Raw genomic sequence first — 57671 nt, 5'->3', positions numbered from 1 at the left:
ACGGGCGCCAAAGGCGCCCGTTTTGCTGTCCGAGCCTGAGGCGGACCTATCGGGATGGCGAAAGCAGTCGATCCCGCAGATGCAGGGCCGTTCTCTCCACGCAAAACCACAGCAGGGCCGCGACGACGAAACTCGCGGTCAGGTAGAGGAGGAAGCCGGTGGCGCCTTGCAGGTTCTCTTCTCCCAGCAGGAGACGCATGGCATGGAAGACCGACTTGTGCGTGAGATAGAGGCTGTAGGACAGAGTGGCGACGAGAACCGCCCCCGGCACAGGCCAGCGATTCAGAATGTGTTCAAGATCGAGCATGGCGCAGAAAACCAGCGCGACTCCGATCGAGATGAGCGGGAAACCCGCGACCGCGCCGAGTTGCGCCTGAAACACCGGGAACATTCCTGCGCCTTCCAGCGGTCCGCGGACGGCGAAGCAGATCAGCGCCGCGGCCACGAAGGTCAACCCAACAGGCATGGTTACCCTGGCAGGCAGAAAACGCTTGCAAAGATCCGGTCTGAAGAAGCGTGCAGCCGCGAGCACCACGCCGAACAGCAGCCCGTCGAGACGCGTGTAGCTCGGATAGTATATATCGCGAAGATAAGTGGCGAAGGCTGGGCGGAATTGGCTTGCTGCGACAAGCCCGCCAACCTGGCTGTCCCAGATTGTGTAGCGTAACGCAATCCCGGCGAGCGTCAGTGTTGCTGCCAGGGCGAGCACCCGACCGGTGCCGATGCGCCGATAAAGCAGAAGCACCAGGAGAGGGAGGACGAGGTAGAACTGTTCTTCGACGGCAAGCGTCCACGCCTGCGAAAGGGCATTGCCCTGTCTCGGGTCGAAGCCGAGATTGACTGTGAAAGTTGCGAATTTCCAAAGCGGCTGCATCGTCGGCGCATCGCGCAGCAGGGGAACAAAGGCATAGAGGCCGAGCACCATGAAGAACGCCGGAAAGATACGAAAAGCCCTGCGCAGGTAGAAAGCCTTGAAGTCGACGTTACCCGTCCGCGCGATCTCTTTGAACAGCTGCGTGCCGATCAGGTAGCCGCTGAGCACGAAGAAGATATCGACACCGAGCCAGCCATATTCACGAACAGCCACCAAAGCGGCAGGAGTCGCCTCCAGTGGCAAGTGAACCAGCATCACCAGCAGGATCGCCAGGGAGCGAAGAATATCGGGACCAACCATCCGCGTTCGCGCAGTCGCGAAGCTTGCTTGCGATGGCCACGGACGGTCCGTGACATGGGGACTGCTGCTGGCGAGCATGGTCATGCGCGGCGCTCCATCGAAGCAGGTTGATGGGATATCAACTTACCGGTCTGGCTTTCCGATGAAACGGCGCTGGGTGGGAACCGCCGATTAACCTAAATGTTTCGTAAAATTGTAACGACCAGCCGAAGGTTCCGCAGGCGTAGTCCAGGAGAAGCTGCAGGCCGGTACGGCACGGCCAATTCACGCGAGCTGCAGGTTCTCCTTGAGCAGGACCTCGATGCGGATTCGCTCCTGCGAGGCCAGAAGCTCGCGGTGGTCGGAGCGGGCGCGCATGATGCGCAGCGCGCTGCGCACCGCATGGCCGGGGTCTTGTGCGATGACGGCGTCGATGCGTTCGTCCAGCAGCGCCTGTTCGCTGAAGGGCGTGCGCTCATGCGCAACGATGGTCAGCGGGCGGGTGTTCTGCGTGTTCCAGACGGCGGTCAGCGGTATCCGCGCTTCGGAACTCAGCACATAGACCGCGACCGTATCGGGATTGTGCTGCAAGGTCCGCTGGATGATGAGATCGGCGCGTTTTTCGTCGGCATAGGTCTCCAGCGACGGCAGGCATTGGAGCTGCGGGAACTGGGCATTGATAATGCTGTCGAAGCCGAGACGGCGCTGGATGCTGTCCAGCGCCATCATGGTTTCGGACACGATCACGATCTTGCCGCGCCGCTCGCCGACGAAGCGGCCGACGATCTTGCCGGCTGTGGCGCCGGCGGCAAAATTGTCGACGCCGACATAGTCGGCACTCTCGAGCCGCTCCTGACCCGACAGGAACTGCACGACCTTGACGCCGCGTTCCACCAGCCGCAGCAGCGCATCGCGCACCTGCGGTGATTCCGGCGCCATCACGGCCACGCCGTCGAGTTCGTCATGATCGATGCCTGCGAGATATTTTGCGACATGGTGGGGGTCGCTCATCGCGATCCGGGCGACTTCCACCTCGGTGGAATCGGCACGCGCCGCTTCCCGGGCCTCGCCGACGCGGGCGATCAGCTCCGACAGATACTGGTCGCCGGACGTCGGCAGCACGAAACGGAAGCGATAGGTCTTGTTGCGCGCCAGCGCCACGGCGGCGGGGTTGCGCACGAAGCCGATACGTTCGATCGCCTCGGCTACTTTCATGGCCGCCTTCGGGCTGACATTCGGCCGCTCGTTGAGGACGCGGTCGATTGTGGCGAGGCTTACGCCCGCGGCTTCTGCCAGGTCTTTCGCGGTTGGCCGCACGCTTGTCATCCCGCTTCGGTTTGCCCGGATTTCTCCAACAAAAGGAGATGAAAAGCAAGAATTGAGGTGCGCACCTCAAAATTTGCTTGCGTTGAGGTGCGCACCTCAATTATGAGTCTTGTAGTGGCGGCCGGGAGGATCGGTGCGAGCCACGGACGACGTGGCGGAATCCTAGGATCGCCGGGAAGATCGTTCCGCGTCAATCGCCCGCAAGCGGGCTTTTTCAGCTTCCGATGGAGGTCGGAAGCGGGGGACGGGAGGCCCCAGCCATGAAATCTCGCTATGTCACGTCATTGGCCGCTTTGGGTGCGCTGCTGGCCGCAGGCGCCGCCGGCACGGGCCAGGCCAGCGCAAAGGATTTGACTTTGTGTTGGGCCGCATGGGACCCCGCAAACGCGCTCGTCGAACTCAGCAAGGATTTCGAGGCCAAGAGCGGCATCAAGATGAAGTTCGAATTCGTGCCCTGGCCGAATTTCGCCGACCGCATGCTTAACGAGCTGAATTCCGGCGGCAAGCTGTGCGACCTCATGATCGGCGACAGCCAGTGGATCGGCGGTGCTGCCGAGAACGGCCAATACGTCAAGCTCAACGATTTCTTCGACAAGGAAGGAATCAAGATGGATGATTTCATCCCGGCGACCGTCGTCGGTTATGCCGAATGGCCGAAGAATTCGCCGAACTACTGGGCGCTGCCGGCCTTTGGCGACGTCGTCGGCTGGAGTTATCGCAAGGACTGGTTCGCACGGCCCGAACTGCAGGCCGAGTTCAAGCAGAAATATGGCCGCGACCTTGCCGTGCCGAAGACCTTCGCCGAGCTGAAGGACATTGCCGAATTCTTCCAGAAGCGCCAGATCGACGGCAAGACAGTCTATGGCGCGGCGATCTATACCGAGCGCGGCTCCGAAGGCGTCACCATGGGGGTCATGGATGTGCTCTACTCGTTCGGCTTCCAGTACGAAAACCCGGCCAAGCCGTACGATCTGGAAGGCTATGTGAACTCCGCCAAGGCGGTGAAGGGCCTCGAATTCTACAAGCAGCTCTACGATTGCTGCACACCGCCCGGCCATTCCGATGCCTACATGTCGGAGGACATCGACGTCTACAAGTCCGGGCAGGTCGCCCTGCACATGAACTTTGCCTTCACCTGGCCCGGCATCAATGCCGATGCCAATGTCGGCGGCGATAAATCGGGCTACTTCCCGAACCCTGCCGGTCCGGACGGCGTCGCCTTCGCCCAGCTCGGCGGCCAGGGCATTTCGGTAGTCTCCGCATCGGAGAAGAAGGACGATGCGCTCGCCTATATCAAGTGGTTCGCCCAGCCTGAGATCCAGCAGAAATGGTGGCAGATGGGCGGCTATTCGGCGCTGCGCAAGGTGGTCGAGGATCCGGGCTTCGCGACCAGCCAGCCCTACGCACAGACCTTCCTCGACTCCATGGCCATCGTGAAGGATTTCTGGGCCGAGCCGTCCTATGCCTCGCTGCTGCAGGCGGCACAGAAACGCTTCCACGACTATGTCGTCGCCGGCCAAGGTTCTGCCCAGGACGCGCTCGATGGCCTCGTCAAGGACTGGACGCAGGTCTTCGACGACGAAGGCAAGTACTGACGTAATCAGCCTGGCTCGCAGCCTCCCAGCGGGCCATGCTGCAGACGGAGCCGGGCAGGCCGGCTCCGTCGCAGCACAGTCGCAAAAGCAGGGAACGACCCCATGTTGCAATCATCGGTGGATCGCGTCGCCGAGGCGACGCCGCACGCCATTGCCAGGCGCATGCACGGTCTGTCCGACCGCGCACTCGCCTGGCTGTTCGTCGCCCCGTCGATCGTGCTTCTGCTGGCGGTCAACATCTTTCCGCTGATCTGGACGATCCGGCTTAGCTTCACCAATTTCCGGGTCAATCGTCCCAATGCCGAGGTCGAGTTCATCGGCCTGAAGAACTACCTGAACATCCTGTCCGATCGGGACATCTGGCTGACGATGCAGGCGACGGCGCATTTCTTGATTTGGACGATCGTGCTTCAGGTGCTGATCGGCTTCGCGCTCGCTTTTCTCATCAACAAGAAGTTCCGCGGCAACGATCTCTGGACGACGATCATAGTGCTGCCGATGATGCTGAGTCCGGCGGTGGTCGGCAATTTCTGGACCTTCCTCTACCAGCCGCAGATCGGCCTCTTCAATTATGCCGTCGGTTTCCTGACCGGCGCCGATCCGTCCTCCTTCTCGATGATCGGCGACGTGTCGCTGGCGCCATGGGCGATCATCATCGTCGACACCTGGATGTGGACGCCGTTCGTGATGCTGATCTGCCTTGCCGGCCTGCGCTCCATTCCGGCCAGCATCTACGAGGCTGCCGAGTGCGACCGCGCTTCGAAATGGCGGCAGTTCTGGACCATCACCATCCCGCTGGTGCTGCCCTTTCTGATGCTCGCCGTGCTTTTCCGCGGCATCGAGAACTTCAAGATGTTCGACCTCGTCGTGCAGCTCACCGGCGGTGGGCCGGGTTCGGTCACCGAGCTCACTTCGATCAACCTGAAGCGCGAAGCTTTCGAGAAATGGCGCACCGGCTATGCGTCCGCCTACGCCGTCATCCTTTTCGTGACCGTTTTCGGCCTGGCCTCGATCTACGTCAAAGCCCTGAACAAGGTGAAACAGCGATGAGCAGCTATTCCGTCACCGAGCCGTCGCTTCGGCAGAAATGGTGTGCCGGAGTGCTGGTCGTTCTCTATGCGCTGATCACCATCCTGCCGCTGGTCTGGATCATCGCGACAAGCTTCAAGACACCATCTGACGCCATCGCCTATCCGCCGAAGACCTTCTTCACGCCGACGGTCGAAGGCTATGTCAACGTCTTCACCACGCGCACCCGCCTGACCGAAGAGCAGCTTCAGGCGGTAGGCGAGCCGCAGACCTGGTACGACAGACTGGTGCGCAAGGACGGCCTCGTTATTTCCGGACCTTCGCGTTTTGCCGAACGCTTCACCAATTCGGTGATCATCGGCTTCGGCTCGACGGTTCTGTGCATCGTGCTGGGCACGGCCGCTGCCTATGCCTTCTCGCGCTTCAAGGTGCCGCTCAAGGACGACCTGCTGTTCTTCATCCTGTCGACGCGCATGATGCCGCCGATCGCGGTGGCGATTCCTATCTTCCTGATGTTCCGGTCGCTCGGGCTCAGCGACACCCATGCCGGCATGATCCTGCTCTACACCGCGGTCAACCTGTCGCTCTCGGTCTGGCTGCTCAAGGGCTTCATCGACGAGATTCCGATCGAATATGAAGAGGCGGCGCTGATTGACGGCTACACGCGCTTCCAGGCCTTCTACAAGGTCGTGCTGCCGCAGGCAGCCACCGGCATCGCGTCGACGGCGATCTTCTGCCTGATCTTCGCCTGGAACGAATATGCCTTCGCTGTTCTGCTGACTTCGGGCAATGCCCAGACCGCGCCGCCCTTCATCCCGACCATCATCGGCGTCAGCGGCCAGGACTGGCCGGCTGTCGCCGCGGGCGCGACCCTGTTCCTGGTGCCGGTCATGGTCTTCACCATCCTTCTGCGCAAGCATCTTCTGCGTGGCATCACCTTCGGAGCCGTCCGCAAATGAGCAGCTTTTTCGACGGATTGTTTCATTTCAGGCGAGGGGCCTGGGAGATGCTGGCATCGGTGCTGATTGCTGCCGGCGTCGTCATGCTCATGCAGCCCTTCGTGCTGGCGCTCTATTCCTGGTCCTTCATCGTGACCCTTGTCGGCACGGTGATGTTCATCATCGTCAGCCATTTCCCGGAGTAGGCCGATGGCGCAGATCAGAATCCAGAACGTGCGCAAGGAATTCGGCCCCTTCACGGCCGTCCGTTCCTCGTCCTTCACCATCGAGGACGGCGAGTTCTTCATGCTGCTCGGCCCGTCCGGCTGCGGCAAGACGACGACGCTGCGCATGATGGCGGGGCTCGAGCTGCCGACCTCCGGCGAGATCTTCATCGACGGCGAGGAAGTCGGCATGAAGCGGGCGAGCCAGCGCGACATCGCCTTCGTGTTCCAGATGTTCGCGCTCTATCCGCACATGAATGTGCGCAAGAACATCTCCTATCCGCTGGTCAGCCAGGGCATGAAGCGCGAGGAGGTGAAGACACGCGTCGCCGAGGTCGCCCGCATCCTCAGGATCGAGCACATTCTCGACAAGCCGGTCGGCGGACTTTCCGGGGGCGATCGCCAGCGCGTCGCGCTCGGCCGCGCTATCGTGCGGCAGCCGAAAGCCTTCTTCATGGACGAGCCGCTCGGCGCGCTCGATGCCGAATTCCGCGAGCACATGGCCGAGGAACTGCGTGCCTTGCACGACCGCATGGGTGCAACCACCGTCTATGTCACGCACGACCAGCTGGAAGCCATGCAGATGGGCGACAAGATCGTCGTCATGAACCACGGCGTCGTCGAGCAGTTCGGACGGCCACAGCAGATCTACGACTGGCCTGCGACGAAGTTCGTCGCCCAGTTCATCGGCTCGCCGTCGATGAACTTCCTCGATTTCGAGGGCATGATCGGCATCAACGGCGACAGCGTCGATCTCGGCGGCGTCAGGATCAAGGTGCCGGCCGCGCGCGAGGGGCGTGCCGGTCGCCTCACTCTGGGCGTTCGGCCAGAGCATGTCAGCTTCCGCGACGCTGCCGCCTATCGCGGCCGTGTCAGCGCCGTGGAATATCTTGGCACGACCCAGATCGTGACGCTGGCCACCGCGCATGGCGACCTCAAGGCGCGCATCTCCTCTGCCCAGGCGGTGCGCGAGGACGAGCTGGTCGGGCTGGATTTCGACCCGCGCACGCTGTCGGTGTTCGACGCCGAAAGCGGCAAGGCGCTGCTGTCGCAGGCCAATGAGGGGGTGCTGGGTCATGGCTGATGTCGTCCTCCACAACGTGACGAAGCGCTTCGGCGCCACGGTCGCGCTCGACAATGTCTCGCTGACGGTTCCCGACGGCGCCTTCGTGGTGCTGCTCGGGCCCACGGGCGCGGGCAAGACCACGACGCTGCGCATGGTCTCCGGTCTCGACAAGCCCGACAGCGGCGAGGTCTATCTGGCCGGCCGGCCGATGAAGGGCCTGTCGCCGGCCGAGCGCAACGTCGCCATGGTCTTCCAGCAATACTCGCTCTACCCGCATCTGACGGTTCGCCAGAACCTGGAATTCCCGCTGAAATCGCCGCTGCTGAAGACGCCGCGCGATGTCATCGACGCCAAGGTGAGGGAGGTGGCCGAAGTCCTGCAGATCGCCCACAAGCTAGACAACAAGGCGACCGCGCTGTCGGGGGGAGAGATGCAGCGTGTCTCGATCGGCCGTGCCCTCGTGCGCAACCCCGAGATATTCCTGATGGACGAGCCGTTGAGCTCGCTCGACGCGAAGCTGAGGGCGGACCTCCGCATCGAACTGAAGCGAATCCAGGCGAAACTCGGCGCCACCTTGCTTTATGTCACCCACGACCAGATCGAAGCGATGACGATGGCAACCCATGTCGGCGTGCTCAACGAAGGCAGGCTGGTGCAGTTCGGCTCGCCGCGCGAGGTCTATGAGCAGCCCGTCAGCGTCTATGCCGCGACCCGGCTTGGGCAGCCGCGCATCAACGTGTTGCCGGCCGATCTTTTCGCCGGTGCTCCTGCAGGCGCCAAGAGCATCGGACTGCGGCCCGAGCATATTCGGCAGGGCGAAGGCGAGGAGGCGCTCGTCAAGCGGGTTGAACATCTCGGTGACCAGACACGCCTGCACCTGACCCTGAAGAAACACGACCTCGTCACGGTGACCGACGCGCACACGCCGCTTCGGGGTGGCGAGACAATCCGCATCCAACCCTCACGACCGCTCTATTTCGACGCCGCCGGCATCCGTTTGGCTTGATCCGCACGCGCTTAGCTCAGGAGAATTCGCATGTCCCAGTTCATCAACAAGCGCGAAGACGTCGTCACCGAGGCGATCGACGGCGTGCTCGCGCTCTCCGGCGGCGCTTTGACCCGTCTCGACGGCTATCCGCACATCCGTGTCGTGCTGCGCAGCGACTGGGACAAGTCCAAGGTGGCGATCGTCTCCGGTGGCGGCTCCGGTCACGAACCGGCCCATGTCGGCTTCGTCGGTAAGGGCATGCTGACGGCTGCCGTCTGTGGCGATGTCTTCGCCTCGCCGAGCGTCGATGCCGTGCTTGCCGGCATCCTGGCCGTCACGGGTCCGGCCGGTTGCCTGCTCATCGTCAAGAATTACACCGGCGACCGGCTGAATTTCGGTCTCGCCGCCGAACGGGCGCGCGCCTTCGGCCTGAACGTTTCGATGGTGATCGTCGGCGACGACATCGCGCTGCCCGACCTGCCTCAGGCGCGCGGCGTCGCCGGCACGCTGTTCGTGCACAAGATCGCCGGCGCGCTCGCCGAACGCGGCGCCGATCTCGAAACCGTGACCACGGCCGCCAGGCACGTCATCGCCGGCACCCGCTCCATCGGCATGTCGCTCGACACCTGCCGGGTGCCGGGCTCGCCGAAGGAAGACCGCATTCCCGAAGACAAGGCCGAACTCGGGCTCGGCATCCATGGCGAGGCCGGCGTCGAGCAGATCGACTTCGCCGGCGCCAGGGCCTCGGTCGCCACCATGGTCGAAAGGCTCGCCGCCGTCATGGGCGAGGGGCAGCACGTGGCGCTGATCAACAATCTCGGCGGCACCTCGGTGCTGGAAATGTCCGTGCTCGCGCACGATCTCCTCGGCTCGGCTGTCGGCGCCAGGATCAGCCATACCGTCGGCCCGGCGCCGCTGATGACCTCCCTCGACATGCAGGGTTTCTCGATTTCGGTCTTTGCCGCCAATGCTGCCGAATTGGCCCTGCTGAAGACTCCTGTGCCGATCGCCGCCTGGCCGGGTGTCTCCGAGGTCCGCCCCATTGCTGTCGCCGCTTTGCCGGATGGGCTGACCCCGATCATGCCAATGCCGTCCAACCATGCTGCGACACGTGCTTTCCTGATCAACTGCTGCAACGTGCTGATCGCCGCCGAGCAGGACCTGAATGCCCTCGACGCCAAATCCGGCGACGGCGATACCGGCTCGACATTGGCTGGGGCAGCCCGGGCTCTGATCAGCGCCATCGACCGCCTGCCCTTGTCCGACCACACGCAGTTGCTGCGCGCCATCGGCCTGGAACTCAGCCAGACCATGGGCGGTTCATCCGGCGTCCTGCTCGCCATCTTCTTCGCTGCGGCCGGCGACGGCGCATCGAGCGGCCTGCCGATGCGGGAGGCGCTGAGGGCGGGGCTGGCCCGCATGCAGGAGATCGGCGGCGCCCATGTCGGCGACCGCACCATGGTGGATGCGCTGGCCCCCGCGCTCGAAGCACTCGGCGAGAGCATGGCCGCCGCCGCAGCTGCTGCTCGGAAAGGCGCGAACTTCACCGCGACGCTTACCCGCGCTAAGGCCGGCCGCGCCGCCTACATCAACGCCAGGCAATTGGAAGGCCATGTCGATCCGGGCGCCGAAGCGGTGGCGAGGCTTTTCGAACATCTGGCGGCCTAGCAGCGCTCTGTCCTGTCTGACAGATCTGTCGCTCCAGCAGGCTGATCGAGGGCGGCTCCGGTCAGGAACGGGGGCGCGACCGCGATTGGCCGAACTCATGCTGCGTAATGTTGGCGAGGCTTTCAATCCGGTGCGCCGGCGCGTCGGCCTTGATTTCTGCTGCAGGATGTCGAAGCTGCGCCTGCGTCGAGATCGGGGATGAATGCCATGGCAACCTTTATCCTGATTGCCGGGGGCTGGCAGGGTGGTTGGGTCTACCAGGAGGTGGCCGATCTGCTGACCACGGAAGGCCATCGAGCCCTGCCCGTCGCCCTTTCGGGGCTCGGCGGCGTTCCCGCCCCGACAGCGAACCTCGACACTCATATCGGCGAGGTCGTCGACGTCATTAAAGCGCAGCGCGACGGCGTGATCCTCGTCGGACAATCCTATGGCGGCATGGTGGTCAGCGGCGTCGCCGACGCCGAGCCATCACGGATCAGGGCGTTGGTCTATGTCGACGCCTATGTACCGGACAACGGCGACTCGGTCTGGTCACTGACCACACCGCGCTTCCGGGACATGTTCATCGCCGGTGCGAAGGCAGATGGACTGAACTGCATGCCGCCGCCCAACATGGACCCACGCTGCCGGCCGCATCCAATGGGGACATTTCTCCAGGCGATCAGTCTCGGCGGACGGTGGCATGACGTGCCGCGCAAGACCTATGTCGGCGCGCATGGCTGGCAAGGAAGTCCGTTCCTCGACCTTTACCAGCGCTTGAGCGGCGACCCCGAATGGTCGACCGTTTCGCTCGATTGCGGGCACAACGTCGCGCGGCTGCAGCCTGAGGCCCTGACTAAGATATTGCTGGCTCAGGTGTGAAAGGCAGCGCTTGGCGAGTTGCCCTAAAGCGCCTTCACCACCACTGCCTCGGGCTCCTCGATCTCGAGCGGGTTGCGCAGCGGCAGGCCGAATTCCGGCGCCTCGATCTCGAACACATCGCCGCCCTGGGTGCGCACGCCGTCCGCGAAGGAGAGCGTGGCGGTGCCGAACATGTGCACATGCACGTCGCCTGGCCGGCGGAACAGCGCATATTTGAAATGGTGGTGTTCGAGGTTGGCGATCGTGTGCGACATGTTGGTTTCGCCCGACAGGAACGGCTTTTCCCACAGAGCGTTGCCGCTGCGCAGGATGCGCGAGGTGCCGCGGATGTCGGCCGGCAGGTCGCCAATCAGGATCTCCGGGCCGAACGAGGCGTTCCTGAGTTTCGAATGGGCGAGGTAGAGGTAGTTCACCCGCTCGGTGACGTGGTCGGAGAACTCGTTGGACAGGGCAAAGCCGACGCGGAACGGCTGGCCGTCGTCGCCGATCACATAGATGCCGGCGATTTCAGGCTCCTCGCCGGCGTCTTCGGCAAAGGCCGGTGAGAGCAGGGCGGCACCCGGCGCCACCGCCATGGTGCCGTTGCCCTTGTAGAACCATTCCGGCTGCACGCCGGCCTTGCCGTTGGCGGGTTTTCCGGCTTCCAGCCCCATGCGGAACATCTTCATGGAATCCGTCAGCTGTTCCTCGCCCTCGGCATTCAGCTTCTTGTGCATGGCGTCGCGCGTCGCCGCCGAGCCGAGATGGGTGAGGCCAGTGCCGGTGAGATGCAGATGCGCCGGATCGGGATGGTTGATCGGCGACAGCAGCCGGCCCTTGCGATAGAGCGCTTCGAGGTCGATCGCGTCACCGAGGCCTTTCTTCTCGATCAGCGCTTCCAGCCCGGTGCCGGTGCGCGCCGCTTCCGTGGCCAGCGAATAGACGCTGCGAGCGCCCGCGACGATGCGGGCCTTGCCGCTGTTGCGCGCTACGACGCGGATGGCATCGCTTTCATCGAGGAACTGGGAGATCAGCATGATGGCCCTCTTTCTGTCGCGTCGAGTTCCTGAAACCCGACAAAATTCTTCTCTCACGGTCCGGCTTGCGGCCCGTGTTCCAATCGTCCGTTCGGATAGTGCCCGCGGAGCTTCACTGCTCCGATGTGCGGCCGGTTCCCGTTCCCGGCCGCGAGCTGTCTTTCAGTCCGGAGCGAATTCGAACGCGATTCCGCCCCTCATGCCGGCGCGACTCTAAGCCTTCTTCTTGTTGTAGAGATCGAAGGCGACAGCGCCGAGCAGCACCAGGCCCTTGATGACCTGCTGCCAGTCGATGTTGATGCCCATGATACCCATGCCGTTGTTCATGACGCCCATGATGAAGGCGCCGATGACCGCACCGGCAACCTCGCCGACGCCGCCCATGGCGGACGCACCGCCAACGAACACCGCCGCGATCACGTCGAGCTCCATGCCGGCGCCTGCCTTCGGCGTCGCCTGATTGAGGCGGGCGGCATAGATCAGGCCAGCGAGTGCGGCGAGCATGCCCATGATGACGAAGACGTAGAAGGTGAGCCGTTCGGTCTTGATGCCGGAAAGTGCGGCAGCCTTGATGTTGCCGCCCATGGCGAAGATGCGCCGGCCGAAGGTCATGCGCTTGGTGATGAACACGAACAGCGCCGTCAGCAGGCCCATGACGATCAGCACGTTGGGCAGGCCTCTGTAGGATGCGAATTTATACATCAGGAACATGATGATGACCGCCATGATGGCGTTCTTGACCAGGAACAGGCCGAAGGGCTCGGTTTCATGGCCATGGCGTTCCTGGGCGCGGCGTGTGCGCGTGGCGAGATAGAACATCAGCGCCACGACCAGAACGCCGATCACCATGGTGGTCGAGTGCAGTGCGATGCCTGTGTTGGGAATGGGATTGCCCGAAGCGTTGAGCGTCGGCGCAACGATCGTCCAGCGGCCGATGAGATCGGGGATGAAGCCGGCCGACAGCAGTTGGAACTCGGTCGGGAAGGGACCGACGGAGCGGCCGCCGAGCAGCGCCAGCAGCAGTCCCTTGAACACCAGCATGCCGGCCAGGGTGACGATGAAGGAGGGGATCTTCATATAGGCGATGAAATAGCCTTGAGCGCCGCCGATGACGGCGCCGACGGCGATGCAGGCCGCCGCCGCAAGCAGCGGGTTCCATCCGTAGTCCACCATCAGAACCGCCGCCACCGCGCCGACGAAACCGGCGACGGAACCGACCGAAAGGTCGATATGGCCGGCGACGATGACCAGCAGCATGCCGAGCGCCATCACGATGATGTAGGAATTCTGCAGCACCACATTGGTGAGGTTGACCGGCAGGAACAGGATGCCGTTGGTCATCACCTGGAAGAACACCATGATGACGATCAGGGCCAGCACCAGGCCGTATTCACGCAGGTTCTCCTTCAGCGCATCGCGCATGGATTGCCGGGCTGGGGCAGCCTCGGCGGGGGTCACGGTTTCGGTTGTCATGATGCCGCTTTCTCCTCCCCGCGGACGATCGCCCGCATGATCTTTTCCTGGCTGGCCTCGTGCCCGGCGAGTTCGCCGACGATGCGGCCCTCGTTGAGCACATAGATACGGTCGCAGATGCCGAGCAGCTCCGGCATCTCGGACGAGATCACGAGTATGCCTTTGCCCTCATCGGCCAGCTTGTTGATGATGGTGTAGATTTCGTATTTGGCGCCGACGTCGATGCCGCGTGTCGGCTCGTCGAGGATCAGCACGTCGGGATTGGAAAACAGCCATTTCGACAGCACCACCTTTTGCTGGTTGCCGCCCGAAAGGTTGCCGGTGACCTGATAGACGCTGGAAGAGCGGATATTGGTGCGCTTGCGGAAATCCTTGGCGACCTTAAGCTCGCTCATGTCGTCGATGACGCCGGCCTTGGAGGAGACACCCGGCAGGTTGGCGATCGTCACATTGTGCTTGATGTGGTCGATCAGGTTGAGACCGTAGGTCTTACGGTCCTCCGTGGCGTAGGCGAGGCCGGCTGCCACCGCCTTCTCCACCGTCGTCGTGTCGGCCGGCTTGCCGTGCAGCAGCACCTCGCCGCTCACCTTGGTGCCGTAGCTGCGGCCGAACACGCTCATGGCGAATTCGGTGCGTCCGGCGCCCATCAGGCCGGCGATGCCGACGACCTCGCCCTTTCGCACCGAAAGATTGATGCCTTTGATGATCTGGCGGTCGGGGTGCAGCGGATGATGCACCACCCAGTCCTTCACCTCGAAGATGGTCTCGCCGATCTTCGGCGTTCGCGTCGGGTAGCGGTCGTCCATTGTGCGGCCGACCATGGAGGTGATGATACGGTCCTCGCTGACGTCGTCGCGGTCCATCGTCTCGATGGTGCGGCCGTCGCGGATGACGGTGACGCGGTCGGCCACCTTCTTAACTTCGTTTAACTTGTGCGAGATCAGGATCGCCGTCATGCCCTGGCGCTTGAACTCGAGCAGCAGGTCGAGCAGCGCCTGGCTGTCCTTTTCGGAAAGGCTGGCGGTCGGCTCGTCCAGGATGAGCAGCCTCACTTCCTTAGAAAGCGCCTTGGCGATCTCCACCAGCTGCTGCTTGCCGACGCCGATATTGGTGATCAGCGTGTCGGGATTTTCGCTGAGGCCGACGCGCGCCAGCAGCTTCTTGGCGCGGCTGCGCGCCGAGTGCCAGTCGATGACGCCGAATTTGGCCTGTTCGTTGCCGAGGAAGATGTTCTCGGTGATCGACAGGAGCGGCACCAGCGCCAGCTCCTGGTGGATGATGACGATGCCGACACGCTCGCTGTCATGGATGCCATTGAAGCGGCATTCCTGGCCGTCGAAATGGATCTCGCCTTCATAGCTGCCATGGGGATAGACGCCGGAGAGCACCTTCATCAGCGTCGATTTGCCGGCGCCGTTCTCGCCGACGATGGCGTGGATCTCGCCTTCCTGGACACTGAGGTTGACGTCCTGCAGGGCCTTCACCCCGGGAAACGTCTTGGTGATGCCGCGCATCTCCAGAATGGTTTTTGCCATCGCCAAAACCCGATGCCTGTGGAGCCAGCCCGCGGGGAGCTGGGTCCGATGATACAGAACGGCCCGAAGGCCTGAAAGGGGTTGCTAAAAAAGGGCCCCGCGCCTGGTGCGACCAGCGCGCGGAGCCCAAGCCGAGCCTGATTACTTCAGGTCTTCTGCCTTGATGTAGCCGGACTTGACCAGCAGCTCTTCATAGTTCGACTTGTCGACTTCGACCGGCTTCAGCAGCACCGACGGAACGACCTTGACACCGTTGTTGTAGGTCTTGGTGTCGTTGATCTGCGAGGGCTCCTTGCCCTGCATCACCTGGTCGACCACCTCGGCGGTCACCTTGGCGAGTTCGCGGGTGTCCTTATAGACGGTGGAGTACTGCTCGCCGGCTATCATCGCCTTCACCGAAGGCACTTCGGCATCCTGGCCGGAAATGATCGGCCATGGCTGATCGGCGGTACCGTAGCCGACACCGCGCAGTGAAGAAATGATGCCGCGCGACAGGCCGTCATAAGGCGCCAGCACTGCGTCGACGCGGCTGCCGTCCGAGTAGTTTGCCGACAGGATGTTGTCCATGCGAGCCTGTGCGACGGCCGCATCCCAGCGCAGCGTGCCGACCTTTTCCATGCCCATCTGGCCCGACTTCACGACCAGGTCACCCTTGTCGATGATCGGCTGCAGCACCGACATGGCGCCGTCGTAGAAGAAGAAGGCGTTGTTGTCGTCCGGCGAACCGCCGAACAGCTCGATGTTGAACGGCCCCTTCTTCTCGGGATAGCCGAGGCCCTTGAGGATCGAATTGGCCTGCAGCACGCCGACCTGGAAATTGTCGAAGGTGGTGTAGTAGTCGACATTCGGGCTCTGCTTGATGAGACGGTCATAGGCGATGACCTTGACGTTCTGTTCGGCGGCCTTCTTCAACACGTCGGAAAGCGTGGTGCCGTCGATCGAGGCGACGATGAGCGCCTTCGGGCCCTTGGTCACCATGTTCTCGATTTGCGCGAGCTGGTTCGGGATATCGTCTTCCGCATACTGCAGGTCGGTCTTGTAGCCCTTGGCTTCCAGCGCCTTCACCAATTCGTTGCCGTCGCTGATCCAGCGCAGCGAGGACTTGGTGGGCATGGCGATGCCGACAAGGCCCTTGTCTTCGGCATGCGCGCCGAAGGTCATGGCCGCGAAACCGATCGCCACCGTGGCGACCAACGTCTTCATGAGCTTCACTGTTCTCTCCCTAAGTTGAAGAATGCCGCGCGATGCTTTTCCCGCCCGCGCAATCCCGCCGATGGCGGGCCTGTCGATCCCTGTTGATCTCCCAATCGTCTCCTTGCCGCTTCCGGCCGATCTTTCGACGCCGGCTAAGGCCGCGGCAACGAGCGCGCGAAGGGTGGTTCGCTTTGCCATAACTGTCAAATCCGATCTTTGCTGTTTGGTATATCTAAAATGGTATATCTGTTTCGGCAGTCGGCAGTCGGCAGTCGGCGGTTAGAGGAGGTGGGCGATGGACAGTCAGCGGAACGGCGCGGGCCGGGAAGACGGTACGGCGCTTCTGCACAGCGGGCTCAGCCTGCGCCACATGCGCATGATCGTGGCGCTCGACGACCATGGCCGCGTCAGCGCCGCTGCCCAGGTGATGAACATCTCGCAGCCGGCGGCCTCGCGCATGATCGCCGAGATGGAGGCGATACTTGATGTGCCGCTGTGCGAACGCCTGCCGCGTGGTATTGCGATGACCCCTTACGGCAAGGCGCTGGCCAGGCGCGCCCGCATCATCCTGATCGAGATGCGCGAAGCCGACCGCGAGATCGTCGAGCTGAAGGCGGGCAAGGGCGGATCGGTGTTCCTCGGCGCGGTGACGGCGCCGGCCATCGAACTTGCCGTGCCGGCCATCCGCGCGATCCGCAAGCTCTACCCGCGCATGGAGATCACCATGCAGGTCGAGACCAGCAACGTGCTGGCGCGCGAGCTGATCGCCATGCGTCACGATTTCATCATCGCCCGCGTGCCGGACGACCTCAATCCGCGCCTGTTCGAAAGCCGCGTCATCGGCATCGAGAAGGCCTGCCTGATCGTGCGGCGCGGTCATCCGCTGATGGCCAACAAAACAGTGCGGCTGGAAGAGACCGCCGGCTACGACTGGGTGTTCCAGTCGGGCTCGTCACCGCTGCGCCAGGCGATGGAAGCGAACTTCCTCAACCGCAACATCACCTTGCCGGAACGCATCTTCAATACCAGCTCGCTGCTTTTGACGCTGGTGATGGTGGCGCAGTCGGACGCGATCGCGCCCGTTTCGGTGCAGGTGGCTAAATTCATCCAGGGTTCCGAAGGGCTGGGCGGCGCCATCGACGTGCTGCCGACGGATTTCGATATCGAGGTGCGGCCCTATTCGCTGATCACCATGAAACAGCGCGTGCTCTCTCCCGCGGCCAAGATGCTCTACGACTTCATCCTGCGGGAAGTGAGCTGAGAGATCGTTCGGGCCGGAAATCTTGTCCGCCGCCTGCCTTGCCTGCAGGCCTTTGATGCCGTAGCGGTGCCTGCATGATGGCAGGGGAGCACGGGATACGGGTTCTGGCGCAGAGACTTCTCTGCGTCCTGCTCGTACTGTTCTTCTGGCAATATGGGCTGCCCGCTCCTGCGGTCGTCTCCGATGGGTTGCCACGGATTTCGGTCGTCCAGCCGGATTTGAAACTCGGTCTGCCGAACAAGGCGCCGACGCTCGCCCTGGAGAGCGTGCGTTGGATCCGAGCGAAGTTCCACGCATCGGCCTTCGACGCGATCCTGCCCGGTGCCGATGCACCGGAAGCGCCTGCGCTGTCTTCCCGTGTCGTCCAACTGGCCTCGTATGACATCGGCGGGCAGAAGCCCGAGCGTCCGCAGGTTCGCGATCCGCCGGCAGCCGTGTCCTAGGCCTTCACGGCCTCCACTCCACGTTTCCAATCTTTCATGCGCGCTGCTTTCCAGCAGCGGCGCTAAAACGGGCATTTCGCATGAACCGTATTCTCACCCCGTATTCGCTGTTCGGCGTCGCGGTCGCGGCGCTGCTTCTCACGGCCAAACTCCTCATCTCGGTCGGTGTCATCCATTGGGTGATCTCAGCCTTGCTGGGCCTGCCACTCTGGCCACAGCTCATCCTGGCCGGCATCCTGGCCGTCCCGACACTGATCGCGATGTGGCGGATCTTCTGGCTCTGCTACGACGCCGAGACCAGCCCCGAGAACAACTGAGACAGGCTTCCGCCTCGGTTCGCCGGGGCGGAAGCCCTTGGACCATGCCGCTTCAAGCGGAGCAGGCCATGGCCCGTCGACACAATTCGCAAAATAGTCACTTTCGAAGTCCCAGTTCGATCGCAGCTCGCGAGCCATTGGGAACGATACTCTTTGGCCAGGGGGGCCCGTTACGAGATCTCAACCATGCAAGTTTCAACTCGATATCGCGTCCTGCTTCCGACATCCGTATCTGCAACTGTCGACGCCTATTTTGAGCTGCTGAGAGCCGAGCGTATCGAATTCGTTCGAGGCTTTTATCTGCTAGGCTCCGTAGCCCTCGCCGATTATCAGGAGGGACGAAGCGACATCGATTTCGGAGCCGTCATCGAAGGAGCCCCAGACCATGCAAGGGTCGATCGTCTTGCCAGGGTGCATAAGGCGATGGGAGAGCGAACAGGTCCTTCGTTCGATGGCTTTTACTTGGAAGCTCATCGGCTGCAATGCACGCCCGCTGCCGGGGAACTGGCCACGTTCAGCTTGGACGGCGTGTTCTATCGTCATGCCCCTTGTTTCGAATGCAACCCGGCAACTTGGTTGTTATGGGCCAAGAGAGGCCTAACTCTCCTCGGTCCTCCATCAAACGAATTGCAAATATCGGTCGATGAAAACGCTCTGCGCAGGTTCGAGATTGAGAATCTGGAGGGCTATTGGCGCAACTGGATAAAGAGCGCTTCTTTACAGCTCGCGTGCAAATCAGAAGACGAGCCGGTGGACGCTGACACCATTGCCTGGGGAGTTCTTGGGGTGGCGCGCATTGCCTGCATGCTCACAACTGGACGTGTCGTTTCCAAGACCGACGCCGGGATTTGGGCCATGGAGCGCGTTGGGCACGAGGACGGTGTCGTTCTTGGCCTAGCCTTGGCAGCCCGACGCGGCGGCATTCGCGAAATTTCCGTCAAACGGGGAATGCGTGCGCTTGATTGCATGGAGACGATGATATCGAACGCTGTTGCCGCTCCAAGGTGAAGCAATATCCCCAAGGGGCGGTTGTTGGGATCGCGGGTCTACGGCGCAAGGAGCGGATATCAAGGATCGCGCATTAGGAAGCGTCTTCCAGTGCTTGTTTCATATGCCGCTGGCGCGAATAACCGGATGACACGGCCAGGCGCGTCAGATGCAGCTCATGTTCCTGCAGCTTGTTTGCAATCAGCAGGGCGATAACGGCAGAGCGTGCATCGCCGTCCGAAGCCGCAATAAGCGCATCGGCTGCCTTGTCGATCTCGAGACGTGTTTCGTCATCCGGTGCTTTGGCCGGCTCGGTCATTGTCGTGTTCCAATTTCCAAGCGCTTCCCGGAACTGCGGAAAGGCTCTTTTCGTTGCGATGCTATCCGGACACTGCGCCCTTGGCCGGAAATGCTCTAGGCGGCGATGGGCAGCGGGTTGGCCAGCGCGTTCTCCTGGATCTCGACAACCGACATCTCGAAGACCGGCGAGACTTCGAAAAAGGAACGACCTTTGCTCAGGGCCAGGATCGCAGCTTCTTCGGCATGGATCCAGGTGTTGGCGTTCCGGGCGTCCTCATCCGTATAGTCCGGGTCATCCTCGTGGCAGCCGCGGTCGTCCCAGCCTTCGAGCAGGGAGCGCCCCGCCATTCCGTCCAGAGGATGTATCTTTTCCCGAATGAAGACGGCCTCTGCCGCCTTCGAGGCGCTCTGCAGCTCTTCCTTCGTCGCGCCATCCATCTTGATCGTCAGGATCCACATTTCCTGCCTCCTAAGGCTTCAAGATGAATAGTGAACAAAAAGAGAACAAAAATGTCAAGCGGAGTCTTGGAGGCGCAGAAAATGTCGGTTTTGTCCTGGATGCCGACCGGTAGCAGAGCGGTCGCTTCGTATCCTGTCCAACCCTGGCTCAGCCGTCGGAGAACGCTGACGTCATGGCGATGAGCCTGACGTCGCTCGGCGTCAGCCCGTACCGGATCCGGAATTGCCGGTAGAAGGTCGACGGTTCGGTGAACCCGCTTTCGAATGCGATGTCGGCGATCTTTCGCAGCGCCTGCCTGCGGTCTGTCAGGCAACTGTGGACATAGGCGAGCCTCTGCTCTGTCACGTAATCGGAGAAGCTCGTGCCGTCGTCGGCAAACAGCTGGCGGATGTACCGGCTGCTGATCGCGAACTTGCGCGACACTTGCTCGGCGCTGAGCCCGGGATCATGGAGATTCTTCGCGACATGCTGCTTGATGGCCGCCAGCCGCGCCGCACGCACGCCGGGTGGCATGGCGCCACGTACACCACCGAAGGAGACTGCGAGCAAGTCGGTTACATGTCGTGTAACCATCGGAACGAGTGCTTCCGGCGTTTCCATATGCTGGAGTGACCAGAGATAGTTGAAGAGCAGGCAATGTGCGGGATGTGACCTGCCGATGCTGTCCGGAGCGATATCGTCCAGGTGCTTCACGAGCGGCGCCAGAAGCGAGCGCTTGAACTGGAGCGCCATCGTCCATCTGGAATCCTCGGTCCAGATCGAGAATCTGCGATCCATCGGCAGGATCGCGGCTGTTCCAGGCCTGGTTTCGAAATCTCCCCGCCCGGGCATGTTGAGGCGATAGCCGCCCCGGTTCCACGACAGGATGATGTCGTCGTTGTTGTCGTCCATGAGCTCGGCTGTCCGATCCCAGGTCATGGGCGAGACCGAAGCCTTGGAGCACATCATGTCCGGCATGATCAGCGTGGTGGCGTTGAATTTCAGCGAATGCTCGCGCTGCGGCCTCACCTGCAGCCGCATCTGGATGCGGCCGTAGAAATCCCGGATGAACTCGTCCCGATGCTGCTCGGGAAGATCACTGGCGCTGAAAGTCGCAACTCTGTCGGGCTCTGGCGGCACTTTCCCTGTTCCCCATCAGGATCCGCGGCCGAAAAGTGAGCGAAAGATTTCCAAGTTGCAAGAGCTGCAGTTTGGAAGTCTGCGCACAGTTCCGTCCCTGCAACAAAGACTTCCGTCCCTTCCACACGGTCGCGGATTTTCTTTGCTAGCACTGCCGGCAAAGCGGTGCCCTCCGCAGTGGACTGGGAAATTTGGCGATTGCTGGCAGTCGGACGGGCATCGTCGGGGGAATCAAGAATTATTCGGCTTGAGGATCACATATGACGCAGCAATGTCCGGCGATTGAACCGGCAAGAGCGTTGACGCGCGCCTGTCCCGGAGATCATGCGGCCCTCCTGTTTGGTGCGGCGCGCAGGACAGTCCTGCTGGCAACGACCGTTTTGGCCGTGGTGACGCTCTCCGCCGTGCCGGCTTCAGCGCAGACCGCCTGGACCGGACCGAACTCGCCAGACTGGTTCGATCCCGGCAATTGGAGTGCCGGCGTGCCGAACAATGCGCTCAGCGCCGAGATCGATACGGTGGCCAACTATCTTCCGTTCATCGGAGGGCCGGCCCAGGCACTCAACACCTTCGTGGGACTGTCGTCGCACGGCGTCCTGACCATTTACGGCGGCAGCCTCGCCAACGAGCGCGGCATCATCGGCCACAATGCGAATTCGCTCGGAGGGGTCAACGTCATCGGCAATGGTTCATCCTGGACGAATTCTGTCTATCTGATCGTGGGCAATTTCGGACAAGGCTCCCTGTCCGTCGCCGACGGCGGCGCCGTCTCCGCCAATGACGCTTATGTCGGCCTTGGCGCCAATGCCTCCGGGTTTGCGGCCATCACCGGAGCTGACGCACTGCTGACCGTCACGGGAGGCTTCGTGATCGGCAATTCCGGCTTCGGCACGGTCAACATCGACACCGGCGGCAAGGTCGTCTCGTCCGGTGCCGATATCGGCTATTTCGCCGGCTCATTAGGCACCGTCAACGTGACGGGCAATGGCTCGCTCTGGGAAAGCCAAGGCATCCTCACAGTCGGCAAGGCGGGAGAGGCCGCGGTCAATGTCCTGGACGGCGGCGGGATAAACAGCGAACACAGCTTGCTTGCCGAGGAGGCCAGCAGCACTGTCGACGTGTTCGTCGGCGGCCCGGGAGCGAAATGGACCACGACCGGCAACTTTATGGCCGGGATCGGGGGTGAGGCAGACGTCGTCATTCATGGTGGCGGCCTTGTCGAAGCCACCAGCAGCGTCATCGGCCTCGACACAGGCTCATCCGGTCTGGTCGTCGTTACGGATGCGGGCTCGGCCTTCTCGATCGGAAGCGGCATCCATGTGGGCGGAAGCGGCGAGGGCGGTCTCGTCGCCATTGCCGGCGGCGTGGTGCACAGCAGTGAAGCCATGCTGGCTAACGGGCAGGCTTCGTTCGGTGGCGCACTGATATCCGGCACCGGCTCGGCGTGGTCGATCGGCGGCAAGCTGGTCGTCGCCAACAGCGGTTCGGCAGAGCTTCATGTCGAGGATGGCGGGCTGTTGATCAGCGCCGGCGCCGAGATCGGGCGTTTCAGCGCGGGTGTTGGGAGTGCCAGCATCACGGGCACGGGCTCCATCTGGAACAATTCGGGCGATCTCCATGTCGCCGGTGAAGGCAAGGGTGAGTTGAGCATTGCCGAAGATGCCCTCGTGAAAGTGACGGGCACGGCCTTCATCGGCGCCGCCGCTGGCTCTTTCGGTATTGTGAATATCGGCGCAGCCCTGGGACTGGCGCCGCTGTCTCCCGGCAAGCTGGACACCTCAAAAGTCGTCTTTGGCCAGGGCAACGGCGCTCTCGTTTTCAACCATACGGCTACGGATTACCTCTTCGCACCGGCGATCGAAGGTGCGGGCACGATCGCGCTGTTGTCGGGCAGGACAACCCTGAGCGCTGACTCCAGTGAATTCACGGGCCAGGCCATCGTCGACGGTGGCGCTACCCTTGCTGTCAACGGCCGGCTGGGAGGCGCGCTCCATGTGCTCACGGGCGGCAAGCTCATGGGCTCCGGCACCGTTGGTTCCACCTCCATCGCCAGCGGCGGCATCGTCGCCCCCGGCAACTCGATCGGAACGCTCAACGTTGCGGGCGACGTGACTTTCAACGCGGGAAGCATCTACGAGGTGGAAGTCGATCCGGCGGGAACGGATGCCGACCTGATCCATGCCACCGGCAAGGCGATCCTCAACGGTGGCACGGTCACGCATGTCGGCCTTGGTGGTACCTACAAGCCTTTTGCCACCTACGAGATCGTTACCGCCGACAGCGGTGTTTCCGGAACCTTCGCAGGCGCCACCTCGGATTTCGCCTTTCTCGACCCGATGCTGACCTATGATCCGGACAGCGTCTTCCTCACCCTGGTGCGCAACGACACTTCTTTCTGCGCGATCGGAGTGACCGCAAACCAGTGCGCCACGGGAACGGGCGTCGAAAGCCTGGGAGCGGGCAGTCAGCTCTATGACAGCGTGGTCATGCTGGACGAAGCGACAGCGCGCAATGCGTTCGATCAGCTTTCCGGCGAGATCCACGCCTCGATCAAGGGCGCCATGCTGGAAGACAGCCGCTTCGTCCGCGACTCGGCCAATGCCCGGATTCGTGCGGCCTTCCAGGATGGCCCGGTGCCGTCGCGGCATAGCCTTGGCGAAGATGCCGCCACGTCCGTCACGACTGGCGGGGAACAGCCGGCTGCCTGGGTTCATGCTTTCGGCGCATGGGGGCAATTCGAGGGCGACGGCAACGCAGCCGAATTTGACCGCAACATCGGCGGGGTGCTGATCGGTGCGGATGCGGCCGCGTTCGAGAACTGGCGCCTCGGTGTGCTTGCCGGCTACAGCCACTCAACCTTCGATGGTGACGCTCGCGCCTCGTCAGGCTCTTCCGACAGCTATAACCTCGGACTCTATGGCGGCAGGCAATGGGGTGCGCTCGGCCTCAGGGCAGGCGCTGCATATACCTGGCATTCCGTCGAGACCAGCCGCTCGGTTTCCTTCCCGGGCTTTGCCGACCAACTCTCGACCGATTACAACGCGGCCACTGCGCAAGCGTTTGGCGAACTTGGCTACAAGATCGACCGCGGGCCTGTGGCCTTCGAGCCTTTCGCCAATCTCGCCTATGTGAATGTCCGCACCGACAGCTTCGAAGAAACCGGCGGGGCCGCTGCTCTTGCGAGTGGCAGTTCAACCACCGATGCCACGTTCACGACCCTCGGTCTGCGGGCGTCGACCGTGTTCGGGCCCGGCGATATAAAAGCAACCGGCATGCTCGGCTGGCGCCATGCATTTGGCGATCGGGCGCCGGCATCCACCTTTGCATTTGCCGGCGGCGATGCTTTCACAATCGCTGGTGTTCCGATCGCCAGGGATGCCGCCGTCGTCGAAGCCGGGCTCGACTTCGCGCTGTCGCCGGCTGCCCGTTTGAGCGTATCCTACAACGGGCAATTCGGATCGGCCCTGAGCGATCACAGCGCAAAGGCCAATCTCGCGGTCAGGTTCTAGGCAATGACGGAACAAGGCACACTGCCATCGCGGCCAGAAGCAGACAGCGCAGCCCTCGTGGTTCATCGGATTGCCGTCATCGCCATGCTGGCGGTGCTGCTGGGCTTCACCATGCAAGGCCTGATCCTTGGTGCCAAGCTGCTGGCTGGCGGGCCTTTTCCGGGAACGAAGCTTTTCGTCGACCTGACGCAGGGCATCACATGGTCGGTGCTGATCTGCGCCGGCGTCGGGATCGGCACCGCGATCATGAAGGTTCGTGCGGCGTTGGCAGGATTGATCGCCGCGCTGTTTGCGCCGATTGCGTTGGCGGTCGCCAAGTCTGCGCAGAAGGTGGTGGCCAGCGCCATCGGCGTCGTCGATCAACCCGCCGCACTGTCGCTTGTCACCATCAGTGGGTTGAGGGCGCTCGAATACGGCATCCTCGGCTGGGCGCTGGCTTCGCTGGTGCAGAAGGAAGCCAAAGGCGCTCCCGCCTATCTGGGCACCGGCAGCGCAGTGGGCATAGTCTTCGGTGGAGCGATCGCGGCGTTGGGCTATCATGCGGCGAGCCTCGCCGGCCAGACTCCGGCCGCGGCCCAGATCGCAGCCAGCCTGGTCAACGAGATCGTCTCGCCGATCGGGTGCGCCCTGGTTATCTATTGCGGCCAACTGATTGGTCGCAATGTGGGAATGCTTTCGGGTCGAGGCGCAGCCTAGCAGCACTGACCGACCGAATTCCAAAGCACGTTGATGATCGCGGGCCGCAGGATCGCAACGGCGCCAGTGAGTGCGCGTCGAGGAACTCTGTCATTCCGCGGCTTCGGCGAGAGCTGAGGGCGCATAGTTCAGGATCGGCCCAAGCCAGCGCTCGACATCCGCGACCGTCATTCCCTTACGATCCGCATAATCCTCGACCTGATCGCGTTCGACTTTCGCGACGCCGAAATAATAGCTCTCGGGCTGTGCGAGATAGAGCCCTGAAACAGACGAGCCCGGCCACATGGCCATGCTCTCGGTCAGGCGCACGCCGATCTGCTCTTCTGCATCCAGCAGCTTGAACAATGTCACCTTCTCGGTGTGGTCGGGCTGGGCGGGATAACCTGGTGCCGGGCGGATGCCGCGATAGGGTTCGCCGATCAGGTCGTCGGGCGCGAGGTCTTCGTCGGCCGCGTAGGCCCAATATTCCTTGCGCACCTTTTCGTGCATGCGCTCGGCGAAGGCTTCCGCGAAACGGTCGGCCAGCGCCTTGACCAGGATCGAATTGTAGTCGTCATTGGCGCGCTCGAAGCGTTCGGCGATCGCCACCTCCTCGATGCCCGCCGTCACCACGAAGCCGCCGATATAGTCCGGCCTGCCGCTGTCCAGGGGCGCCACGAAATCGGAAAGCGCGACATTCGGCTTGCCGTCGCGCTTGGTCAGCTGCTGGCGCAGCGTGAAGAAGGTGGCGAGTTCGGTTTCCCGGGCCTCGTCGGCATACAGGCGGATATCGTCGCCGACGCTGTTGGCGGGCCAGAAGCCGATGACGGCTTTCGGCGCGAACCATTTTTCGTCGATGATCTTCTTCAGCATCGCCTGGGCGTCGTCGAACAATTGGCGTGCCGCCGCTCCCTGCTTCTCGTCCTCGAGGATCTTCGGGAAGCGGCCTTTCAACTCCCAGGTCTGGAAGAAGGGCGTCCAGTCGATGTAGCGGGCGAGTTCGGCAAGGTCCCAGGTCTCGAATACCCTGGTTCCGAGGAAAGACGGTTTCGGCGGCTGGTATCCGGCCCAGTCGACTTTGTGCGCATTGGCGCGCGCCTTGGCCAGCGGCAGCCGCTGCTTTTCGCGCTCCGAGCGCTCATGTGCTTCGGTCACCTTGCGGTATTCCGCCTGGATCGTCTCGATATAGCCTGCCTTCATATCGCGCGACAACAGGCTGGAGACGACCCCTACCGCGCGGCTGGCGTCGGTGACATAGACCGCCTGTCCCTTTTGGTAGCGCGGGTGGATCTTGACCGCCGTGTGGACGCGGCTGGTCGTTGCCCCGCCGATCAGGAGCGGAATGTCGAAGCCTTCGCGCTCCATCTCCGAAGCCATATGCACCATCTCGTCCAATGACGGGGTGATGAGGCCGGACAGACCGATCACGTCGACCTTTTCGTTGCGTGCCGTCTCCAGGATCCTGGCCGCCGGCACCATCACGCCGAGGTCGATGATCTCGTAATTGTTGCAGGCCAGCACCACGCCGACAATGTTCTTACCGATGTCGTGGACGTCTCCCTTCACGGTGGCCATCAGGATCTTGCCGGCGCTCCGGCGTTCGCCGCCGCCATTGGCTGCCTTTTCGGCTTCCATGTAGGGCAGCAGCACGGCGACCGCCTGTTTCATCACGCGCGCCGACTTCACCACCTGCGGCAGGAACATCTTGCCGGCGCCGAACAAGTCGCCGACGACATTCATGCCAGCCATCAACGGCCCTTCGATCACATGCAGCGGCCGTTCGGCCACCTGGCGCGCGGCCTCCGTGTCCTCGACGATGAATTCGGTGATGCCGTTGACGAGCGCATGTTCGAGCCGCTTCTCGACTGGCCAATCACGCCAAGCCAGGTCCTTCTCTTGTTTCTCTTTCGCGCCATGACTCTTGAAGCGCTCGGCGATCTCGAGCAAGCGTTCGGTCGCGGTGCCGCCCGCCTTCGGCTGGCGGTTGAGCACGACGTCCTCGCAGGCTTCGCGCAGCTCGGGATCGATCGATTCGTAGACGGCGAGCTGTCCGGCATTGACGATGCCCATGTCCATGCCGCGCTGGATGGCGTGGTAGAGGAATACGGCATGCATCGCCTCCCGCACCGGCTCATTGCCGCGGAAGGAGAAGGACAGGTTGGAGATGCCGCCGGAGATATGGACATGCGGCAATGTCTTGGTGATCTCGCCCGCCGCCTCGATGAAGTCGACACCGTAATTGTCATGCTCCTCGATGCCGGTGGCGACGGCAAAGACATTCGGGTCGAAGATGATGTCTTCCGGCGCGAAGTCGGCCTGTTCGGTCAAAAGCCTGTAGGCCCGGGTGCAGATCTCGACCTTGCGGGCGCGGGTGTCGGCCTGACCGGCCTCGTCGAACGCCATCACCACGACGGCGGCGCCATACATGCGGCACAGCCTGGCATGCTGCAGGAAGGCCTCTTCGCCTTCCTTCATCGAGATCGAATTGACGATCGCCTTGCCCTGTACGCATTTGAGGCCGGCCTCGATGACATCCCATTTCGAGGAATCGATCATCACCGGCACGCGGGCGATATCGGGCTCGGCGGCGATCAGATTGAGGTATTCGACCATCGCCTTTTGCGAGTCGATCAGGCCCTCGTCCATGTTGATGTCGATGATTTGCGCGCCATTGGCGACCTGGTCGCGGGCGACGTCGAGCGCGGCCGCATAGTCGCCGGCGGTGATCAGCTTCCTAAACTTGGCCGAGCCGGTGACGTTGGTGCGTTCGCCGACATTGACGAAAGGAATGTCCTTGGTGAGCGTGAACGGCTCCAGGCCGGACAAGCGCATTTGCGACGACCGTTTTGCGACGGCGCGTGGCTTGTGCCGGGCAACCGCTTCGGCGATCGCTGCGATGTGCTCCGGCGTCGAACCGCAGCAGCCGCCAACCATGTTGACCAGTCCCTCCCGTGCGAACTCCTCGATCTGGGCGGCCATGAATTCGGGGCTTTCGTCATATTGGCCGAACGCATTCGGCAGGCCGGCATTCGGATAGGCGCAGGTGAAGGTCTCGGCCACAGACGACAGTTCCGCCAGATGCGGGCGCATCGCGGCAGCACCCAGCGCGCAGTTCAGGCCGATCGTGAAGGGTTGGGCGTGTCGCACGGAATGCCAGAACGCGGTCGGCGTCTGGCCGGACAGCGTGCGGCCGGAAAGATCGGTTATGGTGCCGGAGATCATGATCGGCAGCCGCACGCCCTTCTCGGCATAGATCTCCTCGCAGGCGAAGATCGCGGCCTTGGCGTTGAGCGTGTCGAAGATGGTCTCGATCAGGATGATGTCGGCACCCCCGTCGATCAGCCCGCGCAGCTGCTCGCCATAGGCGAGGCGCAGGTCGTCGAAGGTGACGGCGCGATAGCCCGGATTGTTGACGTCCGGTGAGATCGATGCGGTGCGGTTGGTGGGACCCAGCGCGCCGGCGACGAAGCGGCGCCTGCCATCTTCCTGTTCCGCTCGGCGCAGTGCGCGCCGCACCAGCCGTGCGCCGTCGCGATTGAGCTCGTAGACCATGTCCTCCATGCCGTAGTCGGCCTGCGCGATCGATGTGGAGGAGAAGGTGTTGGTCTCGACGATATCGGCACCGGCCTTGGCGTAGGCGTAGTGGATGTCTTCGATGGCCTTGGGCTGGGACAGGATCAAGAGGTCGTTGTTGCCTTGCTGGTGGCAGGCGCAACCGCCGAAGCGGTCGCCGCGGAAGTGGTCCTCGCTAAAGCCAAGTCCCTGGATCTGCGTTCCCATCGCGCCGTCGAGCACGAGGATGCGCTCGCGCGCGGCGGCCTTCAGCGCTGCGAGGATTTCCGAGCCGTCGGGGCGCGACGACAGCGGGCCGAAGAGTTCACCGACCGAAGACATATTGCGACACTCTTCATTCCAGGAACGACCTTGTCAAGGTAACTCACATAAAGACATCTTTATGTCAATATGCGGCTTTCAATCCTGCGGCGAGCGAAACCGTCCGATTTCTTGCTTCCGTCTCTTCTTGCGGCATGGCGATGTTTTTGCGAATGCGACGCATCTGAGATAGGAAGCCCCTGGGGACAGCGAATCCCTTGAGTGCCGAAGCAAGCGGAGAACGTCAGGTTGGAACAAAGCGTTACAGATCTTTGCAGGGAGTTCGGCCTGAGGCTCACCGGCCCCCGTCGGATCATCATGCAGGTTCTGTTCGATTCCAGCGATCACCCCGACGTCGTCGAACTGCATCGCCGCGTCACCGCGATCGAGCCGACGATTTCGCTGGCGACCGTCTATCGCACCGTCAACCTGCTGCGAGAGAAAGGCGTCCTGGAGCGCCATACGTTCGGCGACGGCCGCGCGCGCTACGAGACCACGCCGCGCGAACATCACGATCATCTCATCAATGTGGAGACGGGCAGCGTCATCGAGTTCCAGTCCGAGGAGATCGAGCGCCTGCAGGAGGAAATCGCCCGCAAGCACGGTTTCGCCATCGTCAGCCACAAGCTGGAGATCTATGTGCGGCCCCTGAAACGGGGCCGGAGCCGAACATAGCGGCTGCTGTTACCGGCTTCGTCAGCCGGCCGAATGGCTGGCTGACGTGGCTTTCAGCGTGGCTGCGAGGAAGGCCAGGATGAAGAGCGCGGTGAGCAGCAGCACGATGGTCGGCGCCGGCGCGCTGTCGATGAAGAAGGACAGGTAGACGCCGAGCAACGACGCACCGACCGCGACCACCACCGACAGCCAGAGCATCACGCTGAAGCGCGTCGTCAGCAGGAAGGCGATGGCCCCTGGCGCGATCAGCATGGCGATGGCGAGGATGATGCCGACCGCCTTCAGCGCGCCGACGATGGTCAGCGAAATCAGGCAGAGCAGGCCGTAATGCAGCAGGCTGACGCGCAAGCCGACAGCCCGAGCCTGAGCCGGGTCGAAGGCGTGCAGCAGGAAATCGCGCCATTTGAAGGCTATGATGCCTGTCGTGATCGTCGCGATCACGGCCGTCTCGACGATGTCGCGCAGGCCGATGCCCAATATGTCGCCGAACAGGATGTGGTCGAGATGAACCTCGGACTGGATCTTGACGTAGAGAACCAGGCCGAGCCCGAACATGCCGGAAAAGACGATGCCCATCACCGTATCCTGCTTGATGCGGCTGTTGTCCTTGAGGAAGCCTGTGGCGAGCGCGCAGATCATGCCGGCGGCAAAGGCGCCGACCGCGTAGGGCAGGCCGACGATGTAGGCGACCACCACGCCCGGAAAGACGGCGTGGCTGATGGCGTCGCCCATCAGCGACCATCCCTTGAGCACGAGGAAGCAGGAAAGCAGGGCGGTCGGAATCGCGACCAGCGCTGCAATCGCCATCGCGTTGATCATGAAGTCGAACTGGAAAGGCGCGAACAAGGCGTCAAACATGATCATGCCGTCCTTTCCAACGCCTGCGCGGCACGGCGGCGCGCCGCCAGCATGCCGTGCTTGGGCGCGAAGAAGAATGCGATGAGGAAGATCAGTGTCTGCAGCACCACGATGATGCCGCCGGTGGCGCCGTCGAGAAAGTAGCTGGCATAGGCGCCGACGAAGCTGGTGGCTGTCCCGATGACCACGGCGATGAGAAGCAGGCGCGGGAAGCGGTCGGTTAGGAGATACGCAGTGGCCCCCGGCGTCACAACCATGCAGATCACCAGGAAGGCGCCGACGGTCTGCAGCGCGGCAACCGTGGATGCCGACAGCAATGTGAAGAACATGATCTTGAGCGCAGCCGGATTGAGGCCGATCGAGCGCGCGTGGTTCTCGTCGAAGAAGACGACCATCAGGTCCTTCCACTTCACCAGCAGGATGGCGAGCGAGACAAAGCCGATGATGGCGAGCTGAAGCGTGTCCTCGGGCGTGATGGCGAGGATGTTGCCCAGCACAATGGTCTGGATGTTCACCGAGGTCGGCGACAGCGACACCATGAACAGGCCAAGCCCGAAGAAGGACGAGAAGATCAGACCGATGATGGCGTCCTCCTTCAGCTTGGTGCGCTGGTTGAGGAAGAGCATCGCGGCGGCGGCAAGGCCGCCGGAGAAGAAGGCGCCGATCGAGAAGGGCAGTCCCAGCATGTAGGCGCCGGCAACGCCTGGCACGATCGAATGCGAGAGCGCGTCGCCGATCAGCGACCAGCCTTTCAGCATGAGATAGCAGGACAGGAAGGCGCACACGCCGCCGACAAGCGCCGACACCCACATGGCGTTCAGCATGTATTGATAGCCGAAAGGCTCGAGCAGCAGATCGCTCATTCCTTGTCCTCCCGCAGCTTCTGCTGCATCGATCCGCTTTCGCCGTAGAAGACCAGTGGGCGTTCGTCGTCGGTGATCACGGCAAGCCGGCGGCGGTCGTCGTCCTGATGCAGCCCCGTGCCGCCAAGCACGAAATGGCGCAGCACGCCGCCGAAGGCCTTCTCCAGATTGGCCTGGGTGAAGGTCTCTGCGGTCGGGCCCGAGGCAAGCACGGTGTTCTTCAAAAGCACGGTGCGGTCGCAGAATTCCGGCACGCTGCCGAGATTGTGGGTGGAAACCAGCATGACGCGGCCCTCGTCGCGCAGGGCGCGCAGCAGGTCGATGATGGCGTCCTCGGTCTTGACGTCGACGCCGGTGAACGGCTCGTCGAGCAGGATGACACGGCCATCCTGAGCGAGCGCGCGCGCCAGGAACACCCGCTTCTTCTGCCCACCCGACAATTCGCCGATCTGGCGCTTGCGGAAATCCGACATGCCGACGCGGGCAAGGGCTGCCGAGACCGCTTCGCGGTCGGCCGCCTTCGGAATGCGCATCAGGTTCATGTGGCCGTAACGGCCCATCATGACGACGTCCTCGACCAGGACCGGAAAGTTCCAGTCGACTTCTTCGGCCTGCGGCACATAGGCGACCAGATTCTTGCGCAGCGCCTCGGCGACAGGCATGCCCAGCACCTGGATGCTGCCTGTGGCCAGCCGCACGAAGCCCATGATCGCCTTGAACAGCGTCGACTTGCCCGAGCCGTTGACGCCGACCAGCGCCGTGATTGTGCCGGTCGGAACCTCGAAGCTCGCATCGTGCATCGCGGTGAGCCCGTTGCGATAGGTTACGGTTGCGTCCTTTACCGAGATGCCGGCCGGCATAGTGGGCTGAGCGAAAGCCTTGAAGCCAGCCGTCATTGCGAGATGCCTTCGGCGAGACCCTGCCGTATCGTATCGGAGGTGACGCGCAGCAGGTCGATATAGGTTGGCACCGGACCGTCCGCGTCGCTCAGCGAGTCGACATAGAGCACGCCGCCGTAATGGGCGCCCGTCTCGCGGGCGACCTGCCGCGCCGGCTTGTCCGAAACCGTGCTTTCGCTGAAGACTGCGACGATCCCGTTGGCCCTGACGGCATCGATCACTTTGCGGACCTGCTGCGGCGTTCCCTGCTGGTCGGCATTGATCGGCCACAGATACAGTTCCTGCATGCCGAAATCGCGCGCCAGATAGCTGAAGGCGCCTTCGCTCGACACCAGCCAGCGCTTGTCCTGCGGGATCTCCTCGAGCTTCTGGCGGATCGGCGCGATCGTTGCCTCGATCTTCTGCTTGTAGGCCTCGGCATTGGCCCGGTAGGTGTCGGCATTGGCCGGATCGTTCTTGATGAAGGCGTCGCGGATGTTGTCGACATAGATCAGTGCATTCTTCGGTGACATCCAGGCATGCGGATTGGGTTTGCCGGTGTATGGACCCTCCGCGATGCCCATCGGCTCGACGCCTTCCGAAACGACGGCGCTCGGCACGTCATGCAGGTTCTGGAAGAATTTCTCGAACCACAGTTCGAGGTTGAGGCCGTTCCACAGGATGAGTTTTGCGCCCTGCGCGCGCTGGATGTCGCCCGGCGTCGGCGCATAGTTGTGGATCTCGGCGCCCGGCTTGGTGATCGATTCCACGATGGCGGCGTCGCCGGCGACATTCTTGGCCATGTCGGCGATGACGGTGAACGTCGTCACGGCCTTGAACTTCTCCTGCGCAGCGGCTGGTGAGATCGCCAATACGGCGCTGACGGCCATTCCTATCGTTGCGGCCAGGATCGACCGTCTCATTCCGTCATGCATAAATGCCTCCTTGTTGCGACTAATTCTCATTTGCATTCGAGCTTTGATGCAAATGAGAATTGTTTGCAATAAGAATCTGAACGACACGGCTTGATGAAGGCGAATTTTAGCTGCCGGTTGCGCGCTCTTGCAGGGTATTGCCCCGATACCCAGTCCTGAGCAGCACGCGCTTGGCAGCGGTCGTCATCGGGAGCTGCTGGGAGAGGCGCCGTAGCGTTTCTTGAAGGCGTTCGAGAAATATTGGCTCGAATTGAAGCCGCAGGTCAGCGCGATCTCCGTCACGCTGTTTCTTTCCGGCTCGCGCAGCATGCTGGATGCCTTCTCAAGTCTCAGATGCTGCAGATATTGGCGCGGCGCCATGTTGGTGAGCTTCTTGCAATAGTCGGAAAAGCGGGTGCGCGAGAGCCCGCATTCCTCGGCCATGCCTTCGAGCGACCAATCCTCATCCAGCGCGTAGGCGAGACGGCGCAGGAAGATCGCAACCGTGTGCTGCGAGGTGGACAGGTCCGGATCGAGGGTCGGCGCCTGTTCGCCCATCCGGTCGATCAGGTTGAGCATCATGGCGTTGATCGCCACCTTCAGCCGCGTCTCGCCGTCCTCCGGGCTGCGGTCGAGCAGGATCGAAGGGATGGCCTCGAAGGCGCGGCAAAGCTCGACACCGCCGTCCCAGACAGGCTGGTTGTTCTGTGTCAGGATATCGCCAAGCCGGGTAGCCTCGGCCTTGGAGAAGACGAGCCAGTCGGGCCAATCGGGCGTCTCGCTCGGCCGCCGCAGGCCGGCGTCGAGGATGATCCACAGCAGTCGGCTCGGGCCGACATTGGGGCTGCCGATCGCGTGGAGCTGCCAGGGACGAATGACGATGAACTGACCCTGCTTGAGCGCATAGGTCTTGTCGTCGACGACGAGATCGAGGCTGCCTCGCGCGAGATAGGCGATCTTGAAGCCTTCGTTGCAATGCCGGCCGAGTCCCCAGGATTGGCGATGGCGCGCATCCCAGAAGCCGACGGTGCGGATGCCCGGCAGGCGCTCGCCGAGAGAGATGCCGGGATAGCTGCCGCGCGTCCAGGCATGCAGTTCGACTTCGCCTTTCCTGGCGGCGGCCTGCAATTCCTTGCAGTTGTCCGCATACATGACCGAGTCTGGCTGCCGGAACACAGAGGGCCTGCAATCGCCCGGTGAGATCACCGCATGTCTGTTCACTTCGCGCCTCCCAACACAAAATGACTTAAGAAATTTACCACTGTTGTTGTCCGCAAGAATTGCCGAGTCAAGCCTGCCATTGTGTCTTGCGTCGCGGCAGCCTGAAGGGGAGGGGTTGCACGGCGAGGGAGAACATTCTTGAAAGTCGCATTCAATCTGCTCGTCATCGGTGCCGACATCGGCCCACAGCACGCGCGCCAGCTCGAAAGGCTGAAGGCGCTCGGCTATGACGCAGTGGAGGTTCCGGTCTTCTCCGGCAAGGCGGAACATTACGCGGCGCTCGGGCGGCTTCTCGCCGATATCGGCCTGACGGCGGGTGCCGCCGCGGTTGCGACGCCGGAGGCCAATCCCGTCAGCCCCGATGCGACTGTCCGTGCCAGGGCACGCGACCATCATCGCTGGATCGTCGATTGCACGGCTGCCATGGGTGGTGAGATCATTGCCGGGCCGATCCATTCGCCCGTCGGCGTCTTCACCGGCTTGGGGCCGACCGACGCGGAGTTCGACCGTTGCGTGGAAGCGATGCGGGCCATGGCTGAATATGCTGCTCCTGCCGGCGTCCGCATTTCGGCGGAAGCCGTCAACCGCTTCGAATGCTACATGATGTCGACCATCGCCCAGGCATCGGCCATCTTCCGCGCGGTCGACCACTCCAACTACGGCTACATGTTCGACACATTCCACGCCAACATCGAGGAGAAGGATCCGCCGGCCACCTACGAGCGCTACCACGGCGAGATCAACCATTTCCATGTCTCCGAAAACGACCGTGGCGTACCCGGTTCCGGCCACGTGCCCTTTGCCGCGCATTTCGATGCGCTGCGCCGCTGTGGCTACGATGGCTGGCTGACCGTGGAATCCTTCGGCCGCGCGCTGCCGGAGCTCGCCGGCGCGACGCGTGTCTGGCGTGATCTCTTCGACGATCTCGACAGTCTCTTTGCAGAGAGCGTCGCCTTCATCCGCCGTGAATGGGCGGCAGCGGGAGAGCGGCTGGCATGACCGCTGCCCTCAGCATGTCCGGCATCAGCAAGGCCTTCCCGGGCGTGCGCGCACTGGACAATGTCGATTTCGACTGCCTGCCCGGCGAGGTCCATGCGATCTGCGGCGAGAACGGCGCCGGCAAGTCGACATTGATGAAGATCCTCGGCGGCAGCTACCGGCCGGATGCCGGCACCATCCAGCTTGCCGGAACCACCGTGCATTTCACCCATCCCCGGCAGGCGGCGGAAGCCGGTATCTCGATCATCCATCAGGAATTGAGCCTGCTGCCGCACAGGACCGTGGCGGAGAACATCTTCATGGGCCGCGAGATTGCGCGGCGCGGCCTGCTGGACAAGGCTGCGATGCGGCGCAAAGCAGCGCAACTCCTCGGCCGCATCGGCGCGGAGATCGATCCGCAGGCGCTGGTCTCCTCGCTCTCCATCGCCATGCAGCAGCTCGTCGAGATCGCCAAGGCGCTGCTCCTCGATGCGCGCATCATCGTCATGGACGAGCCCACGGCGGCGCTGGACGAGCGGGGCAGCCGCACGCTCCTGACGCTGGTGCAGAACCTTCGCCGCGAAGGCGTTTCGATCGTCTACATCTCCCATCGCATGCCGGAGGTCATGGCGATCGCCGACCGCATCACCATCCTCAAGGACGGAAAGAAGGTCTGGACGCGCCCGCGCGACGCCGCTCCCGTCGGCGAGATCGTGCGCGCGATGGTTGGCCGCGATCTCGACGACTTCTATCCCGCCCCGCCATCGTCCCCGCCCGGCGCGGCTCTGCTTGCTGTCCAGGATGGAACGAATGCCGCGGTGCAGGATGTCGCCTTTACCGTCCGCGCGGGCGAGATCGTCGGCGTGGCGGGACTCGAAGATTCGGGCAAGGGCGCGCTGGCGCAAGCGCTGGTCGGCGATGCGCCGTTTTCCAGCGGCACGATCACGCTGCGTGGCAAGCCCGTCACCTTGCGCGCGCCCCGGCAGGCGACGGCTGCCGGGATCGGCTACTTGCCGGGCGACCGCAAGCGCGAAGGGCTCGCGCTGCACCAGTCCGTGCGGGACAACGCGCTGCTGACGCTGCGCTCCATGGCCGGTCTTTTGGCGCGGCCGCAAGGCGGCGCCTTCGCATCAAACGTCATCGACGGGAAGCTGCGCGAGATGGATGTGCGCGCCGCGGATTTCGGTCAGGAGATCGGCACGCTTTCGGGTGGAAACCAGCAGAAGGCGATCATCGTGCGCTGGCTGGCACAGGCGTCCGACATCCTTGTCTTCGTCGAGCCGACGCGCGGCATCGACATCGCGGCCAAGGCGGCGATCTACGAGACGATGCGCAGTTTTGCGGATTCCGGCCGCGGCATCGTCGTCGTCTCTTCCGACATGCCCGAATTGATCGGCGTCGCCGACCGCATCCTGGTCATGCATCGGGGCCGCATCTCCGGCGAGCTGCCGAGAGGAGCGAGCGAGGAGGACATCATGCATCTGGCCCTCGGTCTTGCGGACCAGCCGCACCGCGAGGTCCATGCATGACGACGGACGCCGCAAAGCCTGGACCGGCGCGATCGGGCCTGCCTATCTCGATCCTGCTTGCCGGGCTCTCCATCGGATTTTTCGTCGTGGTTGCGCTGGCCACCGGCGAAGTCTCGCAACTGAGCGGGCAGGGCATCGTCGGCCTGCTCCAGCGCATGGTGGCTTTGGGGCTGGTGTCGATCGGCCAGACTTTCGTGATCCTTGTCGGCTCGATCGATCTTTCGGTTGCCGCGCTCATCAGCGCCGTCGCCGTGCTCGCCTCGCATATCATGCAGGGTGATCCCGCAATGATCCTGCCGGCCATTCTTATTTGCCTCGGCCTCTGCCTTGCGGTCGGCCTCGTCAACGGCGCGCTCGTTGCCTATGGCGGCATCAATCCGCTGATCGCGACGCTCGGCACCGGCCTCATCATCCAGGGCGTGCTAGCCGCATCATTCGGTGTTCTTCAGGGCGCCGTGGCGCGCGAGTTCCAGGTCATCGCCTATGGTGGGCTGCTGGGCGTCCCCTATTCCCTTCTGCTCCTGGCTGTTCTGTCACTCGCGGCCGGCTTCGTGCTCGACCGCACGCTGTTCGGCGCGCGTATCTATGCGGTCGGCGGCAATCCCGACGGCGCAAGGCTCGCCGGCATCCGGACAGAAAGGGTCACCCTGTCGGCCCATGTCGTCGCCAGTCTGTTTGCCGGTGCGTCGGGGCTCTATCTGGCCGCGCGGCTGCAATCCGGCACACCATGGATCGGCCGCGATGGGATCTATGACCTTGAATCCATCGCCGTCACGGTCATCGGGGGCACGATCCTTGCCGGCGGCAAGGGCGGCGTTGCTGGCACGCTTGCCGGCGTCCTGCTGTTCGCGAGCCTCGATGCCGGCTTCAACATGCTCGGCGTCGATGCCTTCCTGAAGCAGGTGCTGCGCGGCGCCATCGTGATCGCCGCCGTCGCTGTGCACGCGATTCGCACGAAGGAGCATGTCGCATGACGACCGTTCCGCTCCCTTCGTCCCGTCGCGCCGCGGGCATCGCGCTCAACGCCGGCCTGGTGATCTTCGTCGTGCTCTATGCGGCCATTGCCCTGCTTCAGCCCAACTATCTCGAGCCCGGCCTTTTCATGAATTTCCTGCGGCGGGCCGCGCCGCTGCTCATCCTCGCCTGCGGGCAGCTCTACGTCATCCTGACGGGCGGCTTCGATCTCTCGATGGGTGCCGTGGCGACCCTGGTGGTGTTGGCCGCATCGATCCTGATCAATGGCGATCCGGACGCCACCTGGGCGGTCATCGGCACGCTCTACGTCATGGGCATCGCCGTTGGCCTCGTGAACGGTCTCGTCGTTGCCTTCCTCAAGGTGCCCTCGATCATCACCACGCTCGGCACCATGCTGCTCGTCAATGGGCTGGCGCTGGCCTGGTCTGGTGGCGCGGCGCGCGGTGACCTGCCGGACAATTTCCGCAATCTTGGCCGGCTCGTCTGGCGTGGCGTTCCCGTTATCGGCACGCTGCCGCTGGCTGTCGTCGTCATCGCCGGCTTCGTAGCGCTCGCCTGGTGGGGCCTGAACGGCACCGTCTACGGCAAGCGGGCGCTGGCTGTCGGCGACAATCCGCGAGCGGCTGAACTGGCCGGCACGCCGGTTGCCGTGACACGCATCCTCGCCTTCGTGGTTTCGGCAGTCTCCGCCGTCACGGCCGGTATCCTGCTCGGCGGTTTTTCTGGTGTCTCGGTCAATGCCGGGGAAGGGCTGGAGCTGCAGGCGATCGCTGCCTGCGTCATCGGCGGCGCGCAACTGCTCGGTGGGCGCGGTTCCATCTGGAGCGCTGTCTTCGGGGCACTCAGCCTTTTCGCGCTCTTCACCTTGCTCAACATCCTGGGACTGCCGCAGGCCCTGCGCGACAGCATCCAGGGGTTGATCCTGATCGCTGCGGTCGGCGCCAGCATGTGGCGCAGCCGCAAGCGGAACTGAACTTTCAACAGCAACCGCCGGGGCAACCGGCTTCGTGGAGGAGGAAAAATGAAACTCAGGACAATTCTGGCGGCGAGCGTCGCGCTCTCATTTGCCGGCCAGGCGCTGGCGCAGGACTTCAACGATCCGGCCGAGTTCAAGAAGCAGCGCGAGCAGCTCTCGATGAAGCCGCAGGGGCCGGAAGGCCAGCCCTGGGCGCAGCATCTCGGCGATGGCATGGTCGACACGGCGAAATACAAGAAGGACGGCCAGGTCACGATCTGTTTCTCCAACGCCGGCGTCTTCAATCCCTGGCGCGTCGTTGGGCTCAACAACCTCAACGCCGAGGCCGAACTGCATAAGGACCGCCTCAAGGAACTGATCGTCGTCGACGCCGAAGGAAAGGACGACAAGCAGATCTCCGACATCGAAGCGCTGGTCAGCGGCGGCAAATGCGATGCGCTGATCGTCTCCCCCAACACGACGGCGGCGCTCACCCCGGCGGTCGAGGCGGCCTGCGGCAAGCTTCCGGTCATCGTCTTCGACCGCGGCGTCAACACGCAGTGCCCGGTGACCTACATCCATCCGGTGGGCGGCTATGGCTTCGGCATCACCTCCGGCGAGTTCATCGCCAGCAAGCTGCAAAAGGGCGCCAATGTGCTGGCGCTGCGCATCATGCCGGGCGTCGACGTGCTGGAAACCCGCTATTCGGCGGCCAAGAACATCTTCGACGAAGCCGGCATCAAGGTCGTCGGTTCTGAGTTCACCGGCAGCGATCGGGCCAAGACCAAATCCATCGTCGAGGACTACATCAACCGCGGCGAGAAGATCGATGCGGTCTGGATGGACGCCGGCGACACCGCGACGGCAGCGCTGGAAGCCTTCGAGGATGCCGGCCTTCCTTATCCGGTGATCAGCGGCGAGGATCAGCAAGACTTCCTGCGCAAATGGCAGTCTGAAAAGCTGACGGCGATCGGCCCTTCCTACCCGACCTATCAGTGGCGCACAGCCATCATCGCGGCACTCGACGTGCTGGACGGCAAGCAGGTCCCCGGCCCTGAATGGGTGCTGCCGCAGCCGGCGATTACCGAAGACGTGCTGGCCAAATATGTCGACGAGCGCATGCCGCCGCTGCATTACAGCCTTTGCGGCTGCCAGGAACTGCCGGGTTATCCGGAACGCTGGGGCGGCAAGAAATAACCAGGCTGCGGCCAACGATCCCGGCGTTGCGATCCCGCAATTCGCAACGCCGGGGTTCTCCTGCGATGTCTTGCCCGACGAAGCTTGCGTAACCAACTGCTTCTATTTCTGTTGCATTGCAGCAAATGCAGGGCAAAAGTGCAGCATGCTTTCCAGCGCGCTCCGCATCCTTGTCATCGATGAGAACCGCATCCGTGCGGCGATCATCGAAGCTGGATTGCGCGAGGCCGGCCATATGGAAGTGACGCTGGTCGATGACGTAACCGGCATCGCCGCCCGCATCGCGGCGTTGCAGCCAGACGTGATCGTCATCGATATCGAGAATCCCAATCGCGACATGCTGGAAAACATGTTCCAGCTCTCGCGTGCGGTGAAGCGGCCCATCGCCATGTTCGTCGACCGCTCCGACACCGCCTCGATCGAGGCGGCGGTGGATGCTGGCGTTTCGGCCTATGTCGTCGACGGCCTGAAGAAGGAGCGGGTCAAGCCGATCCTCGACATGGCGATCAGCCGGTTCAACGCGTTTTCGCGCATGGAGCGCGAACTCGAGGAAGCGCGCACGGAGCTGGAAAGCCGCAAGACGGTCGAGCGCGCCAAAGGCATCCTCATGAAATCGCGCGGACTCTCCGAGCAGGAGGCCTACGCTCTGCTGCGCAAGACCGCGATGAACCAGAATCGCAGGATCGGGGACGTGGCGCAGAGCCTGGTCACCGCTGCCGGCCTGCTGGGTGCTGGAGACGATCAATGAGCCAGGCCCATCAGATATCCGCCGGCTTCCTGCCATTGCTCGACAGCGCCTTGCTGGTTGTCGCGCGCGAGCTGGGCTTCGCGGCCGACGAAGGCGTCGCTCTCGCTCTCACCCGCGAGAATTCCTGGGCCAGCATCCGCGATCGCCTCGCCGTCGGGCATTTCAACGTCGCGCATATGCTGGCGCCGATGCCGATCGCCTGCAATCTCGGCCTGACGCCGCTCGCGGCCCGCACCATCGCGCCGATGGCGCTCGGTCTCGGCGGCAATGCCGTCACGGTTTCGCGCGCGCTGTGGGAGGAGATGCTGGCGCAAGGGGCATCGCCGGATCTGGACCCCCGTTCCACCGGGAAGGCGCTGGCGGCCGTCGTGGCGCGCCGGACGGCCGCTGGCGATGTGCCGCTGCGCTTCGGCGTCGTCCATCCGCATTCCGGCCATAACTACGAATTGCGCTACTGGCTGGCGGCCAGCGGTGTGGATCCTGAACGCGATATCGAGATTGTCATCGTGCCGCCCTCCTTCATGGCCGACGCGCTCGGCGCCAGGCGCATCGACGGTTATTGCGTCGGCGAACCCTGGAACACGGCGGCGGTGGCGAAAGGGGTCGGCCGCATCGTTACCACCAAGGCCGGGATATGGCGCTCCAGCCCGGAAAAGGTGCTGGGTGTCGCGGCAGAGTGGGGGGAGGCCGAGCCCAAGGCATTGTCGGCGCTGTTGCGGGCGCTCTACCGCGCCGCCGTATGGTGCGGCGACAGCGACAACCATGGCGAGCTGGCGGAGTTGATGGCAGGACCCGCCTATGTAGACTGCCCTGTCGAATGGCTGAAGCCGGCGCTTGGCGGATTGATCCGGACCGGCGATGGTGGCGAGGTCGCGACAGCGGACTTCTTCGTGCCGCATGCCAAGGCTGCCACCTTCCCGTGGAAGAGCCATGCGCTCTGGTTCTACAGCCAGATGGTGCGCTGGGGGCAGGTCGAGGCGAATCCGGCCAACGAAACGATCGCGCGTGAAACCTATCGTCCCGATCTCTACCGGCAGGCTCTGGGCGATCTCGGCGTGGCGCTGCCGGGTGCCAATGCCAAGGTCGAAGGCGCGCTGGTCATGGAGACGCCGGTCGGTTCGGCCGGCGCCAGCCTCGTGCTCGGACCGGACGGTTTCTTCGACGGACAGGTGTTCGATCCAGAGCATGTCGACGGCTATATCCGGCACCAACTGGCTGCCAGGTTGAAAGCATAGGCAATTTTCGCGCTGCATTATTTTTGTGCAGTGCGATATGTCGTCTGCCGGAAGTTTTGCCAGCGCTGACTGACGCCGATTCAGGCCGAAAACGCTGAATGGTATTGTTTCCATTGCATAAAACGCCGCCAGCCAAAACTGGCACGCATCCTGCATCGTAACAAACGGGGCCCGGGGCTGGGCCACGAAATCTGCGTCCAATGATGGGCGCACCAGGCAAGGCTGCCGTTCAGGTCACCACGCGATCCCGGATGTACGGACGCGGGGCGACCTGTTCGGCAGCCTTTTTGTTTTCAGCCGCGCAACGGCTTTGGAGCCGAATACGGAGCGAACAATGGGCGTATCTTCACGACAGGGCCGGGATCCGGCAGCCACGCATGCGCTAACCCTATCCACGCTGTCGTTCACGGTGTGCTTTGCCGTGTGGACGATCTTTTCGATCATCGGCATCCGCATCAAGCAGGATCTCGGGCTCTCCGAGACCGAGTTCGGCCTGCTTGTCGGCACGCCGATCCTGTCGGGCTCGCTTGTCCGGATCGTGCTCGGCGTGTGGACCGATCGTTTCGGCGGCCGCCTGGTTTACACGGCCACCATGCTGGCGGCTGCACTCGCTACCTTCCTGCTGGCTTTCGCGCAAACCTATCCGCAGATGCTGATTGCGGCTCTCGGCGTCGGCCTGGCAGGTGGGTCCTTCGCCGTCGGTGTTGCCTATGTCTCGCGCTTCTTCCCTGCCGAAAAGCAGGGCACCGCGCTCGGCATCTTCGGCGTCGGCAATGTCGGCGCCGCGGTTACGAAGTTCCTGGCGCCCTTCGTCATGCTGGCGCTGGGATGGCAGGATGTGGCGATCATCTGGGCGTGTGTGCTCGGCTTCATGGCTTGCATCTTCTGGTTCACGACCGAGGATGATCCGGTGATCCGTCAACGCCGCATTGCCGGCGCCGGCCAGCCGCGCAGCTTCCTTTCCGAATTCTCACCGTTGAAGGACATCCGCGTCTGGCGCTTCGCGCTTTACTATTTCTTCGTCTTCGGCGGCTTCGTCGCACTGGCGCTCTGGCTGCCGCGCTACCTGATCGGTGTCTATGGCTTCGACATCGCTACGGCCGGTATGGTCGGGGCGGCCTATTCGATCCCCGCCTCGATCTTCCGCGCCTATGGCGGCGTGCTGTCGGACAGGATCGGCGCGCGTATGGTGCTCTACTGGACCTTCGCCGTCTCGGCAGTATGCTGCGCGGTGCTGGCCTTGCCGGCAGCCGATTTCACGGTGCGCGGCATCAGCGGCCCGGTTTCCTTCCATTTCGAGATTGGTTGGGTCGCCTTCATCGCCGTGGCCTTCGTGCTCGGTTTCTTCATGGCCGTTGGCAAGGCCGCGGTCTACAAGCACATCCCCGTCTACTATCCCCACAATGTCGGCGCCGTCGGTGGCCTTGTCGGCATGATCGGCGGCCTCGGCGGCTTTTTCCTGCCGATTGCCTTCGGCGCACTCAACGACCTGACCGATGTCTGGTCGAGCTGCTTCATGCTGCTCTTCGTTATCGTCGCCGCCTGCCTTGGCTGGATGCATCTCGCCATCCTGCGCATGGAGCAGGCCCGTGCACTGGCCGAGCAGGCCGCCGTCACCCCAGCCGAATAACGAAGGCCAGGAACCATGACAGAGAAACTCGTCATCATCGGCAACGGCATGGCCCCGGGGCGCATGCTGGAGCACCTGCTCGAAGCCGCGCCCGATCGCTACCGGATCACAATCTTCAACGCCGAGCCGCGCGTGAACTACGACCGCATCATGCTGTCGCCGGTCCTGTCGGGCGAGAAGGCGTATGAGGAAATCGTCATCCACGGCGATGGCTGGTACATCAAGCACGGCATCATGCTCTACAAGGGCCACAAGATCGTCGCCATCGATCGGGAAGCCCGCACGGTCACGTCCGACAAGGGCGTGACGGAGCCCTACGACAAGCTGGTCATCGCCACCGGTTCGGTGCCTTTCATCATCCCTGTGCCGGGCAAGGAGTTGCCGGGTGTGCTTTCCTATCGCGATCTCGACGATGTCGGCGCGATGCTTCTCGCCGCCCAGTCACGCGACAGGGCGGTGGTGATCGGCGGTGGCCTGCTCGGGCTGGAAGCAGCAGCCGGCCTCAAGGAACGCGGCATGGATGTCACCGTGCTGCATGTCATGCCCACGCTGATGGAACGTCAACTCGACCCGGCCGCCGGCTACCTGCTGCAGAAGCAGTTGGAGGCGCGCGGCATCACGGTCAGGACCAAGGCAAACACCAGGCAGATCGTCGGCGACGGCAAGGTGCAGGGCGTCGAACTCGACACCGGCGAAATCATCCCGGCCACGCTGGTGGTGATGGCTGTCGGCATCCGGCCGAATGTCGGCCTCGCCAAAGAGGCAGGGCTCGAGGTCAATCGCGGCATCATCACCGACGACCGCATGCAGACCTCCGATCCCGATATCTTCGCGCTCGGCGAATGCGTCGAGGTGGATGGTCGCGTCTACGGCCTTGTCGCGCCGCTCTATGAAATGGCCAAGGTGATGGCGGCCAAGCTTGCCGGTGCCGGCGACAGGCGCTTCGTGCATTCCGACACGCCGACCAAGCTCAAGGTCACCGGCATCGACCTCTATTCGATCGGCGATTTCGCCGATGGCGAGGACCGCGAGGAGATCATCCTGCGCGATGCCGCGGCGGGCATCTACAAACGCGTGATCCTGCAGGACAACCGGATCATCGGCACCGTGCTTTTCGGCGAGACGGCGGACGGCGCCTGGTTCAACGATCTGAAGAAGAAAGAAGTCGACATCTCGGAGATGCGCGACACGCTGATCTTCGGGCAGGCGTTCCAGGGAGGCGCTTCGGCGGACCCTCTGGCGGCCGTTGCGGCCCTGGCGGATGATGCGGAAATCTGCGGCTGCAACGGCGTCTGCAAGGGAAAGATCGTTTCCACGATCACGGAAAAAGGCCTTACATCGCTGGACGACGTACGCGCCCATACCAAGGCTTCGGCCTCGTGCGGCTCCTGTACCGGCCTGGTCGAAAAGGTCATGGCGCTCACGCTGGGCGATTCCTACAATCCGGCCTCGGTGCAGCCGATGTGCACCTGCACCGAGCTCGGCCATGACGAGGTGCGCCGGCTGATCAAGGCGAAAGGCCTGAAGACAATCCCTGCGGTCATGCAGGAGCTGGAGTGGAAGACCTCCTGCGGCTGCGCCAAATGCCGGCCGGCGCTCAACTATTATCTCGTTGCCGGCTGGCCGGGCGACTATGCCGACGACTACCAGTCCCGCTTCATCAACGAACGCGTCCACGCCAACATCCAAAAGGATGGCACCTATTCGGTGGTGCCGCGCATGTGGGGCGGGGTCACTTCGGCGGCAGAGCTGCGCGCCATTGCCGATGTGGTCGACAAGTTCGCCATTCCCACGGTGAAAGTCACCGGCGGCCAGCGCATCGACATGCTGGGCATCAGGAAAGAAGACCTGCCGGCGGTGTGGGCCGACCTTGGCCAGGCCGGCTTCGTCTCGGGTCATGCCTATGCCAAGGGGCTGCGCACGGTGAAGACCTGTGTCGGCACCGACTGGTGCCGCTTCGGTACGCAGGATTCGACCGGCCTCGGCATCCGCATCGAGAAGTTCATGTGGGGTTCGTGGACGCCGGCCAAGGTCAAGATGGCGGTCTCCGGCTGTCCGCGCAATTGCGCCGAAGCGACCTGCAAGGATGTCGGCGTGATCTGCGTGGACTCCGGCTACGAGATCCACTTCGCGGGTGCTGCCGGCCTCGACATCAAGGGCACCGAGGTCCTCGGCCTGGTCCGCACGGAGGACGAGGCGCTGGAGGCGATCGTGGCGCTTGTCCAGATGTACCGCGAACAGGCGCGCTATCTCGAGCGCATCTACAAATGGGCAAAACGCGTCGGCCTCGACGAGATCCGCCGCCAGATCATGGCCGATCCCGATCGCCGGAAGGCCTATTTCGAACGCTTCGTCTTCAGCCAGAAATTCGCGCAGGTCGACCCGTGGTCCGAGCGCGTCTCCGGCAAGGACAAGCACGAGTTTCAGCCGATGGCCGAGACGGATTTCCGGGTTGCTGCGGAGTGAGCATGATGGATTGGTTGGACATTGGCACGCTCGACGACATTCCGCTGCGTGGCGCGCGCTGCGTGAAGACGCCGAACGGCAGGATCGGCATCTTCCGCACGCATGACGATCGGGTCTTCGCCATCGAGGACCACTGCCCGCACAAGGGCGGGCCGCTCAGCCAGGGCATCGTGCACGGCGCCGCCGTGACCTGCCCGCTGCACAACTGGGTGTTTTCGCTCGAGACCGGCAAGGCGCTCGGCGCGGATGAGGGGTCGGTGAAAACGATCCCGGTGCGCATCGAAGACGGGCGCATCGCGATCGCGCTCGGCGCACTGTTGCAGGCGGCGGAGTGAACGCCGGCATGGGCAGCACAGAAGTGAGCACCACCTGCCCCTATTGCGGGGTGGGCTGCGGCGTAAGAGCGGATGTCGCCCCCGATGGCGAGGCTTCCGTCCGTGGCGATCCCGGCCATCCGGCCAATCGCGGCAAGCTGTGCTCGAAAGGATCGGCGCTTGGCGAGACCATAGGCCTTGACGGCCGGCTGCTCCATCCGGAAATCGACGGCAGGCGGACGGATTGGGATGCGGCACTCGACCGCGTCGCCCGACGCTTCCAGGACACCATCGCCGAGCATGGGCCGGATTCGGTCGCCTTTTACATTTCCGGGCAATTGCTGACCGAGGACTATTACGTCGCCAACAAGCTGATGAAGGGCTTCATCGGCTCGGCCAACATCGACACCAATTCCAGGCTGTGCATGGCGTCGTCCGTTGCCGGCCATCGCCGCGCCTTCGGTGAGGATGTCGTGCCCGGGATCTACGAGGATTTCGACGAAGCCGATCTGGTCGTGCTCACCGGTTCGAACACCGCCTGGTGCCACCCGGTCCTCTACCAGCGCCTGCTGGCCGCCCGCAAAGCCCGCGGCACGCGTATCGTGGTGATCGACCCGCGCCGCACGGCGACAGCCGATGAATGCGACCTGCATCTGGCGCTCGACCCCGGTACCGATGTGCTTCTATTCAACGGGCTGCTCGCGCATCTTGCGCGCGCCGGCGTGCTGGACAGGGACTATATCGCCGCGAGCACGGCAGGCTTCGATCAGGCCGTGGCGCTGGCCGCGGCCGATGCGCCGGGCGTCGAGCATGTGGCGAAGGGGTGCGGCCTGGCGCCGGCCGATATCCGCTTTTTCTATGAGCTCTTCTCGGTCACCGAGCGGGTGGTCACCGTTTACAGCCAGGGCGTGAACCAGTCGGCGCATGGCACCGACAAGGTCAATGCCATCATCAATTGCCATCTCGCGACCGGCCGGATCGGCAGGCCCGGCATGGGGCCGTTCTCCGTGACCGGACAGCCGAACGCGATGGGCGGCCGCGAGGTGGGGGGACTGGCCAACCAGCTTGCCGCCCATATGAATTTCGACAATGGGGGCGATGTCGACCGTGTCGCGCGCTTCTGGAACGCGCCGGAGATTGCGACAAGGCCCGGGCTGAAGGCGGTCGATATGTTCCGAGCGGTCGGTGAGGGCAAGGTCAAGGCACTTTGGATCATGGGCACCAATCCGGCCGTCTCCATGCCGGATGCCGGTCGTGTGCGCGGCGCGCTGAAGGCCTGCGATTTCGTCGTTGTCTCCGACGTGACGCGCACCGATACCACCCGTTTCGCCGACGTGCTTCTGCCCGCCGCGGCCTGGGGCGAGAAGGACGGCATGGTGACCAATTCCGAGCGCCGGCTTTCGCGGCAGCGACCGTTCCTGGCCATGCCGGGCGAGGTGCGGCCCGACTGGCGCATCATCTGCGATGTCGCTATCCGCATGGGCTTTGGTACGGCCTTCGATTTCGTGAATCCTGCCGCGATCTTCCGTGAGCATGCGGCACTTTCGGCTTTCGAGAACAAAGGCGAGCGGCTGTTTGATCTCGGCGCGCTTGCCGATTTGTCGGACGAGGACTACGAGGCTTTCCAGCCTCGGCTCTGGCCGGCGCGAAGCCGGCGGCAGGCAGGTCGTCTGCTGGGTGACGGCAGGTTCCCGACCCCCGACGGCCGCGCGCGCTTCATTGCCGTGCGGCAGGAAGGCGTAGCACTTGCGGCCACCTCCGAGTATCCGCTCGCGCTCAATACAGGCCGCCTGCGCGACCAGTGGCACACCATGACCCGGACCGGCGCGGTGCCGCGGCTGATGGCGAACACACCGGAGCCGATGGTCGACCTCAACCCGCATGACGCCGCGGCTTACGGACTGGCCGATGGCGATCTCGCGCATCTGTCGACGCGTTATGGTTTCTCCCGCGCCAGGGTCCGCGTCACCGAGGCACAGCGGCCTGGCCAGGCTTTCCTGCCCATGCATTGGAGCGGCCATTTCGCGGCCAATTCAGGGGCAGGGACACTGGCGGCGCCGATCACCGATCCGCATTCCGGCCAGCCGGAACTGAAGAATGTGCCGCTGCGCATCATGCGTGAGGAGGTCGCCTGGGCCGGGGTGCTGATCACCCGTCGCAATCTGAGGCCGACCGGCTTCGTTCACTGGAGCCGGCACGCCGTTGCCGGTGGCTGGGTCTATGAACTCGGCGGCACCGAGACGCCGGACCAGGGCATCCTGCTGGCTAGGGGATTGCTCGCCAGCCCGGATCACCTGGTCGAGTATCGCGACCGCAAGGGCCTGGCCTATCGTGCCGCTGCCGTGGACGAAAATGGCGCGCTCGCCGAGGCGCTGCTGGTTGCCCAACCGGGACAGCTGCCGGCGCGCGACTGGCTGGTTTCCCTGCTCGGCAGCCGGGCGCAGCTCACATCCGCCGACCGCCATGCATTGCTTTCCGGCCGCTCGCCGGCTGCATTGCCGACGACCGGGCGCATCGTCTGCTCCTGCTTCAATGTGGGCGTGAACCAGTTGGCCGATGCCGTGGCCGCGGGCTGCTACAGCCTGGAGGCCATCGGCAGGGAACTCGGGGCAGGCACCAATTGCGGCTCTTGCCGTTCCGAGATCAGGACCATCATCGACGCCGGTCGGGTCCAGGCAGCCGAGTGAGCCATCGATCATTGAGAGGCTTGGCGGGCGAAGACCTGCGCTGGAGCATTTTGTAGCCAAGTGAAATCACTTGGCGTTACAAAAATGATGCCAAAACAAACCTCAGAGCGTTTCTGCGGTTCCGTTAAAAACAGAACCGCTCCAGGTTCACAGGGAATCGGCTTCTTTTCTGATCAGGCCTGCGAGGACCTGTTCGGCTTCCTGCAGCAGCGCGCGCAACTGGAACGGGCTGACGGTTTCGACCTGGCCCTGCATATCCAGGATGTTCAGATACAGTTCGACGGTGCGTTCATAGAGATGTGGAACCACCTTCAACGGCCGCGCCTTGCTCAGTAGGGTCAAGTCAGACATTTCGATCATCCAGGATTGCGGCTGGTCCCATGTGCGATTCCGTTCAGCCGAGGCAGAACGCCGTCCGGTTATTCAGAACGGAAGAATCGGACTTGCTCACAATAGCCGAGGCAAGCTGACATCATTCTGTCAGGAGGATACCGCTGCTCGGCGGTCAACCGCTCAGCCTGACGGGAACCGGGTGGCGGACTCCAGCGGACTTCGTGCAAAATCGCACCGGTTGGCCGGCGATGGAGAGAACGACGTGAACCTTGTCTATCTGGTTGCGGCATTTGGCCTGGGCGCATTGATCTCGATGCAGCCACCGATCAACGCCCAGGCTGCGTCCATTTTGGGAAGCCCGCTGCTGGCCGCCCTCTGCTCGATCACGATCAGCCTGGTGATGGTCTGCGTTGCAAGGGTCTTCCTGGATCACTCATCGATCAACTGGTCGCGCTTTGCCGAGTTGCCCTGGTGGGTGCTGATTGGCGGGGCCGTTGGCGCGCTTTTCGTCATCGGTGCGCTGATGGTCGCGCCGAAGGTCGGCGTCGCCGCATTCTTTGTCTTTGTCGTGCTCGGCCAATTGACCGGCGCGGCCATGATCGACCAGGTTGCCGGCTTTGGCGTTCCCTCCAACCCGATCACCTGGCAGAGAGCCGCAGGCATCCTGCTTGTCTTCGCCGGCGCAGCCCTCACGCAATGGCGCTTTTGACGGGCGAAGATGCCAAACCGCGTTCCAAGTGGCGTAGGTGCTGCTCGATCAGGTTTGCAGATGTGAGTGGAACTTTTGCGCGGGCCAGCTCGCCGAAATCCCTGGCAAGTCGGCTCCACTCACATTGCTCGCAACCGAACACGCGTCCTGGCGTTCCCGAACCAGTGTCCAAATCTGCGCGAAGCAACCGCCACCGTGATCCGTCCGGTGAAAGGAGGCCACATTGACCAAGCTTGCCCACATCCAGGTCGGAGACTGGAAGCTTGCCGTCCGCAAGGCGGGCGATCCGTCAATGCCGGCCATGGTGCTGCTGCATGGTTGGCCACAGACCAGCTATGCCTGGGAACAGGTGCTGGGCGATCTGGGCCGGGACCAATATGCCCTGGCGTTCGATTTACCCGGTGTGGGTGGCTCGCAAGGTTCGCCGCAGCCAGCCGAGAAACATGTTCTCGCCGATATCATCCTCACCGCCGCCGAGCAGATTGGCGCCAAGGACGTCCTCGTGGCCGGCTACGATGTCGGCGGCATGGTGGCGTTCGCCTGCGCACGCGATCATCCGGCCCGCATCCAAGGCGCGGTCGTGATGAACACCGTGATCCCCGGTGTCGCTCCCTGGGAGGAGGTGCTTGCGGATCCGCGGATTTTCCATTTCGCCCTGCACAACGTCCCGGGCTTGCCCGAGAGGCTTGTTGCCGGGCGCGAGCGAGCCTATTTCGATTTTTTCTACGACATCATGGCAGGCAATCCGGATCGGCTGACCGAGGACGCCCGTGAGCACTATGTGCGTGGCTACTCGCGGCCTGAAGCGCTGAAGGCAGGCTTCGACTGGTACCGGGCCATGCAGAAAGATGCCGAGCGCAACGCGCAGACGGCACCGATACAGGTCCCTGTGCTGTACTTGCGCGGCGACGCCGACCCGGGCGTGCTGGGGCTCGATGATTATGCGGAAGGACTTCGCCAGGCAGGGGTCGAGCGGCTCGAAACGGGGACGCTGCCGCATTCGGGTGAATATGCTCCCGAAGAGGCGCCGCAAGCACTGATTGCCGAGCTGCGGCGGTTTCGGGCCGCGCTTGCCTAGACGATTTCGATACCCATCAAAAAATGGAACCACGCATGCGCGGGAGGCTTCTTTTGGAGGGCATCCCTTTCGAAGAAGGAGGTAATGAGATGACCACTGCAACAGGCCATACCGACGCCATCCGCGCCAGCCGGGTCATTGGGACGGAAGTCTACAACACAGCCGGCGAACATATCGGCGACATCGAGGACGTGATGCTCGAGAAGACCTCGAACGGCATCATGTTTGCAATCGTCGGTTTCGGCGGTTTTCTCGGCATCGGCGAGAAATATCACGCCATTCCCTGGGCCTCGCTCGACTACGACGAGGACAGGAACGGCTATGTTGTCCCGTACGACAAGGAACAGTTGCGGGCAGCACCTTCCTATTCGGTCGACGAATTGACGGAAGATGATGGTTTGAAGGCGCGCGACGCCTCCTACAGCTACTACAAGGCCGATCCATATTGGCAGTAACAGGATGGCTCAGAACCAGCTGAGTTCCTGAGGTCGGGGCTGGCGCAAGCCGGCCCCGACTTTTCCATGATGTGAAAGGGTCAGGCTGCAGGGAACTGGATCTCGACACGTAGCCCTCCGGAAGGGCGAGATGCGAGGATCAGGGTGCCGTCATGAGCTTCGGTGATGCTTTTGACGATCGCAAGACCCAGGCCGACACCTGCGTGCTTCGTCTGAATGCGCCCGGTTCCACGCTGAAATGGCTCGACAAGCGTCGAAACAGAGAGAGGGGAAAGTTCTTCCCCCGTATTTTCAACGACAAGCAAGACATGTCCGAGCCCAACACTGGTCGTGACCCAGACTGTGGCCCCCTCTGGCCCGCTGTGCACGATCGCGTTATGCACAAGGTTTGTCGCCATCTGCAGAAGCAACGTATGTGAGCCGACGCAGGGAGCCTCGTCGCAGGAGGTTTCCATCGCGACGCCGTGTCTTTCGGCCAGAAGGAGGAGTGCCTCGGTGGCCTCTTCCGCAATGAGAGACAGGTCGACCGGAGCTTTGGCGAATGCGCGCTGGTCTGCACGGCTGAGCACAAGCAGCGCCTCGGTGAGGTCGATCGCCCGGGCATTCACATCATGCAGGCGCTCCACGAGTTCACCAGCGTCGCGGTTCGGATCGTTGCGGGCAACATCCAGAAGGGTTTGCGTGATGGCCAACGGGGTGCGCAACTCGTGGGAGGCATTGGCTGCAAACCTTTGTTGTCCCGCGACGTGTGCTTCAATGCGCGCAAGCATGGCGTCGAATGCGTCGGCGAGTTCGCGGAATTCGTCGTGACGGCCACGCAACCCTATCCGGTGTGACAATGACCCTTCCGCAACCATACGGGTTACGTGCGTGATGTGTGTCAGCGGGGCAATCATGCGCCCCGCGAGAAACCACCCTCCGAGCAAACCGAACACCAGCAGGAATGTCACAAGGCCAACTGCGGCCGGGCCGAATATGATCGGGCCGAAATTGGTTGGGTCGAAGGCACGCAAAAGGTTCGAAGGGGCGGGAACGAATATGCTGACAGATGAACCCCGCAGCAGGAAAACCCAAACCACGCCAAGCAGCAAGCCGCTGCCCACCATAAGGAATGCGGCGTAGCTCAAGGCGAGTTTCAGGCGTACGCTCAAGCCGGGCGCTCGATCCATGGCTTCGTCTCCGGGCTGGATCGTCTCGCGTTTCATCGAAACGGTGAGACGCTCTATCCTTGTTCTACGCAATTCCGGACGGAAAACCGCTACGCACTTTTCCTGGAATTGCTCTAGCTGTCGCGTTGCGCATTGATGCGGTAGCCAACGCCGAGCACCGTATCAATCAACCAAGGCTGGCCGAGGCGTTTGCGCAACGCAGAGACGGTGATGCGCACCGCATTGGTGAATGGGTCTGCATTCTCATCCCACGCCCGCTCCAGCAATTCCTCGGCGCTGACGACACCGCCTTCGGCGGCAACAAGAACCTCGAGAACCGCGAACTGCTTGCGTGTCAGTGCGATGTAGCGACCGTCACGATAGACCTCGCGTCGGAATGGGTCCACGCGCAGCCCTGCGATCTCCCGCACCGGTGGCCTGTTGCGTGCCCGTCTTCGGTCGAGCGCCCGGAGCCTCAGCACGAGTTCCCGGAATTCGAAAGGCTTTGTAAGATAATCGTCTGCGCCGATCTCGAAGCCCGAGGCCTTGTCGTCGAGGCGCGCTGCGGCAGTCAGCATGAGGATCGGAATGCCGCTGGCTGAGGCGACGATGCTTTTGGCAACCTCGTCGCCGGAAGGGCCGGGGATGTCTCGATCGATGATGGCGAGGTCGTAGACGTTGATTCCGAGCAGTTCCAGCGCCGTGTCGCCGTCGCCGGCGATGTCGGCAGCGATTGCTTCCAACCGCAGACCATCGCGGATGGCTCCGGCCAGATAGGGTTCGTCTTCGACGATCAAAACGCGCATGACACCTCGATACCAAAGGGAATGTATCGTCCGCATATCGAAAACCGCATACGCCACCAGAACATTCGGCACCCTAGGCTGAAATCTCCATCAACCCTTTTTGGAGAAATACGATGCCGAACACCCTCACAAACCGCACTGGCACGAAAATGTTGCTTTTGAGCGCGGCGATGATCACCGCACTGTCCATCTGGGGAAGCCTGGCAGATGCCAAGGACACAGAAAAAGCCGCAGCCTATGCGCAATGTATGCGCAAGAACGGTTTTCCCGACTTTCCCGATCCAGACGCTGAAGGACGCATCCTCCTTCGCCAGCGGCTCGACGATCAGTCTGCGCCTGCCTTTCGGAAAGCTCACGCAGCCTGCAACGACCTTGCACCGGAAGGCTGGGCATCGGAACGCCCAGACCCTGAACGGCGGGCGAAGTTGCTCGGCTTCGCGCAATGTGTGCGAGACGAAGGCGTCTCTGATTTTCCAGACCCAAGCAAGGAAGGCCGCTTCGACTTTGCCACCGTCACCGACAGCCCGAAACTGAAATCCGCCATGGAAACCTGCAGGCGATCCAAGGGTGTTACCGTCGGTTTTGGTGGCTGATCAGCTCTGGGATACTCGTTTTCGTCGCGCTGATTCCAAATGGTGTGCACGGCCCCAGGCTGTGCACACCGGCAACGGTGCCTCAGATGCCGATTGCAGTTTGGGGCGTAGATGAACTCGACCTATCACTGCGCTGCAGGCTCAACGACGTTTCGACTTGGGCGCCACTGCACGCCAGCTCTCTTTGAGATCGCGCAGCTTTCGAGCATTGACGACATCCGAGCCCATGTAGCCAATGAAGCAGCTTCGGATTTTCTCGCGCATCAGCATCGCGAACGGACTGCGATCCGTTTGATCGCCTTCTGCCAGGAAAAGCCAGTCAACGAACTGTTCAGCTGTTACCGTTCCTCTCTCCGGAAAGAAGCCGGTGACATGGACAAAACCGCCAAGACCAATTCTATGTTTATGACAGGACAGGGATCGATAATCTCTTTTTGGATGAGTTTGCACTGGGAGCGATGAAAATTGAAGACCTATCCCGGCGGCAGCAACATTCCCGTCAAAGCATCACGTTTGGGCGCCGACATTCCGCTCGGAATCAACCTGAACATCTGGCATCTGCGAACCGAAGCTCAATATGATCTCTCGGAAAACCCGCCCGAATTACCGTCCAGAATAGTTGATGGGCTCTCGCGTTTGAGTGGCCTGTCGCAATTCGTTTTCTATTGTAACCATTCAGTCGAGGCGCGTTCGGCTTTCAGAAAACGAAAAGGTATTCTCGGAGGCACAGGGTTGCCAGTTGCCGCGACAATACAGGGGGAAAGCGTTTTCGATGGAGACAAAAGCCGACTTTGGGCGACCATCGCGGTTGAGAGCTTTGTCAAGGAGGGGCTTTTCATGATTGCACAGAACTACCTGCAGTCCTGTATTGTCCTGTCGAGAAGCACACTCGCGGACATTGCTATCAGAGCTCAAGGATGGGCTGCGGATGCCAGCGGATTATTTAGCATTGATTATCGCAAGGTGCTCGACACCATGAGCAACGATCGAGACTTCATGCTCGTGAGATACTTCACCGCAGACAATGGCCATGACGAAAAGATCATGGTCATTGCGCGGGACGATCTGGAAATCGATCCGATCGACGATCTGATCAAAAGAGAAATGCTGAACGCGTAGCTAATCGAGCGGAACAATTCCCGATGCGCGATTTTCGCCCGCAAAGAGCAGGATTCCTCAACGCCGTTTCGGACGCGACCTGAGCGCCTGGTCTCTGAGATGGTGTAGCTTTCGAGCATTGACGACATCCGAGCCCATGTAGCCAATGAAGCAGCTTCGGATTTTCTCGCGCATCAGCATCGCGAACGGACTGCGATCCGTTTGATCGCCTTCTGCCAGGAAAAGCCAGTCAACGAACTGTTCAGCCGTTACCTTTCCACGCTCCGGAAAGAAGTCGGTGACATGCTAAAGCCTCCGTCCTGCAGGCTTCCGCAGCAGCCATAGCCCACGCAGACGGCCCTCATGAGCCCGTCGAAGTCTCTTCTGGTTGGCATGCAAAAACCCGGCGTCCGGGTCGAAATGGGGAAGCCACGATGAGGATAGTGGCGGGGCGCAGTAAATCAAGCTGGAGCGGGTAGCGGGAATCGAACCCGCGCGTTCAGCTTGGGAAGCTGACAGGCTACCATTACATCATACCCGCGCGCCGCCTCGTTAGCATGGCCCCAGCACTCCCTGCAACGACAAAGCCGCAACTTGAAGCGCGCGCTGTGAGCGCGTATCTGACTTGAGGAACTTCGAGGGAGAAGAGCCTTGTCCGCATTGACCCGTTTTCTTGGCGACACGCCGCTCAAGGTGCTTTTGAAACTGCTCGTTGTGTCGTTTCTTGTCGGCATCGTCATGAGCGCGTTCGGCTGGTCGCCGCTCGACGTGATCTATGGCATCCGCAACTTCTTCGTTGATCTGTGGAATCTCGGCTTCCGGGCCGTCGACCGTTTCGTCGGCTATATCCTGCTCGGCGCGGCGATCGTCATCCCGGCCTTCATCCTGCTCAGGCTGGCAAGCTATCGCAAATAACGGCAGGGTGTTTCTGGCACCCTGAACTGGCTTAGGCCGCGACCGCTGCCTCCTCGAACAGGATGGCGTGGCGCGCGGCGAGCGTCGGCACGTCCGTCGAATAGCCGCCGCCGATGACGCCGCACAGCGGCACGCCGCGGGCCCGGATGGTCTCGATCACCAGCCGGTCGCGGGCACGGATGCCGGCATCGCTGAGCGAAAGCCGGCCGAGCTTGTCTTCGGCATGGACATCGACGCCGGCATTGTAGAAGACGAGATCCCAGCGCCGCAGGCTTAAAAGCCGGGGCAGAACATCGGCCAACTGTTCCAGATAGGCTCTGTCTCCCATGCCGTCAGGCAGGCCGATGTCGAGGTCGGATGCGATCTTGCGCACCGGATAGTTTCGCTCGCCATGCATGGAGAAGGTAAAGACGCGCTCGTCTTCGCGCAGGATATCGGCGGTGCCGTCGCCCTGATGCACGTCGAGATCGACTACGAGTGCATTGCCGACGAGATTTTCCTCGATCAGCGTCAGCGCAGCGACCGCGACATCGTTGAAGGTGCAGAAGCCGGCGCCCTGCGCCCGCCTGGCATGGTGGCTGCCGCCGGCGGCGTTGCAGGAAATGCCATGTTCGAGCGCCAGACGTGCGGCCAGCACCGTGCCGGCCGCCGCAAGCTGCGCGCGCAGCGAAACGCGCGGGCCGACCGGGAAGCCGATCTCGCGTTCGATTCCGGCAGGTACGGCGCAGTCGATGACCTGATCGACATAGGTTCCGTCATGGGCGAGCTTCAGCCAGTGCGGCCCCGCCGGCGCCGGCTGATGCAGCGCCTGCGTCAGTCCTCGCGCGATCAGCGCCTGCATCAGCAGCGGATATTTGCTCATCGGGAACCGATGGTTGACGGCGAAGCCGGCGTCATAGTCGGGATGGTGGACGATCTGCAGGGGCAAGCGGCGATACCTGGGGCCAAGGCAACAATTCGGTTGCCCGGGCCGCAATGTCAGTTGCGTGGCAGGGTGAAATTGGGCCACATCGGTCCCACGTTCAAGACATCCTGGGAGAGAAGGCTGGATCAGGCGTCGTCAGCGGCTGCAAGCCGGCCGTTCTCCGTCACCAACCGCTCGGTGCTCGCCATCGCGGTGCCGATGACGCTTGCCTATCTCACCACGCCGCTGCTCGGCCTGGTGGATACCGCGGTGGTCGGCCAGTTCGGCGATGCCGCGCTGCTTGGCGGGCTTGCCGCCGGCGCGCTGGCATTCGACGTGGTCTTCACCACCTTCAACTTCCTGCGTTCCGGAACCACCGGACTGGTCGCCCAGGCGTGGGGGCGCGGGGGCGCCGCCCCCGGGCCCCGCCGGGGGTTGGGGGGGGGGGGGGTTAGCCGCGGGGGGCCCGGGGGGGGGTGGGCCCCCCCCCCCCCGCGGG

General features: G+C 62.8%; 53 protein-coding genes and 1 tRNA gene. 34 read left to right on the top strand and 20 right to left on the bottom strand.

Annotation, left to right across the window (positions count from 1 at the left end):
• Positions 1–46: 46 nt before the first annotated feature.
• Positions 47–1258, bottom strand: coding sequence for an acyltransferase family protein (locus L4923_RS21815; RefSeq protein WP_239369051.1), 1212 nt, complete (start codon positions 1256–1258; stop codon positions 47–49).
• Positions 1259–1438: 180 nt separating this feature from the next.
• A complete protein-coding gene (locus L4923_RS21810) occupies positions 1439–2470 on the bottom strand; it encodes a LacI family DNA-binding transcriptional regulator (protein WP_239369049.1) in 1032 nt (343 codons plus the stop codon).
• Between the two features lie 269 nt (positions 2471–2739).
• On the opposite strand from L4923_RS21810, the gene L4923_RS21805 reads away from it, so the two are divergent.
• The 8 genes from L4923_RS21805 (at position 2740) to L4923_RS21770 (ending at position 10848) form a co-directional block, all read left to right on the top strand.
• A complete protein-coding gene (locus tag L4923_RS21805; protein ID WP_239369047.1) occupies positions 2740–4074 on the top strand; it encodes an ABC transporter substrate-binding protein in 1335 nt (444 codons plus the stop codon).
• A gap of 102 nt (positions 4075–4176) precedes the next feature.
• Positions 4177–5124: a carbohydrate ABC transporter permease gene (locus L4923_RS21800; RefSeq protein ID WP_239369045.1), complete on the top strand. Its 948-nt coding sequence runs from the start codon at positions 4177–4179 to the stop codon at positions 5122–5124.
• Entirely contained in the window at positions 5121–6062 is a 942-nt protein-coding gene (locus L4923_RS21795; protein WP_239369043.1) for a carbohydrate ABC transporter permease, read from the top strand. Before L4923_RS21800 ends, L4923_RS21795 begins: the two co-directional genes overlap by 4 nt.
• Complete coding sequence (locus L4923_RS21790; RefSeq protein ID WP_239369041.1) at positions 6059–6247, top strand: hypothetical protein; 189 nt, start codon at positions 6059–6061, stop codon at positions 6245–6247. Before L4923_RS21795 ends, L4923_RS21790 begins: the two co-directional genes overlap by 4 nt.
• 4 nt (positions 6248–6251) lie before the next feature.
• Positions 6252–7349: an ABC transporter ATP-binding protein gene (locus L4923_RS21785; protein WP_239369039.1), complete on the top strand. Its 1098-nt coding sequence runs from the start codon at positions 6252–6254 to the stop codon at positions 7347–7349.
• The gene (locus tag L4923_RS21780; protein WP_239369037.1) at positions 7342–8337 is read left to right on the top strand and encodes an ABC transporter ATP-binding protein; all 996 of its coding nucleotides are present in this window, start codon (positions 7342–7344) and stop codon (positions 8335–8337) included. The genes L4923_RS21785 and L4923_RS21780 overlap by 8 nt, the downstream gene beginning before the upstream one ends.
• 30 nt (positions 8338–8367) lie before the next feature.
• Positions 8368–9987: a dihydroxyacetone kinase subunit DhaK gene (locus L4923_RS21775; RefSeq protein WP_239369035.1), complete on the top strand. Its 1620-nt coding sequence runs from the start codon at positions 8368–8370 to the stop codon at positions 9985–9987.
• A 207-nt stretch (positions 9988–10194) separates the two neighbouring features.
• Positions 10195–10848: an alpha/beta fold hydrolase gene (locus L4923_RS21770; protein WP_239369033.1), complete on the top strand. Its 654-nt coding sequence runs from the start codon at positions 10195–10197 to the stop codon at positions 10846–10848.
• Positions 10849–10871: 23 nt separating this feature from the next.
• On the opposite strand, the gene araD1 is transcribed toward L4923_RS21770, so the two are convergent.
• From araD1 to chvE, 4 genes are all read right to left on the bottom strand, one after another.
• Positions 10872–11864 (bottom strand): AraD1 family protein, encoded by a 993-nt coding sequence (gene araD1 / locus L4923_RS21765; protein WP_239369031.1) that lies wholly within the window; start codon positions 11862–11864, stop codon positions 10872–10874.
• 213 nt (positions 11865–12077) lie between these two features.
• A complete protein-coding gene (gene mmsB, locus L4923_RS21760) occupies positions 12078–13337 on the bottom strand; it encodes a multiple monosaccharide ABC transporter permease (RefSeq protein ID WP_425530988.1) in 1260 nt (419 codons plus the stop codon).
• A complete protein-coding gene (gene mmsA, locus L4923_RS21755) occupies positions 13334–14872 on the bottom strand; it encodes a multiple monosaccharide ABC transporter ATP-binding protein (RefSeq protein WP_239369029.1) in 1539 nt (512 codons plus the stop codon). Before mmsA ends, mmsB begins: the two co-directional genes overlap by 4 nt.
• A gap of 141 nt (positions 14873–15013) precedes the next feature.
• Positions 15014–16075: a multiple monosaccharide ABC transporter substrate-binding protein gene (chvE, locus tag L4923_RS21750; RefSeq protein WP_275448522.1), complete on the bottom strand. Its 1062-nt coding sequence runs from the start codon at positions 16073–16075 to the stop codon at positions 15014–15016.
• 286 nt (positions 16076–16361) lie between these two features.
• On the opposite strand from chvE, the gene L4923_RS21745 reads away from it, so the two are divergent.
• From L4923_RS21745 to L4923_RS21730, 4 genes are all read left to right on the top strand, one after another.
• A complete protein-coding gene (locus L4923_RS21745; protein ID WP_239369025.1) occupies positions 16362–17327 on the top strand; it encodes a LysR family transcriptional regulator in 966 nt (321 codons plus the stop codon).
• 77 nt (positions 17328–17404) lie between these two features.
• Positions 17405–17770: a hypothetical protein gene (locus tag L4923_RS21740; protein WP_239369023.1), complete on the top strand. Its 366-nt coding sequence runs from the start codon at positions 17405–17407 to the stop codon at positions 17768–17770.
• An 80-nt stretch (positions 17771–17850) separates the two neighbouring features.
• Positions 17851–18087 (top strand): hypothetical protein, encoded by a 237-nt coding sequence (locus tag L4923_RS21735; RefSeq protein ID WP_239369021.1) that lies wholly within the window; start codon positions 17851–17853, stop codon positions 18085–18087.
• Between the two features lie 186 nt (positions 18088–18273).
• Entirely contained in the window at positions 18274–19095 is an 822-nt protein-coding gene (locus L4923_RS21730; RefSeq protein WP_239369019.1) for an aminoglycoside adenylyltransferase domain-containing protein, read from the top strand.
• 73 nt (positions 19096–19168) lie between these two features.
• On the opposite strand, the gene L4923_RS21725 is transcribed toward L4923_RS21730, so the two are convergent.
• From L4923_RS21725 to L4923_RS31120, 3 genes are all read right to left on the bottom strand, one after another.
• Positions 19169–19393, bottom strand: a complete 225-nt coding sequence (locus tag L4923_RS21725) for a hypothetical protein (protein WP_239369017.1) — start codon at positions 19391–19393, stop codon at positions 19169–19171.
• Between the two features lie 95 nt (positions 19394–19488).
• Entirely contained in the window at positions 19489–19833 is a 345-nt protein-coding gene (locus tag L4923_RS21720) for a hypothetical protein (protein WP_239369015.1), read from the bottom strand.
• Between the two features lie 148 nt (positions 19834–19981).
• Positions 19982–20953, bottom strand: a complete 972-nt coding sequence (locus L4923_RS31120) for a helix-turn-helix transcriptional regulator (RefSeq protein WP_239369013.1) — start codon at positions 20951–20953, stop codon at positions 19982–19984.
• A gap of 260 nt (positions 20954–21213) precedes the next feature.
• Between L4923_RS31120 and L4923_RS21710 the strand changes: the two genes are divergently transcribed.
• Together L4923_RS21710 and L4923_RS21705 are read left to right on the top strand one after the other, a co-directional pair.
• Entirely contained in the window at positions 21214–24462 is a 3249-nt protein-coding gene (locus L4923_RS21710; protein WP_239369011.1) for an autotransporter outer membrane beta-barrel domain-containing protein, read from the top strand.
• A gap of 3 nt (positions 24463–24465) precedes the next feature.
• On the top strand, positions 24466–25158 hold the full coding sequence (locus L4923_RS21705; RefSeq protein WP_239369009.1) for a hypothetical protein: 693 nt from the start codon (positions 24466–24468) through the stop codon (positions 25156–25158).
• A gap of 90 nt (positions 25159–25248) precedes the next feature.
• Here the strand turns inward: L4923_RS21705 and metH are convergent, their stop codons facing one another.
• Positions 25249–29031 carry a methionine synthase gene (gene metH, locus L4923_RS21700; protein ID WP_239369007.1) on the bottom strand — a complete coding sequence of 1261 codons (3783 nt, stop codon included), beginning with the start codon at positions 29029–29031 and terminating at the stop codon, positions 25249–25251.
• Between the two features lie 228 nt (positions 29032–29259).
• On the opposite strand from metH, the gene L4923_RS21695 reads away from it, so the two are divergent.
• Positions 29260–29685 carry a Fur family transcriptional regulator gene (locus tag L4923_RS21695; RefSeq protein WP_239369005.1) on the top strand — a complete coding sequence of 142 codons (426 nt, stop codon included), beginning with the start codon at positions 29260–29262 and terminating at the stop codon, positions 29683–29685.
• A gap of 21 nt (positions 29686–29706) precedes the next feature.
• On the opposite strand, the gene L4923_RS21690 is transcribed toward L4923_RS21695, so the two are convergent.
• The 5 genes from L4923_RS21690 to L4923_RS21670 all read right to left on the bottom strand — a co-directional run bounded on the left by L4923_RS21690 (position 29707) and on the right by L4923_RS21670 (position 34419).
• Positions 29707–30549, bottom strand: coding sequence for a metal ABC transporter permease (locus L4923_RS21690; RefSeq protein ID WP_239369003.1), 843 nt, complete (start codon positions 30547–30549; stop codon positions 29707–29709).
• The gene (gene sitC, locus L4923_RS21685) at positions 30546–31406 is read right to left on the bottom strand and encodes an iron/manganese ABC transporter permease subunit SitC (protein WP_239369001.1); all 861 of its coding nucleotides are present in this window, start codon (positions 31404–31406) and stop codon (positions 30546–30548) included. The genes L4923_RS21690 and sitC overlap by 4 nt, the downstream gene beginning before the upstream one ends.
• Positions 31403–32302, bottom strand: a complete 900-nt coding sequence (locus tag L4923_RS21680; protein ID WP_425530987.1) for a manganese/iron ABC transporter ATP-binding protein — start codon at positions 32300–32302, stop codon at positions 31403–31405. The genes sitC and L4923_RS21680 overlap by 4 nt, the downstream gene beginning before the upstream one ends.
• Positions 32299–33219 carry a metal ABC transporter substrate-binding protein gene (locus L4923_RS21675; protein WP_275448516.1) on the bottom strand — a complete coding sequence of 307 codons (921 nt, stop codon included), beginning with the start codon at positions 33217–33219 and terminating at the stop codon, positions 32299–32301. The genes L4923_RS21680 and L4923_RS21675 overlap by 4 nt, the downstream gene beginning before the upstream one ends.
• Positions 33220–33402: 183 nt before the next feature.
• The gene (locus L4923_RS21670; RefSeq protein WP_239368999.1) at positions 33403–34419 is read right to left on the bottom strand and encodes a helix-turn-helix domain-containing protein; all 1017 of its coding nucleotides are present in this window, start codon (positions 34417–34419) and stop codon (positions 33403–33405) included.
• A gap of 138 nt (positions 34420–34557) precedes the next feature.
• Between L4923_RS21670 and L4923_RS21665 the strand changes: the two genes are divergently transcribed.
• The 11 genes from L4923_RS21665 to L4923_RS21615 all read left to right on the top strand — a co-directional run bounded on the left by L4923_RS21665 (position 34558) and on the right by L4923_RS21615 (position 49133).
• The gene (locus L4923_RS21665) at positions 34558–35418 is read left to right on the top strand and encodes a sugar phosphate isomerase/epimerase family protein (RefSeq protein WP_239368997.1); all 861 of its coding nucleotides are present in this window, start codon (positions 34558–34560) and stop codon (positions 35416–35418) included.
• Positions 35415–36926: a sugar ABC transporter ATP-binding protein gene (locus tag L4923_RS21660; RefSeq protein WP_239368995.1), complete on the top strand. Its 1512-nt coding sequence runs from the start codon at positions 35415–35417 to the stop codon at positions 36924–36926. Before L4923_RS21665 ends, L4923_RS21660 begins: the two co-directional genes overlap by 4 nt.
• Positions 36923–37900 carry an ABC transporter permease gene (locus tag L4923_RS21655; RefSeq protein WP_239368993.1) on the top strand — a complete coding sequence of 326 codons (978 nt, stop codon included), beginning with the start codon at positions 36923–36925 and terminating at the stop codon, positions 37898–37900. Before L4923_RS21660 ends, L4923_RS21655 begins: the two co-directional genes overlap by 4 nt.
• The gene (locus L4923_RS21650) at positions 37897–38874 is read left to right on the top strand and encodes an ABC transporter permease (protein ID WP_239368991.1); all 978 of its coding nucleotides are present in this window, start codon (positions 37897–37899) and stop codon (positions 38872–38874) included. Before L4923_RS21655 ends, L4923_RS21650 begins: the two co-directional genes overlap by 4 nt.
• A gap of 48 nt (positions 38875–38922) precedes the next feature.
• Entirely contained in the window at positions 38923–40053 is a 1131-nt protein-coding gene (locus tag L4923_RS21645) for a substrate-binding domain-containing protein (RefSeq protein WP_239368989.1), read from the top strand.
• Positions 40054–40198: 145 nt separating this feature from the next.
• The gene (locus tag L4923_RS21640) at positions 40199–40801 is read left to right on the top strand and encodes an ANTAR domain-containing response regulator (protein WP_239368987.1); all 603 of its coding nucleotides are present in this window, start codon (positions 40199–40201) and stop codon (positions 40799–40801) included.
• Entirely contained in the window at positions 40798–42036 is a 1239-nt protein-coding gene (locus tag L4923_RS21635; protein WP_239368985.1) for a CmpA/NrtA family ABC transporter substrate-binding protein, read from the top strand. Before L4923_RS21640 ends, L4923_RS21635 begins: the two co-directional genes overlap by 4 nt.
• Before the next feature lie 334 nt (positions 42037–42370).
• Positions 42371–43666, top strand: coding sequence for an MFS transporter (locus tag L4923_RS21630; protein WP_239368983.1), 1296 nt, complete (start codon positions 42371–42373; stop codon positions 43664–43666).
• A 15-nt stretch (positions 43667–43681) separates the two neighbouring features.
• On the top strand, positions 43682–46132 hold the full coding sequence (gene nirB, locus L4923_RS21625; protein ID WP_239368981.1) for a nitrite reductase large subunit NirB: 2451 nt from the start codon (positions 43682–43684) through the stop codon (positions 46130–46132).
• A 5-nt stretch (positions 46133–46137) separates the two neighbouring features.
• Positions 46138–46467: a nitrite reductase small subunit NirD gene (nirD, locus tag L4923_RS21620; protein ID WP_239369089.1), complete on the top strand. Its 330-nt coding sequence runs from the start codon at positions 46138–46140 to the stop codon at positions 46465–46467.
• 8 nt (positions 46468–46475) lie between these two features.
• A complete protein-coding gene (locus L4923_RS21615; protein WP_239368979.1) occupies positions 46476–49133 on the top strand; it encodes a nitrate reductase in 2658 nt (885 codons plus the stop codon).
• Positions 49134–49280: 147 nt separating this feature from the next.
• Here the strand turns inward: L4923_RS21615 and L4923_RS21610 are convergent, their stop codons facing one another.
• A complete protein-coding gene (locus L4923_RS21610; RefSeq protein ID WP_239368977.1) occupies positions 49281–49484 on the bottom strand; it encodes a hypothetical protein in 204 nt (67 codons plus the stop codon).
• A gap of 244 nt (positions 49485–49728) precedes the next feature.
• Here L4923_RS21610 and L4923_RS21605 point away from each other — a divergent pair, with 244 nt between their 5' ends.
• The 3 genes from L4923_RS21605 (at position 49729) to L4923_RS21595 (ending at position 51708) form a co-directional block, all read left to right on the top strand.
• Positions 49729–50175, top strand: coding sequence for a DMT family transporter (locus L4923_RS21605; protein WP_239368975.1), 447 nt, complete (start codon positions 49729–49731; stop codon positions 50173–50175).
• Between the two features lie 223 nt (positions 50176–50398).
• Positions 50399–51253 (top strand): alpha/beta fold hydrolase, encoded by an 855-nt coding sequence (locus L4923_RS21600; protein WP_239368973.1) that lies wholly within the window; start codon positions 50399–50401, stop codon positions 51251–51253.
• A gap of 89 nt (positions 51254–51342) precedes the next feature.
• Positions 51343–51708, top strand: coding sequence for a PRC-barrel domain-containing protein (locus L4923_RS21595; RefSeq protein WP_239368971.1), 366 nt, complete (start codon positions 51343–51345; stop codon positions 51706–51708).
• A gap of 80 nt (positions 51709–51788) precedes the next feature.
• On the opposite strand, the gene L4923_RS21590 is transcribed toward L4923_RS21595, so the two are convergent.
• Complete coding sequence (locus L4923_RS21590) at positions 51789–52799, bottom strand: sensor histidine kinase (protein ID WP_275448515.1); 1011 nt, start codon at positions 52797–52799, stop codon at positions 51789–51791.
• A gap of 191 nt (positions 52800–52990) precedes the next feature.
• Complete coding sequence (locus tag L4923_RS21585) at positions 52991–53662, bottom strand: response regulator transcription factor (RefSeq protein WP_239368967.1); 672 nt, start codon at positions 53660–53662, stop codon at positions 52991–52993.
• 113 nt (positions 53663–53775) lie between these two features.
• On the opposite strand from L4923_RS21585, the gene L4923_RS21580 reads away from it, so the two are divergent.
• From L4923_RS21580 to L4923_RS21570, 3 genes are all read left to right on the top strand, one after another.
• A complete protein-coding gene (locus tag L4923_RS21580; RefSeq protein ID WP_239368965.1) occupies positions 53776–54255 on the top strand; it encodes a hypothetical protein in 480 nt (159 codons plus the stop codon).
• Between the two features lie 111 nt (positions 54256–54366).
• Complete coding sequence (locus L4923_RS21575; RefSeq protein ID WP_239368963.1) at positions 54367–54717, top strand: hypothetical protein; 351 nt, start codon at positions 54367–54369, stop codon at positions 54715–54717.
• 3 nt (positions 54718–54720) lie between these two features.
• Complete coding sequence (locus L4923_RS21570; protein WP_239368961.1) at positions 54721–55374, top strand: hypothetical protein; 654 nt, start codon at positions 54721–54723, stop codon at positions 55372–55374.
• Positions 55375–55820: 446 nt separating this feature from the next.
• Here L4923_RS21570 and L4923_RS21565 read toward each other — a convergent pair.
• Positions 55821–55894, bottom strand: a tRNA-Gly gene (locus tag L4923_RS21565).
• A 110-nt stretch (positions 55895–56004) separates the two neighbouring features.
• On the opposite strand from L4923_RS21565, the gene L4923_RS21560 reads away from it, so the two are divergent.
• Positions 56005–56268 (top strand): DUF6460 domain-containing protein, encoded by a 264-nt coding sequence (locus L4923_RS21560; RefSeq protein ID WP_239368959.1) that lies wholly within the window; start codon positions 56005–56007, stop codon positions 56266–56268.
• A 31-nt stretch (positions 56269–56299) separates the two neighbouring features.
• On the opposite strand, the gene L4923_RS21555 is transcribed toward L4923_RS21560, so the two are convergent.
• Positions 56300–57196, bottom strand: coding sequence for a histone deacetylase family protein (locus tag L4923_RS21555; RefSeq protein WP_239368957.1), 897 nt, complete (start codon positions 57194–57196; stop codon positions 56300–56302).
• A 117-nt stretch (positions 57197–57313) separates the two neighbouring features.
• Here L4923_RS21555 and L4923_RS21550 point away from each other — a divergent pair.
• On the top strand, positions 57314–57671 hold a 358-nt coding region (locus L4923_RS21550; RefSeq protein WP_275448518.1), incomplete at its 3' end, for an MATE family efflux transporter.

The organism is Terribium retamae, from assembly GCF_022347545.1.
GTDB lineage: Bacteria > Pseudomonadota > Alphaproteobacteria > Rhizobiales > Rhizobiaceae > Mesorhizobium > Mesorhizobium retamae.
This window is presented reverse-complemented; position numbering and strand designations above follow the sequence as displayed.

Excerpts from the sequence above, each read along its gene's own strand:
- L4923_RS21630 (WP_239368983.1), top strand. The coding sequence starts at position 42,371 with ATGGGCGTATCTTCACGACAGGGCCGGGATCCGGCAGCCACGCATGCG.
- araD1 (WP_239369031.1), bottom strand. The coding sequence starts at position 11,864 with ATGCTGATCTCCCAGTTCCTCGATGAAAGCGATGCCATCCGCGTCGTA.
- L4923_RS21660 (WP_239368995.1), top strand. The coding sequence starts at position 35,415 with ATGACCGCTGCCCTCAGCATGTCCGGCATCAGCAAGGCCTTCCCGGGC.
- L4923_RS21815 (WP_239369051.1), bottom strand. The coding sequence starts at position 1,258 with ATGACCATGCTCGCCAGCAGCAGTCCCCATGTCACGGACCGTCCGTGG.
- L4923_RS21635 (WP_239368985.1), top strand. The coding sequence starts at position 40,798 with ATGAGCCAGGCCCATCAGATATCCGCCGGCTTCCTGCCATTGCTCGAC.
- L4923_RS21790 (WP_239369041.1), top strand. The coding sequence starts at position 6,059 with ATGAGCAGCTTTTTCGACGGATTGTTTCATTTCAGGCGAGGGGCCTGG.
- nirD (WP_239369089.1), top strand. The coding sequence starts at position 46,138 with ATGGATTGGTTGGACATTGGCACGCTCGACGACATTCCGCTGCGTGGC.
- mmsB (WP_425530988.1), bottom strand. The coding sequence starts at position 13,337 with ATGACAACCGAAACCGTGACCCCCGCCGAGGCTGCCCCAGCCCGGCAA.
- L4923_RS21710 (WP_239369011.1), top strand. The coding sequence starts at position 21,214 with ATGACGCAGCAATGTCCGGCGATTGAACCGGCAAGAGCGTTGACGCGC.
- L4923_RS21730 (WP_239369019.1), top strand. The coding sequence starts at position 18,274 with ATGCAAGTTTCAACTCGATATCGCGTCCTGCTTCCGACATCCGTATCT.
- L4923_RS21775 (WP_239369035.1), top strand. The coding sequence starts at position 8,368 with ATGTCCCAGTTCATCAACAAGCGCGAAGACGTCGTCACCGAGGCGATC.
- L4923_RS21735 (WP_239369021.1), top strand. The coding sequence starts at position 17,851 with ATGAACCGTATTCTCACCCCGTATTCGCTGTTCGGCGTCGCGGTCGCG.
- L4923_RS21580 (WP_239368965.1), top strand. The coding sequence starts at position 53,776 with ATGCCGAACACCCTCACAAACCGCACTGGCACGAAAATGTTGCTTTTG.
- L4923_RS21640 (WP_239368987.1), top strand. The coding sequence starts at position 40,199 with ATGCTTTCCAGCGCGCTCCGCATCCTTGTCATCGATGAGAACCGCATC.
- L4923_RS21575 (WP_239368963.1), top strand. The coding sequence starts at position 54,367 with ATGAACTCGACCTATCACTGCGCTGCAGGCTCAACGACGTTTCGACTT.
- chvE (WP_275448522.1), bottom strand. The coding sequence starts at position 16,075 with ATGAAGACGTTGGTCGCCACGGTGGCGATCGGTTTCGCGGCCATGACC.
- L4923_RS21585 (WP_239368967.1), bottom strand. The coding sequence starts at position 53,662 with ATGCGCGTTTTGATCGTCGAAGACGAACCCTATCTGGCCGGAGCCATC.
- L4923_RS21645 (WP_239368989.1), top strand. The coding sequence starts at position 38,923 with ATGAAACTCAGGACAATTCTGGCGGCGAGCGTCGCGCTCTCATTTGCC.
- L4923_RS21615 (WP_239368979.1), top strand. The coding sequence starts at position 46,476 with ATGGGCAGCACAGAAGTGAGCACCACCTGCCCCTATTGCGGGGTGGGC.
- nirB (WP_239368981.1), top strand. The coding sequence starts at position 43,682 with ATGACAGAGAAACTCGTCATCATCGGCAACGGCATGGCCCCGGGGCGC.
- L4923_RS21680 (WP_425530987.1), bottom strand. The coding sequence starts at position 32,302 with ATGACGGCTGGCTTCAAGGCTTTCGCTCAGCCCACTATGCCGGCCGGC.
- L4923_RS21650 (WP_239368991.1), top strand. The coding sequence starts at position 37,897 with ATGACGACCGTTCCGCTCCCTTCGTCCCGTCGCGCCGCGGGCATCGCG.
- mmsA (WP_239369029.1), bottom strand. The coding sequence starts at position 14,872 with ATGGCAAAAACCATTCTGGAGATGCGCGGCATCACCAAGACGTTTCCC.
- sitC (WP_239369001.1), bottom strand. The coding sequence starts at position 31,406 with ATGAGCGATCTGCTGCTCGAGCCTTTCGGCTATCAATACATGCTGAAC.
- L4923_RS21770 (WP_239369033.1), top strand. The coding sequence starts at position 10,195 with ATGGCAACCTTTATCCTGATTGCCGGGGGCTGGCAGGGTGGTTGGGTC.
- L4923_RS21655 (WP_239368993.1), top strand. The coding sequence starts at position 36,923 with ATGACGACGGACGCCGCAAAGCCTGGACCGGCGCGATCGGGCCTGCCT.
- L4923_RS21740 (WP_239369023.1), top strand. The coding sequence starts at position 17,405 with ATGGCAGGGGAGCACGGGATACGGGTTCTGGCGCAGAGACTTCTCTGC.
- metH (WP_239369007.1), bottom strand. The coding sequence starts at position 29,031 with ATGTCTTCGGTCGGTGAACTCTTCGGCCCGCTGTCGTCGCGCCCCGAC.
- L4923_RS21675 (WP_275448516.1), bottom strand. The coding sequence starts at position 33,219 with ATGCATGACGGAATGAGACGGTCGATCCTGGCCGCAACGATAGGAATG.
- L4923_RS21595 (WP_239368971.1), top strand. The coding sequence starts at position 51,343 with ATGACCACTGCAACAGGCCATACCGACGCCATCCGCGCCAGCCGGGTC.
- L4923_RS21785 (WP_239369039.1), top strand. The coding sequence starts at position 6,252 with ATGGCGCAGATCAGAATCCAGAACGTGCGCAAGGAATTCGGCCCCTTC.
- L4923_RS21725 (WP_239369017.1), bottom strand. The coding sequence starts at position 19,393 with ATGACCGAGCCGGCCAAAGCACCGGATGACGAAACACGTCTCGAGATC.
- L4923_RS21745 (WP_239369025.1), top strand. The coding sequence starts at position 16,362 with ATGGACAGTCAGCGGAACGGCGCGGGCCGGGAAGACGGTACGGCGCTT.
- L4923_RS21610 (WP_239368977.1), bottom strand. The coding sequence starts at position 49,484 with ATGTCTGACTTGACCCTACTGAGCAAGGCGCGGCCGTTGAAGGTGGTT.
- L4923_RS21705 (WP_239369009.1), top strand. The coding sequence starts at position 24,466 with ATGACGGAACAAGGCACACTGCCATCGCGGCCAGAAGCAGACAGCGCA.
- L4923_RS21795 (WP_239369043.1), top strand. The coding sequence starts at position 5,121 with ATGAGCAGCTATTCCGTCACCGAGCCGTCGCTTCGGCAGAAATGGTGT.
- L4923_RS21780 (WP_239369037.1), top strand. The coding sequence starts at position 7,342 with ATGGCTGATGTCGTCCTCCACAACGTGACGAAGCGCTTCGGCGCCACG.
- L4923_RS21720 (WP_239369015.1), bottom strand. The coding sequence starts at position 19,833 with ATGTGGATCCTGACGATCAAGATGGATGGCGCGACGAAGGAAGAGCTG.
- L4923_RS21805 (WP_239369047.1), top strand. The coding sequence starts at position 2,740 with ATGAAATCTCGCTATGTCACGTCATTGGCCGCTTTGGGTGCGCTGCTG.
- L4923_RS21800 (WP_239369045.1), top strand. The coding sequence starts at position 4,177 with ATGTTGCAATCATCGGTGGATCGCGTCGCCGAGGCGACGCCGCACGCC.
- L4923_RS21690 (WP_239369003.1), bottom strand. The coding sequence starts at position 30,549 with ATGATCATGTTTGACGCCTTGTTCGCGCCTTTCCAGTTCGACTTCATG.